The sequence below is a fragment of the Desmonostoc vinosum genome, assembly GCF_059505385.1.
Genome location: NZ_JCACKM010000328.1, coordinates 1 through 57671, shown reverse-complemented (window position 1 = coordinate 57671; position 57671 = coordinate 1). Strand labels below are relative to the sequence as shown.

The 57671-nt window shown below is 41.7% G+C and carries 37 protein-coding genes and 2 tRNA genes; 21 read left to right on the top strand and 18 right to left on the bottom strand.

Translation table 11 applies throughout. The features are described 5' to 3' along the window. Positions 1–153 precede the first annotated feature (153 nt). Positions 154–1548, top strand: coding sequence for an AAA-like domain-containing protein (locus tag AC5JMF_RS32800; RefSeq protein WP_495799886.1), 1395 nt, complete (start codon positions 154–156; stop codon positions 1546–1548). A gap of 768 nt (positions 1549–2316) precedes the next feature. Continuing rightward, the gene (locus AC5JMF_RS32795) at positions 2317–6099 is read left to right on the top strand and encodes an AAA-like domain-containing protein (protein WP_495799885.1); all 3783 of its coding nucleotides are present in this window, start codon (positions 2317–2319) and stop codon (positions 6097–6099) included. A 165-nt stretch (positions 6100–6264) separates the two neighbouring features. On the opposite strand, the gene AC5JMF_RS32790 is transcribed toward AC5JMF_RS32795, so the two are convergent. The 4 genes from AC5JMF_RS32790 to AC5JMF_RS32775 form a co-directional block, all read right to left on the bottom strand. After that, complete coding sequence (locus tag AC5JMF_RS32790) at positions 6265–6708, bottom strand: CAAD domain-containing protein (RefSeq protein ID WP_495799884.1); 444 nt, start codon at positions 6706–6708, stop codon at positions 6265–6267. Positions 6709–6859: 151 nt separating this feature from the next. Beyond that, positions 6860–7024, bottom strand: a complete 165-nt coding sequence (locus AC5JMF_RS32785) for a hypothetical protein (RefSeq protein WP_495799883.1) — start codon at positions 7022–7024, stop codon at positions 6860–6862. Positions 7025–7197: 173 nt separating this feature from the next. Then, positions 7198–7839, bottom strand: coding sequence for a type I restriction endonuclease subunit R (locus AC5JMF_RS32780; RefSeq protein WP_495799882.1), 642 nt, complete (start codon positions 7837–7839; stop codon positions 7198–7200). Between the two features lie 362 nt (positions 7840–8201). Continuing rightward, entirely contained in the window at positions 8202–10907 is a 2706-nt protein-coding gene (locus AC5JMF_RS32775) for a PAS domain S-box protein (protein ID WP_495799897.1), read from the bottom strand. Positions 10908–11383: 476 nt separating this feature from the next. Between AC5JMF_RS32775 and AC5JMF_RS32770 the strand changes: the two genes are divergently transcribed. The 3 genes from AC5JMF_RS32770 to AC5JMF_RS32760 all read left to right on the top strand — a co-directional run bounded on the left by AC5JMF_RS32770 (position 11384) and on the right by AC5JMF_RS32760 (position 18593). After that, positions 11384–13918, top strand: coding sequence for a proteasome protein (locus AC5JMF_RS32770; RefSeq protein ID WP_495799881.1), 2535 nt, complete (start codon positions 11384–11386; stop codon positions 13916–13918). A 93-nt stretch (positions 13919–14011) separates the two neighbouring features. Beyond that, positions 14012–17431, top strand: coding sequence for a molecular chaperone (locus tag AC5JMF_RS32765; RefSeq protein WP_495799880.1), 3420 nt, complete (start codon positions 14012–14014; stop codon positions 17429–17431). 91 nt (positions 17432–17522) lie between these two features. Further along, on the top strand, positions 17523–18593 hold the full coding sequence (locus tag AC5JMF_RS32760) for a hypothetical protein (RefSeq protein WP_495799879.1): 1071 nt from the start codon (positions 17523–17525) through the stop codon (positions 18591–18593). A gap of 94 nt (positions 18594–18687) precedes the next feature. Here AC5JMF_RS32760 and AC5JMF_RS32755 read toward each other — a convergent pair whose 3' ends face one another. Further along, positions 18688–19050, bottom strand: a complete 363-nt coding sequence (locus AC5JMF_RS32755) for an STAS domain-containing protein (RefSeq protein WP_495799878.1) — start codon at positions 19048–19050, stop codon at positions 18688–18690. Between the two features lie 467 nt (positions 19051–19517). Here AC5JMF_RS32755 and AC5JMF_RS32750 point away from each other — a divergent pair, with 467 nt between their 5' ends. Continuing rightward, positions 19518–20147, top strand: coding sequence for a DedA family protein (locus AC5JMF_RS32750; RefSeq protein ID WP_495799877.1), 630 nt, complete (start codon positions 19518–19520; stop codon positions 20145–20147). A 272-nt stretch (positions 20148–20419) separates the two neighbouring features. On the opposite strand, the gene AC5JMF_RS32745 is transcribed toward AC5JMF_RS32750, so the two are convergent. Then, a complete protein-coding gene (locus AC5JMF_RS32745; protein ID WP_495799876.1) occupies positions 20420–21622 on the bottom strand; it encodes an argininosuccinate synthase in 1203 nt (400 codons plus the stop codon). 575 nt (positions 21623–22197) lie between these two features. Here AC5JMF_RS32745 and AC5JMF_RS32740 point away from each other — a divergent pair. After that, positions 22198–22755: a PEP-CTERM sorting domain-containing protein gene (locus AC5JMF_RS32740; protein ID WP_495799875.1), complete on the top strand. Its 558-nt coding sequence runs from the start codon at positions 22198–22200 to the stop codon at positions 22753–22755. 196 nt (positions 22756–22951) lie between these two features. Here the strand turns inward: AC5JMF_RS32740 and AC5JMF_RS32735 are convergent, their stop codons facing one another. Continuing rightward, on the bottom strand, positions 22952–25291 hold the full coding sequence (locus tag AC5JMF_RS32735; protein ID WP_495799874.1) for a PhoX family protein: 2340 nt from the start codon (positions 25289–25291) through the stop codon (positions 22952–22954). 606 nt (positions 25292–25897) lie between these two features. Here AC5JMF_RS32735 and AC5JMF_RS32730 point away from each other — a divergent pair. The 7 genes from AC5JMF_RS32730 to AC5JMF_RS32700 all read left to right on the top strand — a co-directional run bounded on the left by AC5JMF_RS32730 (position 25898) and on the right by AC5JMF_RS32700 (position 33253). Next, positions 25898–26857 (top strand): glycosyltransferase family 2 protein, encoded by a 960-nt coding sequence (locus tag AC5JMF_RS32730; protein WP_495799873.1) that lies wholly within the window; start codon positions 25898–25900, stop codon positions 26855–26857. 500 nt (positions 26858–27357) lie between these two features. Further along, positions 27358–28155 (top strand): 30S ribosomal protein S2, encoded by a 798-nt coding sequence (gene rpsB / locus AC5JMF_RS32725; protein ID WP_495799872.1) that lies wholly within the window; start codon positions 27358–27360, stop codon positions 28153–28155. 258 nt (positions 28156–28413) lie between these two features. Continuing rightward, positions 28414–29358, top strand: a complete 945-nt coding sequence (gene tsf, locus AC5JMF_RS32720; RefSeq protein ID WP_495799871.1) for a translation elongation factor Ts — start codon at positions 28414–28416, stop codon at positions 29356–29358. A 204-nt stretch (positions 29359–29562) separates the two neighbouring features. Further along, positions 29563–30378: a hypothetical protein gene (locus AC5JMF_RS32715; protein WP_495799870.1), complete on the top strand. Its 816-nt coding sequence runs from the start codon at positions 29563–29565 to the stop codon at positions 30376–30378. A gap of 74 nt (positions 30379–30452) precedes the next feature. Further along, positions 30453–32948: an ATP-dependent DNA helicase RecG gene (recG, locus tag AC5JMF_RS32710; RefSeq protein WP_495799869.1), complete on the top strand. Its 2496-nt coding sequence runs from the start codon at positions 30453–30455 to the stop codon at positions 32946–32948. 105 nt (positions 32949–33053) lie between these two features. After that, positions 33054–33138 (top strand) — tRNA-Tyr (locus AC5JMF_RS32705). Between the two features lie 43 nt (positions 33139–33181). Next, a tRNA-Thr gene (locus tag AC5JMF_RS32700) sits at positions 33182–33253 on the top strand. 185 nt (positions 33254–33438) lie between these two features. Here the strand turns inward: AC5JMF_RS32700 and AC5JMF_RS32695 are convergent. Both AC5JMF_RS32695 and AC5JMF_RS32690 read right to left on the bottom strand, forming a co-directional pair. Further along, the gene (locus AC5JMF_RS32695) at positions 33439–34299 is read right to left on the bottom strand and encodes an SDR family NAD(P)-dependent oxidoreductase (RefSeq protein ID WP_495799868.1); all 861 of its coding nucleotides are present in this window, start codon (positions 34297–34299) and stop codon (positions 33439–33441) included. 820 nt (positions 34300–35119) lie between these two features. Continuing rightward, on the bottom strand, positions 35120–36757 hold the full coding sequence (locus AC5JMF_RS32690; RefSeq protein ID WP_495799867.1) for an alpha/beta hydrolase: 1638 nt from the start codon (positions 36755–36757) through the stop codon (positions 35120–35122). A gap of 132 nt (positions 36758–36889) precedes the next feature. On the opposite strand from AC5JMF_RS32690, the gene AC5JMF_RS32685 reads away from it, so the two are divergent. Continuing rightward, positions 36890–37093, top strand: a complete 204-nt coding sequence (locus tag AC5JMF_RS32685) for a hypothetical protein (protein WP_495799866.1) — start codon at positions 36890–36892, stop codon at positions 37091–37093. Between the two features lie 256 nt (positions 37094–37349). On the opposite strand, the gene AC5JMF_RS32680 is transcribed toward AC5JMF_RS32685, so the two are convergent. After that, a complete protein-coding gene (locus AC5JMF_RS32680; RefSeq protein WP_495799865.1) occupies positions 37350–38264 on the bottom strand; it encodes an ion channel in 915 nt (304 codons plus the stop codon). Between the two features lie 80 nt (positions 38265–38344). On the opposite strand from AC5JMF_RS32680, the gene AC5JMF_RS32675 reads away from it, so the two are divergent. After that, positions 38345–39517, top strand: a complete 1173-nt coding sequence (locus tag AC5JMF_RS32675) for an MFS transporter (protein ID WP_495799864.1) — start codon at positions 38345–38347, stop codon at positions 39515–39517. A 243-nt stretch (positions 39518–39760) separates the two neighbouring features. On the opposite strand, the gene AC5JMF_RS32670 is transcribed toward AC5JMF_RS32675, so the two are convergent. The 3 genes from AC5JMF_RS32670 to AC5JMF_RS32660 all read right to left on the bottom strand — a co-directional run bounded on the left by AC5JMF_RS32670 (position 39761) and on the right by AC5JMF_RS32660 (position 43325). After that, positions 39761–40918, bottom strand: coding sequence for a YsnF/AvaK domain-containing protein (locus AC5JMF_RS32670; protein WP_495799863.1), 1158 nt, complete (start codon positions 40916–40918; stop codon positions 39761–39763). A 139-nt stretch (positions 40919–41057) separates the two neighbouring features. Next, positions 41058–41939: a DUF2382 domain-containing protein gene (locus AC5JMF_RS32665; RefSeq protein ID WP_495799862.1), complete on the bottom strand. Its 882-nt coding sequence runs from the start codon at positions 41937–41939 to the stop codon at positions 41058–41060. Positions 41940–42566: 627 nt separating this feature from the next. After that, positions 42567–43325 (bottom strand): YebC/PmpR family DNA-binding transcriptional regulator, encoded by a 759-nt coding sequence (locus AC5JMF_RS32660; protein WP_495799861.1) that lies wholly within the window; start codon positions 43323–43325, stop codon positions 42567–42569. A 360-nt stretch (positions 43326–43685) separates the two neighbouring features. Between AC5JMF_RS32660 and AC5JMF_RS32655 the strand changes: the two genes are divergently transcribed. Further along, a complete protein-coding gene (locus AC5JMF_RS32655; protein ID WP_495799860.1) occupies positions 43686–45032 on the top strand; it encodes an ABC transporter substrate-binding protein in 1347 nt (448 codons plus the stop codon). Positions 45033–45106: 74 nt separating this feature from the next. On the opposite strand, the gene AC5JMF_RS32650 is transcribed toward AC5JMF_RS32655, so the two are convergent. The 3 genes from AC5JMF_RS32650 to AC5JMF_RS32640 form a co-directional block, all read right to left on the bottom strand. Continuing rightward, a complete protein-coding gene (locus AC5JMF_RS32650; RefSeq protein ID WP_495799859.1) occupies positions 45107–45736 on the bottom strand; it encodes an ABC transporter permease in 630 nt (209 codons plus the stop codon). A gap of 226 nt (positions 45737–45962) precedes the next feature. Further along, the gene (locus AC5JMF_RS32645; protein WP_495799858.1) at positions 45963–46712 is read right to left on the bottom strand and encodes an ATP-binding cassette domain-containing protein; all 750 of its coding nucleotides are present in this window, start codon (positions 46710–46712) and stop codon (positions 45963–45965) included. Positions 46713–46956: 244 nt separating this feature from the next. After that, positions 46957–47835, bottom strand: coding sequence for a hypothetical protein (locus AC5JMF_RS32640; protein WP_495799857.1), 879 nt, complete (start codon positions 47833–47835; stop codon positions 46957–46959). Positions 47836–48221: 386 nt separating this feature from the next. Here AC5JMF_RS32640 and AC5JMF_RS32635 point away from each other — a divergent pair, with 386 nt between their 5' ends. After that, positions 48222–50279, top strand: coding sequence for a tetratricopeptide repeat protein (locus tag AC5JMF_RS32635; protein ID WP_495799856.1), 2058 nt, complete (start codon positions 48222–48224; stop codon positions 50277–50279). Positions 50280–50363: 84 nt separating this feature from the next. Here AC5JMF_RS32635 and AC5JMF_RS32630 read toward each other — a convergent pair whose 3' ends face one another. Continuing rightward, complete coding sequence (locus tag AC5JMF_RS32630) at positions 50364–50555, bottom strand: hypothetical protein (RefSeq protein WP_495799855.1); 192 nt, start codon at positions 50553–50555, stop codon at positions 50364–50366. A 129-nt stretch (positions 50556–50684) separates the two neighbouring features. Here AC5JMF_RS32630 and AC5JMF_RS32625 point away from each other — a divergent pair, with 129 nt between their 5' ends. The 3 genes from AC5JMF_RS32625 to AC5JMF_RS32615 all read left to right on the top strand — a co-directional run bounded on the left by AC5JMF_RS32625 (position 50685) and on the right by AC5JMF_RS32615 (position 55928). Then, positions 50685–51065, top strand: coding sequence for a hypothetical protein (locus tag AC5JMF_RS32625; protein WP_495799854.1), 381 nt, complete (start codon positions 50685–50687; stop codon positions 51063–51065). Between the two features lie 188 nt (positions 51066–51253). Then, complete coding sequence (gene smc / locus AC5JMF_RS32620; RefSeq protein WP_495799853.1) at positions 51254–54871, top strand: chromosome segregation protein SMC; 3618 nt, start codon at positions 51254–51256, stop codon at positions 54869–54871. A gap of 58 nt (positions 54872–54929) precedes the next feature. Continuing rightward, positions 54930–55928: a PRC-barrel domain-containing protein gene (locus AC5JMF_RS32615; protein ID WP_495799852.1), complete on the top strand. Its 999-nt coding sequence runs from the start codon at positions 54930–54932 to the stop codon at positions 55926–55928. Between the two features lie 156 nt (positions 55929–56084). Here the strand turns inward: AC5JMF_RS32615 and AC5JMF_RS32610 are convergent, their stop codons facing one another. Next, a complete protein-coding gene (locus AC5JMF_RS32610; RefSeq protein WP_495799851.1) occupies positions 56085–57545 on the bottom strand; it encodes an amidohydrolase in 1461 nt (486 codons plus the stop codon). Between the last annotated feature and the right edge of the window lie 126 nt (positions 57546–57671).

Genomic DNA, 57671 nt, shown 5'->3' with positions numbered 1-57671 from the left:
GTAACAAAACGTGAACTCTTAAAAAAATATATATCGGCGAAACAGTAACAGGTTAAAAGCATTCAATCAACAGTTGAATAACATATTAAATGATGAAAGAATGAGGAGATATTAAAGAAAAGTAACAAAAAGTTAGAATAATTATTGAGTTGTATGAAACAATCTAATAGTAGGAGAAAGCGAGGAATTGTACTGACTCCTGCCGGATTAAAGCGTTTACAGGCAGCAATTCTGGCTTTGGAGACGGCAAAAAACAACGGCGATCACTTTACGCTAGAACAGTTGGGCGATCGCATGAATTTATCTGCGAAAACACTGAGCCGATTATGGTCATTGGATGTAGGGGTAGATCAAAGAACGCTGAGGATTTGCTTTAGTGCTTTAAACTTGGAATTACATAGAGAAGATTATACAAACCTCAATGAACTAGATCAGACAGAAACTTTGTCAGCGCACTCCCTGAGTTTAGATTCAAAAGATACAGATTTATTAGTTAGCGCCCAGTATAAGCAATTTGAACATTTTTGGTCATACCCGGATGGTCTTGTACCGCTAGATTCTCCATTTTATGTTGAGCGTCCGCCGATAGAAGAACTAGTTTATCGAGAAATAACTCAACCCGGTTGTGTGATTCGGATTCGCGCCCCCAGACACATGGGTAAGAGTTCTCTGGTATTGCGACTATTAGCTTTTGCACAGATGCAAGGGTATTGCATAGTAAATCTCAACTGTTACCAGATAGATTCTGAGTGTCTCACTAATCTCAACAAGTTGCTGCGTTGTTTTTGTTGGCATGTCGCCAGAGAATTAGACATAGACCCCAAGTTGAATAAAATATGGGATGATGAAATTGGTAGTAAGCTCAGTTGTAGCTTTTATTTTCAAAGCTATTTGCTTAAACAAATTCAAAATCCAGTAGTTTTAGTATTAAACGAAGTTGATCGTTTTTTTGAATACCCTCACATTGCTCAGGAATTTTTTGCCCTATTGCGTTCGTGGTGTGAGGAAGCACAACATAGTCCCAATTGGCAAAAACTCAAGTTAGTGGTAGTTTACTCCACAGAAGAGTATGTCACTCTGGATATTAACCGTTCTCCATTTAATATTGGACTACCCATCCGGCTGCCAGAATTTACCCAACAACAGATCCAAGACTTAGCAGAGCGGCACGGGCTAGACTGGAGTAATGGCGAGGAATCTGCTCAACTAATGTCACTTGTAGGTGGTCATCCTGCTTTGATTCGGATTGCACTATATTACCTTTGTTCTCAGGTTATTACTCTTGCAGAACTGATAGAAGATGCGATCGCCAATGGTAGCATTTATCGCCATCACTTATGGCAACTGTGGATACAACTGCAAGAAAAACCCGCTTTAGCAAAGACATATGCTGAACTTGTCAAAGCAGATCAAAGTGTATCTATCAATCCTATTGAAACTTATAAGCTAGATAGTCTAGGCTTGATTCGCTTTGAAGGCGATCGCATTTTACCAAGTTGCGAACTTTACCGCATTTATTTTAAAAAACAACTATCGACAATTTTGTAACATTTAGTCGAATGGCGCGACCAGGCTAATTTAGTGCTTAAATTTTCTTGTGGGGCGGGTCGAAAAGCCAGCCATGGACGGGCGAGACGCCCATCCCACAAGAGTTTTTCTATTACACTATTTTAGTCTTGCCACGTTACTACTAAACTGTTTCAGCTAAAATAGTGCAATAAATTTTGTAGGTTGGGTTGAGGAACGTAGACGCCTGGAGGGCGGCTTCCCGCAGGGTAAACCAACACCGATGTTCATGTTGGGTTGAACGGAGTTCAACCCAACCTACATCTAATGCATTACTTTAACTCTGATTCTTTCCCCCTGCTCCCCTACCTGCAATTTGTATCAACCTTAAAGTAAAACGGTATTAGCCCTAATCCCTAGCCCCTAATACTTTGCTCAAACAATAAGCGCTATCACAGATGGTCAGTATTATGAAATGCATTATTTAGACGATAATTAATATTTATTGCTGTCATGAAAAACTAACTTAAAAGACAGTTAGGACAGTTAAGACAGTTAAATAAAAATAGACAGATTGTGGGGATTACAAAACATTAGCAAGATGCTAATATTTATGATTGATTGTATAAAAAGAGTTTTTGTTAATTAATATATGCTGAAATACTAACCAGCAAAAAAATAAAACCTAAAAATGGTAAAAAAGTAAGCGGTTGCTTAACTTGAGAATAGCTAAGCGATCGCATCAAAAGTTTGCTGTAGAAATTTGCTGATGATTATATAAGTTTCTATGTTCCCTGATCATACTTCAATATGAGATATCAAGTAGGGGGTAGCCTCCACAGCAATGATCCCACATATATTGTTCGTCAAGCAGATGAACAACTTTATGCCAGCTTGAAAGCAGGGGATTTTTGCTACATCTTAAACTCTCGGCAGATGGGTAAATCATCGCTACTACAACGTACCAGTTATCGTCTTAAAGAAGAAGGCTATAGCTGTGCTTATTTGGATATGACGCGATTGGGTAGTGAGGATACTACACCAGAACAATGGTACAAAGGCATTATTATCAGCTTATTTCATAGCTTGAATCTGGCAGAACACGTTAACTTTAAAAATTGGTGGGAGATGCAAGCAGGTATTTCCTGTGTGCAAAAACTCAACCAGTTTGTAGAGGAGGTTTTACTGCCAAATACTCAAAGCAAATCTGTGCAAAATGGTAAAGCCAATCGTATTTTCATTTTGATTGATGAAATTGATAGTTTGTTGAGTTTGACTTTTCCAGTCAACGATTTTTTCGCTTGGATTCGTTATTGCTATAATCAACAAGCATCCGACTCAAATTTTCAACGCTTGGGATTTGCCCTGTTTGGGGTAGCCAGTCCCTCTGATTTAATTGCTGACAAACGCCGCACGTCTTTTAATATTGGTACAGCAATTGAGTTACAAGGCTTTCAATTGCATGAAGCCAGACCATTGCTCCAAGGGTTAGAAGGATTAATCAGCCACAGCGAAGCAGTACTGCAGGAGATTCTCTACTGGACAGGAGGGCAACCATTTCTGACTCAAAAACTCTGTCAGTTGGTTGTGCGAACTGCGTTAAAGACATCTGAGAGAAGAATTGATTTACCGCCCGAAATCATAGCATTTTGGTTAGAACAACTGGTAAGGTCGCAAATTGTCCAACATTGGGAAGCAAAAGACGATCCGGAACATCTGCGGACAATTCGCGATCGCCTACTTTTTCACGAACAGCGAGCAGGGCGGTTGTTGGGTATTTATCAACAGGTATTGCAAGCCGAGGAAGAACAGGACGCGGGGATGGGGGGACGCGGTGAGACAGCGCTGCGGGAGGGTTTCCCTCCGCAGGCGACTGCGAATCCGAAGGGGGACGCGGGGAGGGAATATATTGACGACTCTTTGCGTCTTATTTCTCTTGTGCCGACTGATGATAGTCAAGAACAAACAGAACTGTTGTTATCTGGTTTAGTCGAGAAACACAACGGCTATCTCAAAATTAAAAATCCAATCTATCGGTGTGTTTTTAATGCTGCATGGGTGATCAGACAGTTAGATAATCTCCGTCCTTACTCCCAAACATTCAATGCTTGGGTAACATCCGGCTACAAGGATGAATCACGTCTATTGCGAGGACAGGCTCTAAAAGACACCCTCAATTGGGTGCAGGGCAAAAGTCTGAGCGATTTAGATTATAAATTTTTAGCTGCTAGTCAAGAATGCGACAGGTGCGAAGTCCAAACGGCATTAGAAGCAGCACGGACGAAAGAGGTAGAAGCAAGATTAGAACAAGAGCAAAAAACTGCTAATTTGCAAAGATTTTTGTTAATTACGGTGTGTATAGGCTTGTTTATCTATGGCGCGTTAGGGCTGGGAAGTTTCATTTTGTACCGCCAAGCTCTCAAAAGCGAAAGTCAAGCTAGAAGCAGTGAAATTCGAGCGCTTGTATCTTCTTCTGTGGGACTGTTTGCCTCAAATCGTAGATTAGATGCTCTGATAGAAGCAATCAAAGCCAAAAAAAAACTGCAAAAATTAGGTAAATCAAATACAAATATTGAGCAGCAAGTAGATGATGCATTACGGCAAGCGGTTTATGGAGCAGATGAATACAACCGTTTTTTGGCCCACACAGCAGCGGTTCTTGCAGTAGATGTCAGTCCTGATAGTTCTTTAATTGCTTCAGCCAGTGTAGATAAAACAATCAAGCTTTGGCGGCGTGATGGTACAGAAGTGGCAACTCTTAAAGGTCATACTGCAACTGTCAGAGCAATAGATTTTAGCTCTGATGGTCAGACACTCGCTTCAGCTAGTGAAGATGGTACCATTAAACTCTGGAAGCCGGATGGCACTTTACTCAATACTTTTAAAGGTCATATTGGTTCGATTTGGGGAGTGGCGTTTAGTCCCGATAGTCAATTCCTAGCCTCTGCTAGTTTCGACACAACCGTGAAACTTTGGAAGCGAGACGGCACCTTGCTTAACACGTTTCAAGGTTACAAAATGGGTTTTTTGGGAGTGGCGTTTAGTCCCGATGGTCAAATCGTTGCTGCCACAAGTGTAGATAGAACAGTAAAAATGTGGAGGCGAAACGGTTCACAGTGGAGAAATGCCAAAACCCTGCAACCTCTTTTAGGTCATACCGCTTGGGCTATAGGAATAGCTTTTAGTCCTGATGGCAAGACCATTGCCTCATCGAGTGAAGACAAAACCATCAAACTTTGGCAACGAAATAGTACAGATGGAAACTACTACTTAAATAAAACTCTTAAAGGTCACAGTGCCGGAGTTTGGGGAGTTGCTTTTAGTCCCGATGGCCAGACTATTGCCTCTGCCAGTCTCGACAAAACTATTAAACTTTGGCATATTGATGGTACAGAACTGAGGACGCTTAGAGGACACAGTGCCTCAGTTTGGGGAGTGACTTTTAGCCCTGACAGTAGCTTTATTGCTTCGACGGGTGCAGAAAACGTTGTGAGACTTTGGCGGAGTGAGAACCCATTCCAGAAAAGTATTATTGCTCATAAGTCTGGGATTTGGTCACTAGCTATCACCTCCGACAGTTCAACAATTGCTACAGCCGGTCACGACAACACTGCTAAATTGTGGAGTCGCCAAGGTAAATTGCTCAAAACTTTTACTGAATCTGGGGGTGCAATCTTTGAGGTTTCATTAAGTGGCGATGGCAAGTTAATTGCCCTTCGTACTTATGCTGATATAGTTAAACTTAAGCGGCGAGATGGTGTTAATGTCGCTACTTACAAAGATCCTCTTGGTAAACTCTTAGCAGCAGTGCTGAGTCCCAACGGGCAAGCGATCGCTATGGCAAATGTTGATAATATTGTCCAAATATGGCGACGCAATCAATCTAAACCGCAGGTTATCAAAGGACATCAGGCGGAAGTTTGGCATGTTGCATTTAGTCCAGATAGTCGGCTTGTGGCCTCAGTCAGTGGCGATAATACTGCTAAATTGTGGACACTTGATGGTGAGTTGTTAACAACTCTGGTAGGACACTCAGCGACAATATGGAGAGCGGTCTTTAGCCAAGATGGTCAAATGCTAGCCACTGGCAGTGGAGACAACACCGTTAAGCTGTGGGCGGTTAATGGTGAGCCAGCGCTGTTCGCGCAGCGTCTTGGCCAAAAGAAGGAGGGTATCTCTTTGCAGGCGGCTGGCGCTCGCGTTCGCGTAGCGTCTTTGAAGGATTCACCCCGAAGGGGTAAATTACTCAAAACATTCAAAGGTCACACAGCAGCGATTTGGGGAGTGGCATTCACCCCCGATGGCAAAATAGTTGCTTCTGGTAGCGTGGATGCTAGCGTCAAACTTTGGAAATTGGATGGTACGGAAATAACTACCCTCAGAGAACATACCGCAGCAATTAGGTATATTGCTATCAGTCAAGATGGGACTTTGCTAGTTTCTGGGGGTGATGATAACACGCTGATTTTATGGAACTTGCAGCGAATTCTCAATTTAGATGCAATGGGTTATGGTTGCGCTCTGGTAAAGGATTATTTGAAAACTAATACAGTATTAGAACAGAGCGATCGCTCCCTGTGCAATTATTCTTAATTTTCAGGATTAATACCATTTCACTTTAATTAAAGATACAAATACGTGGATAGGGGTTTAGCAATGCTAAACCCCTACGAAAGATTTATGTGTATGAGGATTTTCGTGAATTGGTATAACAGTCAATGTTCATCATGAGTGACTAGGCGACTTTAACCAGACGATTCAAGAAATATTGTCGTCTGTAATTTGCTTTTTAATCGAATCAACTTCTCCAGCTAATTCTTGGCGAGTGGAAGCTTTCAGGAAGTAGCGGAAAATAAACCAAATGACGTAACTAACTCCTATTAGCTGAAAAATTGGAGAGACTAAGGGGATATCATTAATGGCATCGACTATCGCTAGTAAGATCTTGAGTGAAGTAACTAACACCACAAGTAAGCCAAAGCTAATAATCGGTAGTTTGTATTCTTCGTAAAATCTCACTATGTATCCCGGTAATTTTTCTGAAAATTCAGAAACTTTTCTCCCGATTTCTGAGGCTTGTTGATTAAATTGATTATTGTTTGTCACCTTTGATAAATTTCCTGTTTCGGAATTTTTAATTGTTGTCATATCATCCGTTGGGCTAACATTAGCGTATTCTGGTTGTTGTACTTCGCTTTCCATGGCTTTGTTAGAAGAGATTGTTTTTGTGATACTGTAACACTACCATTGCCACATTTTAAAAACTACTTTTCATCAATCGCTTGGAATAAGTTTTGTCTATCTTAAGAATTATGATCTTTTTTATATAAAAGTTACAAAAACTTTCTTAAAATTAAGAGACTTCTTGCATAAATACTTGAACCGTCAGAGACTCAAGTCTCAGCCTAATAGCAAAAGTCCGTTGAAACGGACTAAAAATACTGTTATTAGTCGGTTGAAACCGACTTGAGTTATCAGCCAGAAAATTTATTTTCTGGCGAGTATCCGACTTTTGCAAGAGGTCTAAGGAATATAGCGATTTCAGTTGTGTTGAAAAATGTCTAAATATTTATGCTGAGGTACTCATTACTAAATTAAATGAGAATAATAGCAATATTTTTACAGCGAGGTTTTTATTAAGAGAAATTAATATATCAGAATGATGACTAAACAGAATTTTTTGTTGCGTCTCTAAATCGTTGCGGTCAAATTCTTAACTTGCTTAAGAACTCGAAACACTTTATGCAAGTCTCGATTATCCAGTGGGAAAAACAGAGAGTAAAGCTGAGAAGAACCATACTCAGGTTGCGGCATGACGTTGACTTTGAGAAAAATAAACTCATCTCCATTGCTGACCATACCATATAGCGATCGCGTTGGGTTAGGATTGCACATCATATATGCCAACGCTTGCGGCACTGCCAAGGAAACCATAATCGTGCGTTTTGCTTCCACCACCAGCACCCAGAACTGATCTTGAATAATCAGGGTGTCGATGCGTCCGCGCAAAATCTCCTCATCACCTTCGAGCTCATACTGAACCGATTTCTCTGTGCGAATGTTGAAGTCTGGTTCGTAAAAGCCAGCTAAATCCAACAGAGGAGAGATCAAAAGCTTATCTACAGCCCCTTCTGAGATTGTGCCACGTCTTCGATGAGCCGCAAATCGCTGATGCAAATGGTTTAAAGCCTCTACTTCCTGCGGTGTGAGTTCAGGTAAGTTCTGACACCACTCTGGGAAAAATGAGGGATCAGAATTTGGGTTAAGATTAAACCTGTCCTCGACATCAGCAGTTGTCAGAATTGTTTTGGAAATAGGGGATATGCTAGTCATAGTATTGGCTATTCTCTAATTACATTATCGCGGACGATTTTAGCTCAGGGGATAGGGGAAAGGAATAGAAAAGAAAAAAATTGGGCGTTGCTGAATAATGGGATGATTGAGGTTGACGCGGGGACACCGAGACGCGGGGACACCGAGACGCGGATACTGTTGGCGAAAGTGTTACAAACGCATAAACAAAAGTGTTACAACTAAAAGCTGCAACCGCAGATTGAAGGTTTGAGCTTACATAATACTTTCAAATACAAATATGTATTACATTCGCCAACGGTATCAGACGCGGGGACGCGGGGATCATGTACTGATGCAAACTCTCAAATAATCCCGCAATTATGCAACACCAAAAATTGCAACTATTGCTGTTGGGGAATAGTAATGACAAACTCAGCTCCTGCCCCAGGTGCAGAAATACACTGGAATTGTCCGCGATGATTTTTCACCACAATTTGATAGCTAATTGATAATCCCATGCCAGTGCCTTTACCGACAGATTTTGTAGTAAAGAAAGGGTCAAATAAGCGCTTATGTACTTCCTCTGTTATTCCTGGGCCATTGTCGGCAATGCGAATAATTATGCTGTTGTCTTGAGCGAGGGTGCGAATGTAAATTGTGGGAATGGGCAATTGATTATTCTCCCTCATCCCCCTCATCTCCCTCATCCCCCTCATCCCTCCCACTTCCTCAATCCCTAATCCCTCTTCTAAAGCATCGATCGCATTTGTTAACAGGTTCATAAATACCTGATTCATCTGTCCAGCATGACAGATGACTGGTGGCAAATCACCGTACTCGCAGATGATTTGAATTTTTGGATATTCTGGTTTATTTTTTAGGCGACTTTGTAACAGTAATAGAGTATTATTTATACCATCATGGATATCTGCTGGCTTCATGCCGTCTTCGTCTGTGCGAGAGAAGTTGCGTAAAGATAAAACTATCTGCCGAATTCGTTCGGCTCCTATATCCATGGAATTGATGATTTTGGGTAAGTCTTGGCTGATAAAATCTAAATCCATCACCTGAATTTCTTTTTCAATTTCTGGTGCAGGTGGATGGTAGTGCTGTTGATAAAGTTCTACCAAGTGCAGCAAACTCTTGATATATGCACTGGCGTGGCTGATGTTACCGTAGATGAAATTGATGGGATTATTGATTTCATGGGCAATACCTGCCACTAGCTGTCCTAAACTGGACATTTTTTCGGTTTGAATCAGCTGCGCTTGAGTTTGTTGCAGTTCTCGCAGCGTCTCTTGTAGTTGCTGGGCTTTTTTGCGGAGGGCGTTTTCTGTCCCCTGGCGCTGTAGTTCTGCTGCGGCTCGTGCTGCAAAAATAGCGATGATCGCTTTGGCTCGTTCTGGCTGTAATATTGGTTTGGTATCCAATACACAAAGATATCCTATTGGGGTGGCGAATGTATCGACAAGGGGCGCTCCCAAATAGCTTTCGACATCTAGCAATCGTAACTCTTCATCTTGGGGAAATAGTTGCTGCACGCCACTGGTGTAGCAACTCATGCCTTTTGTGAGTACAACTTCACAAGGGGTGTTGGCTAAATTGTACTCGAAGTTTTCTGTGAGGCGATCGCCTATCCAAAATGAGATGACTCTCGCTTTAGTGGAATCTTCTGCTACGCATTCTGCCAACACAACATAACGAACTCCCAAAGCAGCTGCTAAATGACGCACCAGAGCGGGGAAAAATTCTTCGCCTGTCACCGCAGCTGTTCCCGCCACTAAGGCTTGCAAAGCTTCTTCCGCTTGTTTGCGTTCTGTGATGTCTCTATCAACACCGCGATAACCCAAAAAATTGCCTGATGCATCAAAGAAAGGGACGCCATTAGTTTCTAAAATAACTAAGTGCCCGTGCTTGTGGAGATTTTTGTTTTCGAGATTAATTAAAGGCTGTTTGGAGTCAGCCATCACCCGGAAAATTTCTCTGACTCGGTTTGCTTCTGCTAGTGGCATTAAGTCGAAGGGGGTTTTGCCTAATACTTCTTGTGGTTCGTATCCCAAAATTTCCCGGATTTTTTGGCTAACGTAAGTGTAGACTCCCTGATGATCTATTTCCCACACACCATCGTTAGTTGTTTCCACAAGATGGCGAAAACGCGCTTCACTCTTTGCTAATGCTTCCTCGGTTTGTTTACGCTTGATGCCAATAGCAATTTCATCAGCCACAATAGCGAGTACTTTGAAAGTAGATTCTGTGAGTTCTTGGCGAGAAAACATCGCGATTACGCCTAGTGTTTCGCCTTCCACAATCAAAGGATAACCAGCAAAGGCAACCATACCCTCACGTTCTGCCCACTCTTTATTACTTATCCCTGGATCGGTTTTTACGGAGTTGGTGAGGTGAGGCTTGCCTTCTTGGGCTATCAAACCAATCTTAAATTGACCAACTGGCACTCGTCTATGAGGGCCATCTATGTGAGTATACATACCAGAACTGACTTGCAGTTCTAGTACATTTTCCTGTTTATTTAATGTCCACAGACGAGCAAATGCGACATTGATGTGCTGAACTAGAGCTTCAGTGCAATAGCGCATCATGCACTCTAACGTTTTACTCTGTGCCAAACCAGCGTCTACATCAGCACGAAAATCAGCTAAACGCGCTCGTTCTAATATTTTCTCTTCTGCTTGTTTGCGGGTGGTAATGTCGTGACAAATACCAACTAAATACAAAAAACTATCATTGGCGTCTTTAATTGTAGATGCATTGCTTGTGTGCCATCGCCAACTACCATCTTTGTGTTTAACTCGATATTCAATCGGGTCTTGTTTTTTAGCTGTTGTCAAAGCTATTTTGATATATTCTGTACAGATTGAGGTATCGTGAGGATGTATGAAGAGAATGAAAGGTTTACCTATAATTTCTGACAATTCATGTCCTAAGATGTCAGTCCAATTGGGAGAGATGTAGGAAAATATGCCTTGGCGTGTTAGTGCAAATATAATATTATTTGTATTTTCGACAATCGTGCGAAAATCGATGTTGCTATCGATAATTTTTGGGACTTGATTTACCGCTTGTGCGAAGTTGTGATCGTTGACATGCATTAATGTAGCGCTCGTCTCTACTGTTTTACTGATTTTGTGAATTTGGTTAATAGAGTTCTGCACCTTTTGAATAAATAAGAGAAATCCGAAGAAGATAAAATATTTACTCTGGAAATCTGGGTCATTTTGTAAACGAACCGCCAAAACGCCAAGTTGGCCAAGAAAATAGATGGATAGAGAGTCGCATCGATACTTTAGGGTTGTTAAACATTATTGGTGGATTTTTAATTGCAATCATTATTTTATCTAGGAAAAATCCCAACACAAAATAAATATTTATTTCTTTTTTATTTTTTGATCAGATAAAAATAAGATTTTTAAAATAACGCTGGTTAGTAAAAAGCCTCACACTAAAATAACAAATAAATTGAGGTAAATGTCAAACACAATGTTAATGCGCTACAACGATAGCTGTTGATTGCATTTTTTTATGCTATAAAGCTCACAGAAATTGACGTTAGGTGGGGAACTATTCTATGGAACCTGAAAAACTGGAGTGTTTTAAAGATTACGGCGAGTTTATCCTCCAGAAAATAGATTCGGTGCCTCAGAACCCTTCAAAACTAGAAGATTGGATTCCAGCTAGCCTTGACGAATGTCTTGTCCGTCTGCGAGAAGCTGCTCAGAAAACCGTAGAATTTGCTACTTCACCCGTCAAAATCGGTGTTATGGGGGAATTTAGCAGCGGCAAAACTTTACTTTTGGGTAGTTTAATTGGCTATGCAGATGCTTTACCAATTAGTGAAAACCCTACTACAGGTAATGTGACTGCTATTCATATAGTACCGCAGGATGATTTTGTCACAACTCAAGTAGATAGTTTTACTGTAGAGTATCTTTCTCATGAAGGGGTACACGAGTGCTTGTATTTCATGCTAGGGGAGGCTGGTAGAAGAACAACAGCAGCAGGACTTGCACCCATACCGTTTGCACAGCTAAAAACAGGGAGAGATATTATTAACTGGTGTGAAGCAACATGGAGTAGTAGCAATAACTTAGAGTTACGTTATTTGCTCAGGGAACTGGTGTTGTTTCTGCGAGCCTATCATGCTTATGGGGAGGCTATCTGTGGTCAAAGTTACCAGATTGATGCGATCGCAGCTCGTGAGGGTTTACAGTTAACTGAACAGCCTTTAGCGATTCAAGCTCTCAATTTTGAAGATTTACCCCCAGCTCATATTAGACTGCCGAGTTCACCCCAGAAGTTACCAACAAAGTTGTTGCAAAACAGCTTTCCCTTAATTCGCCGTGTCGATATTGAGGTGAAGACATCACGGGAAATTTGGGATGTCGGGGGGGCACAAAGATTTACTCTCTTGGACTTTCCTGGCTTAGGGGCTGCTAATTCTGGTGCTAGGGATACGTTTTTGTCATTGCGGGAATTGGCAGAGGTACAGACGATTCTAGTACTGCTAAATGGCAAAACTCCCGGAAGCGATCGCGCCAATCGCATCTTTACGATGATGCAGCAGCAACGTCCGGGACAAAACCTCAAGGATCTCATTCTCGTCGGTGTGGGTCGCTTTGATCAACTACCTTTAGATAATGAAGGTGGCGAAAGAGAACTTGACTCGCTAATTACAGATCATGCCACTGATCCTGATTTGCAAGAAGCAACCGTTTTCCAAAAACTTAAAGTTTTGCAAACGATTATTGATGGTGCAGAAGCATTTACTACTCAAAAAGACCGAATTGTATTACTATCGCCACTTTTAGGACTAGCGGAATTAGCCAAACGTTCTACTACAGTTAAAGCCGGTTCACCAGAATTTCTGGCTAATTTGGATTATCCTAATTACCTGGAACAATCCAAACGTTTGCAACAGAAATGGGCACGTTTAAGCGAAATATTGCTAGAGTCTAATACACGCAGCTATTTGGGTAGACAGTTAGGTTACTTTGCTCAAGATGGGGGTATTAGCAAACTGCGAGAATTGATTCAAACCCACGTAGCCACTCATGGATTAAAGCAATTATATGCAGATACTCAAAGAGCTGCTAATGTGGTGCGTCAACAACAAGATAACTTGAAAAATATCATCGAAGAAATTCATCAACAAGGTATACCAACAACAGACAGCCCTGCTTTTAATGAGCTAAATTCGACAATTGAAAGTTTAGATAAAACCTATAGAAACTTTCAGAAAAACTTAAGTAAAGAACCACTAAAAGACAAACGTGGTATTGTCGTCAGCGATGTGATCAAAGACGAACTCACCTTTAGAATCCTGAGTTGGAGTCAGTGGACTTTACTTTTCAATAAAGTGAATAATGGTGCGATCGCCCTGACAGAATCTAAAGGCGCAGCGGGTAAGTTATTTGATCGAGGCAATCGCATCAATAATTCCTTACCGACTAAAAGTGATGATTTTTATCCAGCATTTGAAAAAACCATTCAGGAACTAGAAGATTTTGCCCGCGATCGCATTCGGCAAGCAGTCATGGACTTGTTAGACAGATTATCCAATCAGATATCTCAAGAACGCGATCATTTGCTGTCAATTCTCCATCCCCAGATGGAACAAGAAATCGAAGCCAAATTCGGCGTAGAAGAAGCTGATTTATTCTACAAACTATTTTTAGGATGTGATCCGAATAAATGGCAAGAAGCAATCATCTCCGAAATGAGTCATAATGAGCAAGCGATCGCACCAGAAATCATCTTTCCTTTAGCGCTGCAAGATGAAAAACATCACATCGGGCAAATTTTTGACTGGGCACCAGAAAAAAATCAAAACTTACCCAAATCTACCAATCATCAACTGCTAGTACTGCGACTGCGAGATGAAATAATTACTAGCGGTAGTCTACATCTTGTACAGTATGTGAGCGAGATTAATCAACAAGTAAATGCGGAATTAGAAGGCATTTTAGATCAAATTATTCCCAGTCTGCAAAACCTTTCTAAAAAAGAAGCACTGCTAAGATACCTATCAGCACAAGAATCATCTCCTGAAGTAGAAGTTCCTAGTTGGTTGCAGGTACTTGTAGAAGTTGCTAATTATCAATAGTTATTTGTTACTTATCATTTGTCATTTGTCATTTGTAACTGTTCAATTCCCCACTCCCAATTCCCCACTCCCCATTACAAAGGATAATATGAAATGCCTGTGGAAATTCAGCTTGCACGTCGGTTTCAACTTTATGTTAAAGAAAATCAAGAGTTAGAACTTCCTGCTATTCAAATTTTTGCTTCTGGTAGCAATGTACCTCATGTTTCGCGCATTACTTGTTCTGTGAGAGGCACACCTAAAGAATTAGCAGCACAAATTCAAAAATCGTATAAACAATTTCAATCTGCTACACCAGCGAAAATCTCTACCCAAGGACAATTAGGAAAACACATTTGTAAATTAGAACAACCTTTAACCCAACCAATCAATTGCACTTTACAGGTAATTGTCGAGTATTTTGATTCTGACACTACCGGACACCCAATGCTGTCGGTGCGAAAACATATAGAGGCTTTTTGTTATCTGTGGTTTCTACCAAATTTTGAGCAGCCACCAATTAAGCAAACAACAGAAATGGATACTGTCATGAACCCTTTCAAACTAAATGACGATAGTAAACAACCAAATGAAAAACCTAGACAAAAATTTCCAGGATGGTTTGCTTTAGATTTTGGCACCTCGAATTCCACAGTGACATTGTTTGATCCGATTGAAGTTCCCATCGCCGAAATTTTGCCCAAAGAACAAGAAAAACGGTTGCGCGAACGCTTGGTGCAATGGCTGAGTTCTCCTGTATCTGTGGCTTTACCAGATGTTAGTATTGCAGAGTGGGAAAAATTTATCGCTGATATTTGCCGCAATTTAGAAATCCAACCAACACAGTTAATTGAAGTCTTTGAAGGCGATAATAAAGAGCAATTCCTAGAAGCGATTCGTCAAATAGAACTATGTTTAGGTAACAGTGAAAGATTTCGCCGTGCTGTGAGCAAACAACTTTATCAGATATATCATGAAGTGTTTCGCGTTCCGACTCTAGAATCGCAAAATTTAATTCCAGTTGTGCTGGATATTGATCGCCGCGACACAGAAATCCCTAGCGAGTTGGAAGTTTCTCAATTAACCGCCTTGCAACTACGCATGGGTAGAGAAGCAAGAGATAATAGAAAAAAAGCGATCGCTCAAGGTACAAGCAGTTCTTTAAAAGAAATTATCAGCAAATTTCACCACTCACCCAAACGTTATTTTGGACAAGAGCGAGATTTTCCGATTATTGTAGATGGTAAAGAAGAAACAATCACCGCTAACGAATTAATCCAAGCAGCTTGGGCACATTTAATCGAGTTAACTGAAGACTATCGCCAACGGGCACAACGCAGATTTTCGGAAGGGGATTTCTTAACAGCAGTCGTCACCTATCCCACAGTTGCACCGCCAGTAGTCCGTAAGGAAGTCAAGGAACTAGTTGAACAGTTAGGTATCGATGATGTGCAAACAGCTTACGATGAAGCCGTTTCCGTAGCGATATTCTTTTTGTGGCGAGAATTTGGCGGTAATCTCAACATCGGTATCGAGTCATTCAAAACCCGTTGTCGCCGCGACGGCAACAAATGGTCACAAAACGTTTTAGTATTAGACATTGGCGGTGGCACCACCGACTTAGCCTTAATCGAACTCACCCTAGAAGACAAAACACCCTTCTTTGCCGACTATGAAGATAGAGGTTTAGGAGGGCGCTATTATAAACTCACCCCTAAACTATTAGGTTCATCTGGTCATTTACAATTAGGTGGTGAATTAATCACACTGCGAATTTTCAGATTATTAAAAGTAGCGATCGCTGATTTTCTCTTAACAGCAATCACCGCCGGAGATATCACCAGCGAAAAACTAGAAGACTTAATTAACTCCGAATTAAACGAACGCTTCCTAGAACAAAGTAAATTCAAAAGCGGCAGTCTTTTAAAATGTTTAGATAAGCAGAATCCAGAAGGCGACGTTGCCTATAAAGATGCCTTAGATACCGCCGAAAAAGTCCTACCCACCCGTTGGCAACAAGCACCCCAGCGTTTGCAAACATTCTATAGCCTTTGGGATCATGCAGAAGCAGCCAAACTCAAACTTGGACAGCAGCAACCACCAGCTGCTTCCCCCTTAACCTTCACGCTGACTGAACAGCAAATTTCTGAACTACTGAGTCAAACAGGCGTCAAATTGCAAATCATCAATCCTCATAACATCCACGTTATCTTAGATAGCCAGCAATTTGAACGAGCCGCCACCTCTGCAATCAAAGAGGCCATTGGTATTGCCAAAGGATTGATGCATAGTCGCTTGCGTTCCGACGAACATAACCACAATTCCGGCACACAAAAAGTTGACTGGTTAATCCTATCCGGTAAAACCTGCAACCTCGACATAGTACAGCGCCACATCTACCAAGAATTTAGCAAATCTCCGTATTTTGTTTGGAATCCCGAACGCATCACCTTTGTTTTGGAATTTACCAAACTTGCCACCTCCGCCGGTGCTTGCTACGCCGAGAAACTACGCCGACTGAGATTCGATCCCGAAGAATCCAAAGGACTGCTGCGTAAAGGAGCCAACCAACTAGAAATCGACGTTAAAAACCTATTTTATTACCTACCCTGCAACTTTAAACGTAAAACCCAAAGTAACGAACTCCTGCCAATATTCAAAGCCGGACAAGAACTTTACCAACTCGTACCACAAGAGAGTGTAGCCAAAGTTCGCACCACCTGGCAAGGCATCCAATTAACCAACATCGTCTACCGCCAAGACTACGAAGACGGAGACTTAAGACTTTGGGGTAGCTTCGACGGCAAAAGCCTCATGGAAAAACTGGGGATAGACGAACCAGAATTTCTCAAAAACATCAAAATCCAGTTCGAGATTGACCAGACATTACAGTTTAGCGTCCTACTTTGTCAAGGCAACCCCCACTATTTAATAGATGTCCCTGGTATCGACGTGCGATCAGCAATATCCACAGCCTTAGACACCTTAGAAACACCAACAATATTTACAGATGGTAACTTAACCTGGAACATCGCAGTTGAGCGTCCCCAAAAAGATCTCAACGATGGTGACATAGCCATCAACGTCATCGAATCAGCCACAGTTCACCAACCGGGTGCTTATCACCTAGTATTTGAAGTAGGAAGCGATCGCAAACTCCTGCAAGACTTCCACTACCTCCAAGATGGACAAACCCAACCAGCAACCGGCTTAATCAGTAACCCCCTCCCCCCCTTCCCCCAAACCGGGCAGCACACCTTCTACGTTTACCAAACAGACACCGCAACCAACACCAAAAAATGGATACGAATAGGCGCACTTAGCAAACCAGACATCACCACAGACTACCCCTGCCAATACCGCGTCTCCCTAGACGACAAAGGCATCCTTCGGATGCACGCCGGTGAAGTCCCCTACTGGACATCAAAAAATCCCGAAAGCCTCAAACAACCAGGATGCGTCTTCCAAACCCAACTAGAACTACAACCCAACGAAGTCGATAAAGAACGCGATCCCTTTTGCGGCATCCATTAAAACCTCCCACCACTCACAAACTTACCTCACGCAAAAGCTTTAAAAACCTCTGCGTCTCTGCGCCTCTGCGTGAGATAAAAACCCAACATCCATGCAGCATTTACATCAACTATTACAAACACAAAACTCACAACTAGCCCAACTGCTAAGATTTACCCTACACGGACTACAAGCCACCCTAAACCAAGCCCGCCTAGAAAACCCACAAGATCCAGCAGCCCAAACATGCGACGAACTCCTGCAAGAACTCCATCACCTACTACAACCAGCCCAACCACAAGAAGATCCCACCAATGACTTAAAACTCACCCACCTTCAGCAAGCCTTCAACTCCGATCCAGAACTGACACTTTACCTAGAAAATTCCCAACTGCAAAGCCAAACCGACGCCGACTTATGGAACGAAATCCAGAGAAAACTGCTGAGAGTTCCAGAAGACTTAGCTACATCATGGCGACAACGCGCCTTAGATTTAGCCCAACAAGCTGGTGCAATAGAAGATAACATCAATCTTGATCAACTGCCTTTTAACAGAGATGAAATTATTTACCCTGGACTTAGCGGTACAGTACAAGCCCAAGGTTTATGCTTATCTCAACCAGCACTTTTAAATATTAATTTATCAGAAGATTTAGATTTAATTACTAGCTTTTTACCTTTATATATCACCTTTATTGATATCGAACCCGACTTACATCACGCGCTCAAAAGCGTATTTAACTTTGATATCATTTCCTTACATTCTAAACCAGAACAGCGGACTCAATACATCGAGGCATTAAGCGATCGCATCCAACGCACCCAAAAAGCCGAACAAAATCCCGATCCATTATTAACTTTACACGCTTGGATTGACATAGACGAAGCCATACATTCCCTAGTTTTCATCCCACCAGTAGAACGTTATTCTTGGTGGGGAAAATTGCAGCAAGAATCAAGACGTATCCTCAAAAAAATTGCCGACAGGGCGAATAACGCAGGTAACGAAGTGCGAATTCGTCAACTATCTGGACTGTATGCTGATATTTGCGCCCTATCTAAAGACGACTTGCAACTAGATTGTGGCGGTGTTCCTGGAGAAGTGCTGACATGTTTGCGAGTTTATGCGCGAATTAATCAACAAGAATATCCAGGGCGAGTCATATTTCGTTCATTACGTTAGATTACTAGTATTAACAAGTCAAAAAAACTGAGGCTGCCAAAGTCTGATAGCCCCACAGTTTTGTAATTGAACAAAAGTTTTGATTTACAAACAATCAACCCACTAGCGCCAATCTGTTATCTTTGACAAGCGTCAGGATTTCTTCGTAACTATCGAAAATTTCAAACACTGAATCAAGTTGAGTAAGTTCCAAAATTAACTTTACACGAGCTTGTACATTGCAAAGAACCAAGCGACAACCACTCTGGCGTGCAGCTTTTAGCCCTTTAACTAAGGGAACTAACCCAGAACTATCCATGAAATCTACTGCTGCTAGGTCAATTACCCAGAGTTGATGAGTCTGGGGTACTACTTCAGCCATCTGTTCGCCTAAGACCATACCGCCTTGTAAGTCTATACTTCCTTGAGGTTTGAACAAAATTACTTGAAGCTCTTGAAATTCTTGTGTGAGAGTCATGAATTTAACTGGGTAGTTGAAAGATTTACAAAAACTGAAAAGTGACATCGATACTGCTTTTCCTGACAACAGCAAAGAACTGCTTTACCCAGATATTTGGGGACTTACAGCAATGCAATTGAGGTGTTTTATTTCAGTATTCATGTCGTATAATTTGTGATAACTCTCTCAATATAGGCATAAGCGCCTATGAATTTCAGTAGCAACCGTATCTTTTACAGTATTTTTATAATTCCTCTAGATATTTATAAATTTTTTATAAAAATTGTATTGCTTTTTCTCTATAACTATGTATCTGTGGTACAGAATTCTCAAAATTCAATAGCCTACATTTAAATACCATATAGTTACCATAGACTCTAAACTAGATAAAATCATGAATTCCCTCCGGTGGCTTAATTGACACCTCACTCAATAATGAGCAAGAATGTAGTAAAAGTAAAAATTTGTAAAGACGGTGGTGCGGAATGTCTTTAGAGCTGATTTCACTAGAAAACATTCAGGAAGTTGCTCATACATACGGCTACTGGGCAATTTTTTTCGGAATTTTGCTAGAAAATTTAGGCATTCCCCTTCCTGGTGAAACCGTTACCTTAGTAGGTGGGTTTTTGGCTGGCAATAATGAGCTAAATTTCTGGCTGGTTCTGAGCAACGCTGTTATGGGTGCTGTGATTGGTGCTACTTGCGGTTATTGGATTGGTAGAACTGGTGGTTGGCCTTTCTTAGTACGAGTTGGCAAGATATTTAGAGTTTCGGAAGTGCGGCTAGTGAGTATTAAAGAACAATTTAGTCAAAATGATGCAAAGGCTGTATTTTTCGGTCGTTTCTTTGCTCTGTTGCGAGTTTTTGCCGCACCATTGGCTGGTATAGCTGAAATGCCTTTCGGTAAATTCTTTTTATACAACTTGTTAGGGGCGATCGCCTGGGGTAGTCAGATGGTGACTTTAGCTTTCTTTGCAGGCAAAGTTGTCCCCTTAGAGCAATTGGTAGCTTGGATGAGTCAATTTGCAATTGTGGCGTTGCTAATTTTAGCAGCTTTGATTGCTATACCCCTGTGGTTAGAGTCTCGCCAAGTTAAGAGTGCTACGGAAGAGTGAGAAGAGGGGGATGGGGGAATCTTTTGTGGGTAGGATTTTGAGATTTCGCGTTTTGATCGACGCGGGGACGCGGGGATGGGGAGACGCAAAGAAAGATTCTAGAACAAAAAAATGGGTTTTTCAGGCTGAATATTAAAAACCTACCTTTGAAAGGATGGGGGAGTAGGGGAAAAAATAATCAATCCCCCCCAGTCCCCAGTCCCCAGTCCCCAATCCCCAATCCCCAGTCCCCAGTCCCCAGTCCCCAGTCCCCAGTCCCCAGTCCCCAATCCCTAACCCCTAGTTTGTTGCGACCAAATGCGAGTTGGTAGCCCCCAAACGTAGATGAAGCCTTCGGCGGCTTTGTGGTCAAATTGGTCTTCAGCACCGTAGGTTGCTAAATCGGTGCTGTAAAGGGAATTATTGCTCCAACGCCCGACCACATTGGCGTTGCCTTTGAAAAATTTTAGTCGCACAATTCCAGATACACGTTCTTGTGTTTTTTGAATAAAGGCATCAAGTGCAACTTTGAGTGGACTGTACCATAAACCGTTATAAACTATTTGGCTGTAAGTTTCTTCAATGCCACGCTTGTAATGGGTGACATCTGCTGTCAGGGTTAAGCTTTCTAAATCTCTGTGGGCTTGGATTAACACCAACATGGCTGGTGATTCGTAGATTTCCCGCGATTTGATGCCTACTAGACGGTTCTCTATCATGTCAATCCGCCCGATGCCGTGATTTCCTGCCAATTGATTAAGTTGCTCAATTAGCTCAACTGGTTTTTTATCAATACCGTTAAGAGTTGTAGGAATACCTTGGTGAAAGCCAATTTCGATGTATTCTGGCTCATCTGGAGTGTTAGCGATCGCTTTGGTCATTTCATAAATTTCTTCTGGTGGTTCTGCTGCTGGATCTTCCAATACACCAGCTTCGATGCTACGACCAAGTAAATTTTTGTCAATGCTGTAGGGAGAAGATTTTTTCACCGGCGCAGGAATACCAAACTGTTCACCATAGGCGATAGTTTTTTCACGGCTCATCCCCCATTCCCTGGCTGGTGCGAGTATCATCAAATGGGGATTCAAGGCTGCACAGGAGACATCAAAGCGAACCTGATCATTTCCTTTGCCAGTACAACCATGAGCGATCGCATCAGCACCATATTTTTGGGCTGTTTCTACTAATATTTTGGCAATTAATGGACGAGCAAGGGCAGTTCCCAGAGGATAGCGATTTTCGTATAGGGTGTTGGCTTGAATCGCTCTAAAGGCGTAATCTTGAACAAAACTGTCTTTGACGTCCGCCACTAGGGACTCACTTGCACCTGATTTTAGAGCTTTTTCTCGAACTAGCTCTAGTTCATCTCCTTGACCTAAATCTGCTGCTAAGGTAATTACTTCTTCTACACCCCACTCATGCTTGAGGTAAGGTATGCAAACTGAGGTATCCACTCCTCCAGAATATGCCAGGACAACCTTTTTGGCGCGACCCATTAGTTTCTCCAGTTAGGAAAACAAAGAATGAGTCATTATTATATCTAACTAACACATGTATTTTTTCTGAAAAGGGGAGTGGGGAGTAGGGTAAGAAACTTTTTTATATTTAGTTGTAGAATCCCAGTATCCGCGATTGTTGGAAAATTGCTTCAGCTTTCTCAGTTAAGTTGGGGATGAATATATTCTGGTTTTAGTCACAAAGCGATCGCTTTAATCTTAAATTTTTTGATGCTGCTTTGAACATGCCAGTATACTGATACTTTCAAATTTCTAATCTCTATAAGAATTCAGGAGTCTATTAGAACTCCTATTTGATTTCTGAAACACTCCCTACTCCCCGTAGCCTGAGCATTACCCGTAGGCTTCGACTTCGCTCAGCCTACGCAAATAATTTCATCAATCAAGTCAGATTCCTATAGTTGTTCATACAGAATTTATATATTGCTGACAAACGTAAAGATTAAGTGAAAATAACCTTATTTTTGAGATTTCTTAACCTTCATACAACGGTGAAAAGTTTATCTAAGTGAAATTACAGAATTAGTGATTTTTCAGGTTTGGAGTATTTTCTAATGAAATTAGCGAAAAACTTTGGCATTTCTGCTGCTGTTGCCATTTCTGTTACTGCTGTTGGTATTAATCCTACACAAGCTGCTTTGATTGATTACAACTTCACTGTTGATGCAACATCAGGCGACAATCCTGGTAAATATTTCGGTTCTTTTCGCTATGATGACTCAATCCTAACTGGTGTAGGCGAAGAGACAGTAGGAGTTGGCAATGGATTAACAGTTTTATTTGATTACTTGGGTATTAAATACACAGAAGTAAGCGATTTTAATTATGTTGATGGCTTATCTCCGATAGTTGGCTTTAAAGATGGCAAACTTTTGGGGCTAAGTTACTTGGTTGAAGATCAGTTTTTTATCGGCGGTGCGCCAGAACCTTCAGATATTGGAGGCAGCAATTTTTATAGCATCTTGAGTGCTGATTTATTAAACACAACCAAAGTAGGTACAGTCAGCTATGCTAAGGTACCAGAACCAATGACTGTTAGTGGTACTGCGATCGCTGCTGCTATGGGATTGTGGTTGAAGCGTAAGAAAAAAGCAACCAAAGTGGCAGATTAGAAGTAATTTTCCTGACTTTTGCTAGAGATTGCTTGCTTTGTGAGACAAAATACAGTACATTTGTACTGACAAGAGAAATCCTGATTGAATCACTCCCCACCTTATCAGTGGGGTTTTTGTATTAAGGCATATTATACGTGTAGAGACGTCGCATTGCAACGCCTCTACTAAGTACCAACGTCTCTAGGCAATAAACTTAGGTAAAACTGCCAGTGGACTTTTTAGGTTGAATACCAATGACAGATGGACGGGGGACACCTGTCGGATTACCCTTACCACCATCAGCGATGGGAATGTTACTTGGCCAGCTACTGCCGCGAGGCACGTTGCGAGTTTGATTGAATAACGTACCATCCAAGTTGAGTATTTCAATGTCGCGATTCAAAACTGTACCATCGTTGATGGGAGAATCTTCACCAGGATGCTGTACTGAGATAATTAATGTATCTCCTACAAAAGTTGGCCCAGTCATCTCGCAACGCACTGGCCCTTGAGCAAAAGGTACTAACTTACCCGCATCATCACCACTAGTCGGGATATAGAACAGCCAGTTATTACCAAAAACGCCAGTGAAATCAGATACATTACCAGATTTTGTGTGATCAATGGTGTTTTGAGTAGGCGTTGCACCCAAACTAAAACCGTTGTGGGTGCTAGTAGACATATCAGTCACACCCCAGACATTTGCTTTGTTGTCGAACACCAGGTTATCTACATTCGCAAAACCAGCACCATCATCTGATCCTGCTTCCCCACCTTGAGCAAATCTTTGCCAACGGAAGGTTGAACCTGTACCATCAGCACTATCTTCAATAATCTTGTACAGTCCGCCTGATTGCTGGGTTGCATCGACATCTGTACTCAGCTTGGCAACTTGGAAAATACGCGAATCTGGATATCCGTCGCTACCTGGCGCACCATCAGTATAAGCAATGAATACTTCTTTGGTGGTTGGATGTACTTCCAAATCTTCTGGACGTGCAGTGGGAGTTCCGCCTGCCAAGTTTGCTGCTAAAAAAGCATCAGCAAGGACAGCACCTTGGGAAGGATAGAAGTTAGATAGCTTCTTGTTTCTATAATCAGGCAGTGCTGTGGCTTCATTGGTGCGAGTGCATTTAAAAGACCCACCATCTTTAGTTTCACCTGCAACACCGTTACGTCTTGGCAGTGGCAAAAGACCATCTCTTTGCGCTGAACCCAAAGCAGCAAATTCTACAGAAGAAATCACCGATGGGGAAATAGGATCAGTGGGAGTATTTAAAAGTAACGGTATCCATCGACCCGTGCCATCTGGATTGTAACGGGCAACATACAAAGTACCACTTTCCCATAAGCTAATATTCTCTTTGCTTGTAGGCGAGGAAATAGTACCTGTACTGATAAATTTCCAGGTGTGTCCCCCACGTCTGTCATCACCCATGTAAGCTATTAATGGTTTGCCAGCTTCGGCGCGCAGGGTAACGTTTTCGTGGCGGAAACGACCTAACCAAGTATGTTTGCGTGGACGGAAATTAGGATTAATAGGGTCAATTTCGACAATCCAGCCGTATTTTTCACCGACTAAACCAAAAGTTTTGCCAAGACTGCCATCAGGATACTCTACCTGAGTACCATCAGGTTTGACTGCTTCGCTGACACTACCTTGGAAGTTTTCTTCACCAGATAAGATTGTTCCCCAAGGAGTTGTACCGCCTGAACAGTTGTAAGCAGTACCAATGATTTTGTTACCTAATCCATCAGAACTAATGTTAAACACTTGAGTTGCAGATGGGCCAGTACCAATCAAATAGTTCTGATCTCCTTGTTGATAACTGCGACTTCCCCAAGCAGTGATACCTTTATAGTCGTCTTTGCGTTGACTATTAATTCCTAACCCAGAAAGACCGTGAAGGCGGCGGTTTCTGGAATCGCCACTAACGACAGCAAAACGCTTTTTGTCATTACGGCGAGAAATACGGACAATCGATCCACCTTGGTTATATAAAAATTCCCCTTGAACTTCAATCGTTTTTGTTGAGGGTAATGCCCAACCAATAACTGATTCAAAGCTGGTGGCTAACCCTTCGACACTAGCAGGATCTTCTGCTGCTAGAACAGAAAAAGGAAAACTCACGTATTCGTGATTTACCCATAAATAACCAGTATCATTAGTTCTACCAATGGGAACAAAACCTGTGTAATCGCAGTTGTAACCAAAATAATCGTCTTTGTTAGGGAATACGCGATCGCCCCAACTCACAATTACGTAACGTTCGTATTCCGGTGGTACTACAACATCATCAATTACTGTGTAGGTAGCTAGCTTAACATCTTTTGACGCATTACGTACTTTTCCCTTACCAATTCCTGTAGGTAGGTAACTTTTCTGATATCGATAGATTTTCAAGGGATGAGGTAGGCGCACTGGTGTAAAACTCAGTGGAGTTTTTTTTGTTTTGGCAAAAACAACTCCATCTAAAACCGCGTCTCCCAACACAGCAGCGCCAGCACTACCAGCAAAAAATACTAAAATTTGTCTCCGGCTCAAATTAGACATTTAACTTCCTCTGTTGTTGTGTTGTGACAGCCAAAATTTTATAGAAGAGCAACTCTACTTATTGACAGAAAAAGCCATATGCTATTAACTGAAATTCCACATATTTCACACGGCAAATAACCTTATAAAAAATATGTGGCTCAAGCTAATATGTGCTTTTTTTTGCATGAAAATACCAAGTACATCTAAGAATTTAAAGAATAAAAATTAAAATTAGGTTATATGTCGATTAACCGAAATTTATTAAAAATTATTTTTTTATAAAAGTGATGTTCAGGAAAATAAAGCTATTATTAATCCGCTTTGATTTTTGAGATTACTTGTGTAGGTAAGGAGTAGGGAGTGGGGAGTAGGGAACAGCCTTTTCTATTGGGACTGAATTTTTTGAGAAATCAAATAGAAGTTCTATGCGATCTCAGCAACATACTAGGCAAATTGTATTTACTAAGGTTGCTTTTTTGATCAGCAGAGTGAGGTCAAAAAATAGGGGTGTAGGGAACTTTGGCATTATCCTCTAAACCCCTATCCCTCTAGTTGCAGTTAGGAACTGTGTTAGCACCTCCGTTGTCCTATCCTGGAGATGGATAGTACTGCGTGGGTGAGACTGTGTTTTTTAGTGTTGTGATCCCGACTTACAATCGCCAACCAATTTTAGAAAAGTGCCTGCGGGCCTTAGAGATGCAGGAATTGAGTCATGTAGAGACGCTACAAGCAACGTCTGTAGATGGCTATGAAATTGTTTTAGTGGATGATGGTTCTACCGATGGCACATTGGAGTGGTTAGAAGCACATAAAGACGAGTTTTCCCATGTGCGATGGTTTCAGCAAGACCATGCTGGGCCGGCAATGGCTCGAAATTTGGGGGTAGAACAGGCGCAGGGAGATGTAATTATCTTTATTGATAGCGATTTGGTGGTGCTGAAAAATTTCTTGCAAGCTCATGCCGATGCACTAGTGCAGGGAAAAGCAAAATTGGCAAGCGATCGCTTTTTCACTTATGGTGCTGTAATTAATACTTGTAACTTCGACAACCCTACCGCCGAACCCTATAAAATCACAGATTTTTCCGCAGCATTTTTTGCTACAGGAAATGTCGCTATTCCCAAATATTGGCTACAAAAAGCTGGGCTTTTTGACAGTAGTTTTCAACTTTATGGCTGGGAAGATTTAGAACTAGGTGTGAGGTTGAAACAACTAGGTTTAAAACTAATCAAATGTCCCGCTGCTGTTGGCTATCACTGGCATCCACCATTTAATTTAGAACAAATCCCCCGTCTAATTGACAAAGAGATTCAACGTGGGCGCATGGGAGTTTTGTTTTATCAAAAGCACCCTACATGGGAAGTGCGAATGATGATTCAAATGACTTGGTTACACCGCTTGCTTTGGGGCATCCTCTCGCTTAATGGCATCTTAAATGAGCGAACAATGGCTCCTTTTTTGCAATGGCTAATTAATCTGGGTAAACCTCAATTGGCTTTAGAAATTGCCAGAATTTTTCTCAACTGGTATAACGTCAAGGGTGTCTATGAGGCTTATGGGGAGGGAGTGGGGAGTGGGGAGTAGGGAGTCTCTTATGGGTGGGTTTTTTAGATTTCGCGTTTTGGTTGACGCGGGGACGCGGGGACGGGGAGACGCGGGGACGCGGAGAAAGATTTCGGAACGGAAAAATAGGCTTTTTCAGACTGAATATGAAAAACCTACCCTTGAAAGGAGTAGGGAGTGGGATGTGGTTAGACTTCGCTCACCACTCGGTAGGTAAGGGGGCAGAGGAGCAGGGGGCAGGGAGCAGAGGAGAAATAACTGGCTCACTGACCGGGAAGGCAGGGGGCAGTGGAGAAATAACAAACACTCATTCCCAATCCCCAATCCCCAATCCCCAATCCCCAATCCCCAATCCCCAATCCCCAATCCCCAGTCCCCAATCCCCAGTCCCCAATCCCCAGCCATTCCCAAATGTGTTACCCTAGTATGGTTAACTAATCTCGCACATTCAGAAATTCGGGTGTTTCCTGGTTAGGAAATACGTCTGAATGGAGGTTTAACCCGAATAGGAGTTCAAAAATATGCCAGTTGTTTCATTGGCTCAAATGATGGAGTCGGGAGTTCACTTTGGGCATCAGACCCGACGTTGGAATCCGAAAATGTCTCCATACATTTATACTTCCCGTAATGGAGTACACATCATTGACTTGGTGCAAACAGCCCAGTTGATGGAAGATGCGTATAATTACATGCGATCGCACGCTGAACAGGGCAAGAAGTTTCTGTTCGTTGGTACAAAGCGACAAGCAGCAGGAATCATCGCCCAAGAAGCTAGCCGCTGCGGTTCACATTATATTAATCAGCGCTGGTTGGGTGGCATGTTGACCAACTGGGCAACTATCAAAACCAGAGTAGACCGCCTCAAAGATTTGGAACGTCGTGAAGAAAGCGGCGCACTGGATTTATTACCAAAAAAAGAAGCCTCGATGCTGCGTCGAGAAATGGCTAAGCTGCAAAAATATCTGGGCGGCATTAAAACAATGCGGAAAGTTCCCGATATTGTGGTGATTGTAGACCAACGCCGAGAATATAACGCGGTTCAAGAATGCCAAAAGCTGGGAATTCCAATTGTTTCTATGTTGGATACAAACTGTGACCCAGATGTAGTGGATATTCCTATCCCAGCAAATGATGACGCTATTAGATCAATTAAGCTGATAGTCGGAAAATTGGCAGATGCAATCTACGAAGGTCGTCATGGTCAACTAGATGCAGAAGACGATTACGAAGATTACGAAGGTGCAGAGGAAGAATACGATTACGATGAAAGCGAGTACACCGACTCGTTGATTCCCGACGACGAAGACGAAGAAGAATAATGAAAAGTTGTGAGTTGTGAGTGAAACTTTTACTCGTGACTCACCACTGATTAAGATAGAAATACTCACACTTGGGCAATTCTGAGTCTGATTTGTGGTTAGAAGTAGCGAGCTTTGACTAAAGAACTTTCTTAAAATCAAAACTCAGCACTCAACACTTAAAACGTGGCTCAACGCTCCGCTACCGTTAACAGCACTGATTAACTAATATATTTGTGAGCGATTACAACTCAAGGTCAAGTTAGGAATTAAGGCAACATGGCGGAAATATCTGCAAAACTCGTCCAAGAGCTACGCCAAAAAACTGGTGCTGGCATGATGGACTGCAAAAAGGCGCTAAAAGAAACTGATGGCGACATAGACGAAGCCATAGACTGGCTACGAAAAAAGGGTATCGCTTCGGCAGGTAAAAAAAGCGATCGCATTGCGGCAGAAGGTTTAGTAGATACCTACATTCAACCCGGTGGCAAGGTAGGTGTATTGATAGAAGTTAACTGCCAAACCGATTTTGTTGCCCGTAATGAAGGCTTTAAAGCTTTGGTTAAGAATCTAGCCAAGCAAGCCACAACTGCTGATAGCGTTGAGTCTTTGTTGGCTCAACCCTATATCGAAGATGAAAACGTGACTGTGGAAGAATTCATCAAGCAAACAATAGCTCAGTTGGGTGAAAACATCCAGGTACGTCGCTTCACCAAGTTTGCGATCCTAGAAAGTTCTCAAGGTATAGTAGACAGCTACATCCACACTGGTGGTAGAGTGGGTGTGCTAGTTGAGTTGAAATCTCAGACTGAAACTGCTGCTGGTAAAGAAGAATTCCAAGCCTTGGCGCGGAATGCTGCTATGCAAGTTGCAGCCTGCCCAAACGTTGAATATGTCAGTGTAGACCAAATCCCTGCTGAAGTCGCCCAAAAAGAAAAGGATGTGGAAATGGGGCGCGATGATTTGGCGAACAAACCCCAGAACATTAAAGAAAAAATTGTTCAGGGACGGATTGAAAAACGCTTGAAAGAATTGACTTTGCTAGATCAGCCTTACATTCGCGATCAGAGTATTTCCGTGGAAGACTTGGTGAAGCAAGTGAAGGCTCAAGTAGGCGAAGAAATCGAAGTCGTTCAGTTTGTCCGCTTTGTGTTGGGCGAAGGCATTGAAAAGCAAGAAAGCAACTTTGCTGAGGAAGTTGCTGCACAAATGGGTGGTAAGTGATTTAGTCATTGGTCAAATCACAAAGGACAAATGACTGTTTCTACAACAGGTCGGTTTATTTTAACTGGCCTGTATTTTTTGGTACTGATTGAACTAGAGGTAATGATTATTTGCCTAAAATATTAGAACCTCTGGATGATTATTTCTCAAAAAATTCGTACATTTGTACCATGATCAAGTACAGATGGGCAAGAGCGAAAAGATATGGCAAGAGCGATAGAGCGAATTGAGCGGGATATTGCAGTGTTGCGAGAAGCGATTTGTGCGATCGCCGCAGAACTAGAAAGCGCCTATGCCAGCTATCTCAGCACTTTAGGGCAAGCTGTACGTAGACAGCTAATTCTGGCAAGCTACCATCTTTGTACCCAAGGATATCCGGAAGAATTTCTGAGTTTATCGTTAAATCAGCGGCAACAATTGCAACAAGCCATCCGGAAGTTGGGTCAACAGGCTGCTGAGAAATTACTCAGTTGTGTTGGGAGTGAGGGGGATGAGGGAGATGAGGGAGATGAGGGGGATGAGGGGGATGAGGGAGTAATATCTTCTCTATCTACTGTTAGCCTTGATTTTTCTGACCCTATAGAACTGGCTAAATGGCAGCAAAATTTAGAAGAAGCTACGCAGGAGATACTGAAAAATCTCTCGCATAATGCTAATCTTTTATTACAAAAAGCTGGTATGTTACCCAAAAAATTACCGGAGCCAATCTTAGCAGCAGTAGCAGATGCATCGGAAGCATCTGCTGAAGTCATGCCAGGGCCACCCAACTTATTAAACCTAGTAATTGAACTGGAAAATGAACAGCAGCCAGAAGACTCTGGTCTTACGCAGATAATGGCTATTAACCTGCGGCTAGGAGAAATTGAATTTGCTGATGCAGCACTCTCATCTGAGCGCAAGCAAATCCGCAATATCTTAGTTCAGTTAAACAAGTTAGGACGGGAGTATCAACAAAAGCAGCGAGAGCATTCAGTTGCTGAAGCTGAAGCCGCATGGCGTGCTAGTTGGTTTGAAGATTAATCATTTGTCCTTTGTCCAAAGTCAAATGACCAATGACCAATGACCAATGACTAATGACTAATGACTAATAGCCAATGACTAATGACAAACCAGATTGGATACGCTTGCAGAAAGCTTTGGCAGTAGAAGCCGAACATGGTTTTACTGACTTGCTGGGCAAACAATATCGCTTTAGTGAATTTCTGAGCCTAACTTTTGGCAAGTTTCCCATGGGTTTGTCTGGACGTGAGCGTCGCCGGTGGCATGAATTAGCCGCTCAATTTAATAGCTATCCAAGTTTGGGGTTGGAACAAAGACAACACTTGGTAGCAGAGACTCGCAGGTATCTTTATCAACTACAACAAGAGGAACAAGAGCAGGAAAGAAGCACTTCGGCTCCGCTCAGTGACCAGCAGGGGGGAATTTATCAATCCAAAATCCAGAATCCCAAAACTCCAATTATCGCTGAGGTGAGTCGGAGGTTGGCCCCGAAGATTGACCAGAAACTCAGCGATTTACCAGAAATAGGCATTCGTAAAGCTGAGAAGTTGGCATCTCTGGGTTTATACACAGTGCGTGATTTACTTTTCTACTATCCACGTGACCATATTGACTATGCTCGTCAGGTCAATGTCCGCGAGTTGCAGGCGGGTGATACGGTGACAATTGTGGCTACGGTCAAGCGTTGCAATTGCTTCACTAGTCCAAAAAATAAGAAATTATCAATTTTAGAGTTGTTACTGAAAGATAACACAGGTCAAATTAAAGTTAATCGGTTCTCTGCTGGTACGCGCTTTACTAGTCGTGCTTGGCAGGAAGGTTTAAAACGCCGTTACCCAGTGGGTAGTATTGTCGCGGCATGTGGGTTGGTGAAGGAAAGTAAATATGGCTTGACTCTGGATAATCCAGAATTGGAAGTTTTGGCGCATCCAGGAGATACTATTGAGTCGTTAAATATTGGGCGAGTGGTACCAATTTATGCCCTCACCGAGGGAGTGGTAGCGAATATGGTGCGACAGGCGGTAATTGCTGCTTTGCCAGCAGCAACTCAGCTGAAAGACCCACTACCAAATGGTTTGCGGCAAAAGTATGGTTTGATGGAATTGAAAGATGCGATCGCAAATATCCATTTCCCCAGCGACAGTACTATCTTGTCAGCGGCGCGTCGTCGCCTAGTATTTGATGAATTTTTCTACCTCCAACTTGGTTTACTACAACGTCAGCAACAAGCAAAGGCGATCCAAACCAGCGCTATTCTCGCTCCCCAAGGTGAGTTAATTGCCAAATTTCATGAGATCCTACCTTTTCAACTCACTGGCGCACAGCAAAGGGTACTCAATGATATTCTCAGCGACTTACAAAAACCTGCACCAATGAATCGTTTAGTTCAAGGTGATGTGGGTTCTGGGAAAACTGTTGTTGCTGTAATTGCGATCCTCGCGGCAATTCAATCTGGCTACCAAGCAGCACTGATGGCTCCTACAGAAGTGCTGGCAGAACAGCATTACCGGAAATTAGTTAGCTGGTTTAACTTATTGTATCTACCTGTAGAATTACTTACAGGTTCTACCAAAACTGTTAAACGGCGACAAATTCACGCCCAGCTAGAAACTGGTGAATTACCTTTGTTGGTGGGAACTCATGCCTTAATTCAAGACCCTGTGAACTTTCAGCGCTTGGGGTTGGTGGTAATTGATGAACAGCACCGCTTTGGAGTACAACAGCGAGCGCGTTTGCAGCAAAAAGGCGAGCAACCCCATGTGTTAACGATGACAGCCACTCCTATTCCCCGAACGCTGGCACTGACGATACATGGGGATTTAGATGTGAGCCAAATTGATGAGTTACCACCAGGACGCCAAAAGATTCAAACTACAGTCCTATCAGGTCAGCAACGCACCCATGCTTACGATCTCATTCGCCGGGAAGTTGCCCAAGGCAGACAAGTTTATGTAGTTTTACCACTGGTAGAAGAGTCAGAAAAATTGGATGTGCGATCGGCAGTCGAGGAGCATCAAAAGCTACAAGAAAGCGTCTTTCCTGATTTTCAAGTAGGACTGTTGCATGGTCGCATGAGTTCCGCTGATAAAGATGAGGCAATTACCAAATTTCGCGATAATCAAACGCAAATTTTAGTGTCAACCACTGTTGTTGAAGTAGGCGTTGATGTGCCAAATGCCACGGTTATGCTCATTGAAAATGCAGAACGATTTGGTTTATCGCAACTACACCAATTACGAGGACGTGTCGGTCGTGGTGCAGCCCAGTCCTACTGTTTGTTAATGAGTAGTTCGAGAAGTCCTGATGCTCAACAAAGGCTCAAGGTATTGGAACAGTCCCAAGACGGCTTTTTCATCTCGGAAATGGATATGCGTTTTCGCGGCCCTGGGGAAGTGTTGGGAACTCGACAGTCTGGTGTGCCAGATTTTACATTGGCTAGTTTAGTAGAAGATGAGGAAGTATTGCTTTTAGCACGACAAGCAGCAGAAAAGGTAATAGAGATGGATGCAACTCTAGAGCGTTGGCATTTGATGAAAGAAGAGTTGAAATATAAGTATGAGCGGTTGATGGGTGGAGCAATTTTGACTTAAGCGCAGCCGCAACACCCGCTACTAACTCTTTCCCCCACTCCCTATTTTCGTAAAAGCTTGCAATTGCTAAAAACTGATGCTACGATTGTGAATCGTGAGACAAATGGGTCGGTGTCCGAGTGGTTAATGGAGGCGGACTGTAAATCCGCTGGCTTTGCCTACGCTAGTTCGAATCTAGCCCGGCCCACCACTTCTAGAGTTATGCGTTATAATAGCTGCGTAACTTAATTTTTGCCCGTGTGGCTCAGTGGTAGAGCACACCCTTGGTAAGGGTGAGGTCACGAGTTCAATCCTCGTCACGGGCTTTTTAGTAGAAAATCTGTCTAAGCTTATGATGCGATCCCCTTTTCTAGGCAGCAAGCAGTGAGTGATCGCATCGTAGAATTAGCCAAAGCAAACCATGCAAGATTAATAACATGAGTGAGTCTCTGGTCATTTAGTTCATTTATGACGCGATCGCAACTATAATTGCGATCGCGTCACTAACTCTTCAAGATTTACGCCAAGAAACCATGTTTCTAGAGAACAAATCACTGAAACGATGGGTTTTCGCAAACAAAATCAGTTTGTGCAGACGTGCGCTAGATTGTGGAGTTGCTATTTGTAATATCTGATCTAGCAACCAAGGAGCAAAGCGTTGGCACCAAACAGCCAGATAACTCTGCCATCCCACTAAAATTTCTGGTGCATTCTTTTGCAGTCCAATGACGAATGTTTTAGCTACTTGCTGGGGAGTCATGGGGATCACCCAGCGAAATAATTGTAAGTCACTCACCATGTCTGTGTCTGTCAAAGAAGGTAGTAAGGCTATCACTTGGATATTGTGTTCAGCTAGTTCTCGACGCAAGGCTTGAGTAAACCCTAAAATGGCAAACTTAGTAGCTGAGTAAGTCGCCATCGTAGGAGCAGCTACTTTCCCCATCAAACTCGATACATTGACAATTGTCCCTTGCTTTTGGCTTGCCATGCGTCGAGCTACCAAACTGGTGAGATTGTACATTCCCAACAAATTTACAGACAGTTCTTCTTGAACTTGGGGGAGTTTTGATTGCAGAAACGAGCTTTGATATGCCACGCCTGCACAGTTAATCAGTAGATGAATCGGGCCGTAATTGCGCCAAAGTTGAGCAACAGCAACATTCACCTCGATAGGCCGAGTTAAATCTACTGCAACGATCGCAGTTTCTACACCCATCGCCTCGATTTGGTTAGCTACCTCAACTAACTTTTGGCGATCGCGTGCTACTAAAATTAACCGTTGCATACCTTGTTGCGCTAACTCTAACGCGATCGCTCGTCCAATGCCACGCGAAGCCCCAGTAACTAGAGCAACTTTGCCTTGAATATTCATGGATTTCAACCTCCAAAATCTAGGTCTTACCTCTGGTTATTGCCAGCAGTCACAATCACTTCTATTTACTTGCCGACACCAAGCAAGACAATATTGAAATTAGAACTGAACAAAGCTTGTAACAACGAAATATTTCTGTGTTAGTCTGCAATACCTCACCATTGCTTAGAGAAAGCAGAAATATGTCGCCCTTGTCTCGAAAATTAATTAGCTGAATGGATATAGCTCATAGATTGCCCTTCTTATAGATCTGAGCGTTCACCAGCACTGTTCTACAATACACACGTTAACAATTAAATCAAGCTTTTGCAATCTTTTTTAATATATTTTTTTAATACTTGCTAACGACCAGTATATATATAGGGAATATTTTTGAGCATAAGTTTTTATGAATACTGGTTGATAAATATCGCTATTTCCTGACAATTACTTTAAGAATTCTCTGTAGCTCAAGGATTGATATATCAAGGTCATACTTACGACATACAAAAGACATATTTTATGAAAAACATTGCAAGATAGAATTATCTCAGCAAATTTATATATGGGAGTCGGCTTTGATTTTTGAACGGACTTATGTAGTTAGGGAGTAGGGAAGAAGCCTTTTCGAGATGTGCTGATTTTTGAACCATTCGCGCCAGTCCCTACCCTCAACGTTTCGGAGGGCGGGTAAGGATAGCGCACAGGGACAGGCGATCGCATCTTTGCTCAAAAGATGCAAGCTTAGCTCATCAACATAATTTTATTTACATTATATTTTCAGCTAGTTATATACAGAAATAACTTTGATCAAGGTATTTGCAAAAATCTTCTTCAATTACTATTTCAATATTTGATTCAACTGCTCTGCATTCAATGACTGTAGCAAACTAAGATTGAGAGGAGCTTGACTAATATATTGACCATAAGATGATTGTAAATAAGAGCGGTATTCGAGACGGTTGAGAAGATGAGTTTCTAAAAAAGCCACACTTAAAGCGTTGAGATAGGAATAAACAGCAGCACGGTTAGGGCCTAGCAAACCAGCAGGTACAGGTAAGACATCATTTCCACGGCTAGGTTCAGCAAGAGCAGAAAAGTGAGTAGCATTTTCGATTAAGGCTAAGTACTTGTTGGGGTGAGAAAGCTGGGTAAAAGGGCGAATCTGTTCAGGTACGGCGGGGGCAAAAATATCTTGGCTACCAGCTACCAGCATTACAGGAAGTTGAATTTGCTTGATCCCGCTTTCACCCAAGATGGAACTGTCGATAGGATTGATGGCCATGACTGCTTTAATGCGATCGTCCTGTAGTGAATAATTTATTGGGGGTAATTTAATTGCTTCACATTGCAAAAACAGCGACACATTTAAGGATTTATTGGGATTACAATCTCGACGAAGTTGAGCAAAGTTAATCTTTGCCCCAGCTAAAGTCAAAACAGTATAACCACCAAAGGAATGACCGATCGCACCGACTTGCTGAAAATTGAGTTTACCCCGGATTTTAGGATCTACATTTTCTAAACGCTGGAGTTCGTCGAGTACATATTTGACATCCAAAGGTCGGTTAAGAAATTCGCTGGGATCTGGTGGCCCTGCTAAACCATCAAAGTACAATTGAAAGCGTTCAGCGTTACTACCAGGGTGTTCTAATACAGTGACGGCGAAACCGTAGGATGCAATATGCTGAGCTAGATAGTCAAAAGCATAGCGGTCTGAGGCGATGCCATGAGAAATCACAACTAAAGGAAAGCGCGTTGAAGGTGCGTTTTGTGAGTCTTGTGGTGCGGCTGTTGGTAAATAGAGATCAACTGGTAAACGCCGATTGCGGGATACATCATTTAAATTAATGCTAATTTTTTGAAAGCTAAATTTTCCAGGCGATCGCAAATCTGGCTGTTTTGAAAAGTCAACATTGGAATTAGCAGCTTGGGTGGTTGCTTCTTTTTGAATGAAAGCAACAACCTCATCCCTTTTTTTAAGCAACTGCGATAAATCATCGACTATGCTCAATCCCTCTGTAAAATTCAGCCTGATTGTATCGCTAGGGAACTTACGCAGCAAATTGACAACCGTTAAGCCTTCTCGATCAGCCGCTGCCAAAATTAAAGCAGCACGTATCGCATAGAAACCATTTTTGCGAGACTCAGTGAGCAGTAACTCTCCTAGACGTTGCACTACCTTTTCACCTATTGGTGAGTACGTCACCTGAGACACCAAAGTCGGAGTGATCTGGAAACGCTGCTGGAGTAGATCCCGTAATTGAGCAAGTTGCTGGCGATTGGCGCGGCTGGCATAAAATGAAAAGTCTTCGTCGATTTTGCCTTCTTTGGCAAAAGTTTCTAACGAGTCAACCGACAAAGAAAATTCCCCAAAAGGAGGGTAAAAAAAGCTAATGCGCTCAGCTCCCAATCCGGGAGTTGCGGTCAAAATGGTAGATAGCAGCCCAAAACTTAGATGTTGCAAAAATTTTTTCATCAGAGAAACCCGCTATCTAACTGCATAAGCTCTATAAGCATGATAAAGCAAGTACTTACACTCATCATCTCGTATTTACCCAAATCAAAACATATAGAGCGATAATTAATGTAGAACTCAAAGTTATGTTGTATGTCAATTCCTTCCTGTAGTTGTTGTGTTGTTGTTCTTAACCAACAACAGGAGCAGAATAATATTTGTCATCAAAACCAATGCCAAGATGAGCCAGTATACTACAGTCAAAGTGGAGTCAAAAATTGTACTGTGGTTGAAAATGGTCGGGTTGTCGTTAAACCATCACCGGAAAATAGGGGACAGGGTGCAGGTGACAGGTGATAGAGGATGTGGTTCGACTCCGCTCACCAACCGGGGGACGCGGGAGTGAGGGGACGCGGGGACGCGGGGACGCGGGGATGAGGAGAATAATTAATAACAAATGACAAATGACAAATGACAATTCCCCAGTCCCCAGTCCCCAATACCCAGTCCCCAGTCCCCAATCCCCAGTCCCCAATCCCCAGTCCCCAATCCCCAGTCCCCAGTCCCCAATCCCCAGTCCCCAGTCCCCAATACCCAGTCCCCAGCCCCCATTTCAAGCCAAAGGTAATGCATCGTGAAAGTATTTATAGTCGATGTAGCGATGTCCTTCAGAGGTGTGGTGGATAATATCGATAAAACGATGATTCCACAGGAGATCACCAGCACTATAACTATGGTACGCATGAACTACCTGGGCTACTGTTTCATCAATGCCACTCAGAGAAATCACGATTAAGGTATTTGTCTGCATTAGCGACTCTGGTGACATCCCATAAAGAGGACTAAACTCATTGATTACATGCATTGCTACCCAGGTTAGTGTAAAGCTGGGTGTTTGGTTTCTTAAAAGTTTAAGGTCGTAAAACCGACGCAAAAACTGCCCCTCAGCTGTAATTTCGTCACGCATCAGATACACTCGCATCTGCGCTTCCAAGATTTGATTGCGGCGCTGATTAGCAGTGCGAAACATTAAAGTAGGCACTCCTTCATGGGGTGTAATTACTGCTATGCGGCTAAACATAACGCGGGCCGTAGGTCGAGAAAATCGAGCAAAAGCTAATCCTGTCATTAAAGCAATTCCCATCAGACCCGCTATCGCTTCAATTGTGACAATAACATTGGCATAAGTCGTTTTAGGATACATCGCACCGTAGCCAATAGATGCTAGGGTTTGCACACTGAAGAAGAAAGCATCTGAAAAAGAGCCGGGTTGAGCGTTATTGATACAATCTCCGCCTGCTAAGTAGGCTAGGGCAAATATGGAATTAATTGCTACATATGAAACAGCGAGTAGGCTTAAAAAGCCAATCCAGGGAATTGTTAGTAGTAAATGGTAGGGATCGCGCCAATAAGAATACCATGCACCAATACCCATAATCTCAACCTGTCCATTTTGGATCTTGATATAAGCTCGTGGGATCACAGGCTGTCGTTGCTTCTTGGAGGGTCTCTTCAGTCGAAATTTCATTGCGAGTAGCCAAAGGAACGACGAGTAGTTAGTATTACTAGAGTTGGAAATAATTCAAACCTGATGATTGTACATAACTTATGAATCGAAATTTCTGGATTATTGCTTTAATTGCCTTTATTAATTCCTTAAGTTTTACAGTTTTAATTCCTATTATCTACCTTTATGGCAAAAAATTTGGTCTGAGTGATTTCCAAACTAGCTTATTATTTTCGATTTACTCTATAGCTCAGTTTTTCGCGACTCCTGTCATTGGTAAATTGTCAGATCGTTTTGGACGCAAGCCGCTGTTAATCATTAGTTTAGCTGGTACTGTCATTGCTAACTTAATAGCCGGAACAGCAACAACAGCGATTAATCTGTTTTTAGCTCGATTTTTAGATGGAATCACCGGCGGTAATGCTTCTGTGGCTCAAGCGATTATTTCAGATATTACCGTTCCAGAAAAGCGTGGTCAGGGGTTTGGAATTTATGGAGCTGCGTTAGGATTAGGTTTTGTTTTAGGGCCATTAACAAGTTTGTTTGCACAACAGATTTCCTTGGGTGCGGCATTTATAGTTTCTGGTGCAGTTGCACTAGTAGCACTATTAATTACAATCTTATTTTTGCCTGAAACTCTGCAAAATAGATCTGAGAAGGCGCACAATATTTTTGATTTGGGTTTAGGAAATTTAATCAAGGGTTTGGTTATACCAAAAGTTGGTATTCTCTTAATAATCAACTTTTTTATTGGTACAACCTTTACAATATTTACCTATGCTTTTCAGCCTTACTTTATTAATGTGTTAGGTCAAAATAGTCAGTCTTTAACACTAATGTTTCTAGCATTCGGAATTTTAGGTGTAATTATGCAAACTTGGGGAGTCTCAATCCTCAGCCGGAAATTTAATTTAGTTAATATATTGTTTTTATCATTGTTTATTCGTAGCACATCATTTGTCTTAATGCCGATTGTGCCAATAATTGTTTATTTCGTAGCAGTTAGTGTAGTTTTTTCATTATTTAATTCTTTGGTGCAACCAATGATCAACACGCTAATTTCTCTCAACGCTAAGCCACAAGACCAAGGCACTGTCATGGGATTGAACGCATCTTATTTAAGCATTTCTAATGGAATTGGCCCTGTGATTGCAGGAACACTCATTTATCAATCAAATCCCAATACCTATGGCTATCCATTATATTTAGCCGGAATACTGACATTTTTAGTGTTGTTTTTGGCGGTAGTTACGCGTAAAAGTTACACACCTTAAATTAGACCTCTTGCATAAATATTTTTTTTCTTTCACGCAGAGGCAAGGCAGCGCGTTGCGGGGGTTCCCCCCGTTGTAGCGACTGCCGCGCAGAGACGCAGAGAAGAGAACGCAAAGAAGGACTTTTGCAAGAGGTCTATTGATTAAATAGGGAACAGGGTAAATATAGTGTTTCTGTATTACTAATAGCAAAAAAGTAGGGTGATAATTTACCACCCTACTACTAGGTTAGTCGCTAGAAGCTTAATTTTCTGGTTTGGATGATTGACCTTGAGAACAGCGATCAAACCACTCTTGATATTTTTGTTTTTGCGATTCATTTTCTACAAGAATCGTTACTTTGACGTGCTGACATCCATGATTACGTTCTAAGGCGATCGCATTTAATAATAGACTAGCAATCTTGGGTGAACTAAATTCACCATTCACTGTTAAACCGTTGTAAAAATTTTTAACTTCTAGCTTTTCGCTTTCAGTTAACTCAACACTAGAAATTTCCTCTTGCCCTAAATTAATCTCTGCCAGTTGTTTATGTTCCGGGCTAATTTGTTCTATAATTAATTTCTCACGTTTGACAGGAACTTCGATCATCCGAGTTTCGATTTCTTTGCGAACAATGACATCACCGACTTTACGTTTTTTGCTATCTACAATTAGCCGTTCTTCTAATAAACGAATCGTATTTTCTTCTCTGATTTCTTCTGAGTTTACTGGTTCAACTAAGCTACTTGTAGTTTGACTAGGAGCTACTGGCTCAACGGAAGTATCGGTATAGTTTTGAGTTTCTGATATTTCTGTTTCACCAAGACTAGTTGTAGTGTGATGAATGTCTATTTGTTCAGTAGAGTTTTCCATCAATTTTTGCTCATCTAGTATTTCTGCTTTATCCCAAGTACTGATGTTTGGACTCATGGCTACTTGTTCAGTAGATTTTTCTACTACTTGTTGAGCATCTGTTATTTCTATTTTATCTGAATTTTTGATAATTGGGCTAGTTGCTATTTGTTTAGTATGGGCTTCTAAAAAGTTCTCTTCACCTGATATTTCTGCTTTTGGATATTTAGGTATATAGTCCATTTCTGATCTATCTAGATCTATAAAGATAGATTTAGTTTCCTTATCAATTTTTTTGATTTTCTGGCTTTGAAACTGAAACAAAAAATATTTATCAACAAACTGCTGAGTATCTTCTACATCGTGTTGATTTATCTGTTTAGATATCACAAGATTTAACCGACGATTAGCATCTAATATCAAATCTTGAACCTTACCTACTAGCTGACCTTGATTATCTATAACTGCAAAATTTTTGACTCTTTTTCTCAAGTCTTCTAGTAGATTGCCGATTTGAGTATTCCAATTTGTCTGGCCGATGTTTCTTGCCATCGATTGGCTGTTCATATGCTATGCAAAGTTTTTTAACTGCTTTCTAATTAGATTTATTCAATGTATATACCACAATTAGCGATTAGAAGTACAGGCAAAGCAATTCAAAAATCTCTACCTGTACTTATTTGCTATTAGCTAATAATTAGGTTAATTAGCGTTCGTCAATTGGTAAACCAGGAGCATTGACATCTAACTCTTCACGGCGCACAGTTTCTTGAGCTTCTACTGTGTCATGATCTACCACTTTTTTAACTCTAACTTCTTCGCGCACAACAGCTTCTTTGCGAATCTCAGGGGTTTCTTCGTGAATTTCGATGCGAGCAACTTCACCTTCGCGGAAGTTTACTTCTTGAGGAGAAACAGCGGTACCAGCATCTGTTGGAGTCACACGCTCAATTACAACTCGCTCTCTGTCTACAGGAATCGCAACACGCGCAGTTTCAGTTTCGATATGTTTGCTAATAGTTACTTCACCAGTTTTTTGGCGTCTTTTATTAGCAATTAGCCGTTCTTCGTACAATCTCAAGGTTTGATGATCTTGCTCATTTAACCCAAACAAAGAAGGCTCATTTTGGTAATTGTATGTATCGCGGTTGTAGATAGGTGCAGTTGCTGCCCCTATGGGTGCCGAAGCTTCTAATGGTGTTGAAGTATCTACAGGTCTAGCATAATCTTCGGAACGACGATATACACCACGCACCCGTTCTTCATAGTCGTAATCTAGCGTTTGGCGTTCATTGAACTCAGGTAAAGCTTCTGCTTGCTCTCTAGTCATACCAATCGCATAGACGCGATCAATATTGTAGTCGATACGTAACCGTCCAATTGGTAATAACACTTTCTTTCCGAAAATCCAAAAACCTAAGTCAACGACTAAATAACGAAAGTGTCCTTCGTCGTCAACTAAAACATCATTTACTGTACCAATTTTTTCATCAGTACCCTCTGTGTAGACGCCAAGACCCTTAACGTCGTTACCTTGAAAAGTTTCTCGGTAATTTTGATCAAAATCTTCTAATTTGTAAAGAGCCATTATATGTTACCTCAAACATTTCTTCTATTTCTTGCTATCTAGCTTAAATATTTATTCACTTTTATCCATCTTTCTTACGACTGAATTAATTCAATAAATATTTATCGAGAGTTATAAATTTATAAAACAAAATACTCTTTGTTAGCTTTTTTAGTTTTACTTAATAACTATATACAAATATGTTCTTTGATATCGACTTGATCCACTTGATGAAATTTAAATAACTAGTTTTATCTCTAATATTTTAGGTTTAGAGATGATTTTTTGTCTGATTACTCATTTGAAGAATAGTAATCAGACAAAAAACGCTGGTTTATCGAGGTTTTACTAATTGCGATCGCTTTTTTCTTGACTATATAGATTTAGAGTAATCTTTATAACTAAATCGTAAATTTTTTTGCGCTATCTTTCCTCTTGCCAACGACTGAATTTTATTAATTTACTTCCTGCTTTAGCACCAATACTCGAAAATCAATTTTTCTATAACTTAAGTTATAGAAACTAATCGTTTTTGAACTAGAAAATATAACTTAGGTCAGATAAAAAGCAGCTTCTACAAGAGACGCACCATGGCGTGTTTCGACAAATGTAAAAAACCTGCTGTGGAGGGCAGTAGGTAGAGATGAGCTAAACAATACTCAAAGTCATCAGGTTTTCTGCCATCTCAAAGTTAGATGTCACATTTTGAACATCGTCTAAGCCTTCTAATGTATCAATTAACTTGAGTAGCGATCGCGCTTGTTCAGGATTTGTAACCTCTACATAATTATCAGGAATCCAGCGTAATTCCGCATCAGTTACCTCAAATCCCTGATCTTTCAATGTCTGGTTGAGGACTTCTAAATTTGCGATCTCAGTCAATACTTCAGCGATCTCATCTTCTATCATCTCATAAGATTCTGCACCGCCTTCGAGAGATGCTTCTAAAAGCTTTTCTTCATCTATCGCACCTTGCACTACACAAACACCTTTTTGGGCAAACATCCAGCTAACACAACCTGTTTCACCAAGATTACCACCGTTTTTGCTGAATGCTACACGTAAATCAGCAGCGGTACGATTGCGGTTATCTGTTAAGGCTTCAATCAAAATTGCAATCCCACCAGGCCCGTAACCTTCATAGCGAATATCTTCTAAGATGGCGTTATCTCCACCAAAAGTGCCTGCGCCTTTAGCGATCGCTCGCTCAATATTATCATTGGGGATACCTGCTGCTTTTGCCTTATCCACTGCTGTGCGGAGTTGAAAATTCATCGCAGGATCTGGTACACCACTTCTAGCTGCAACGATAATCGCACGAGATAATTGAGTGAAAGTTTTTCCCTTTTTTGCATCTACTACCGCCTTTTGGCGCTTAATATTTGCCCATTTACTATGTCCTGCCATAATCTGAAATGATTAAAACTCCCTTCAAAACTAGGATATAGTACTGTGTGATGGCTAGCAGTAATCTGGTCAAAAAACCCTTTTATATCATGTCTGGTTAAAGACTTACAGCAGATTGCAGGGGGTAAGGGGTAGCTGACAAGTGTAGCGACTTCGCTTAGGCATCAAGTAAAAATAAGTAGTGCGAGCATCTTGCTCGCGCGGGCAAGATGCCCGCACTACAAATATTAAATTGTTCAACTTATTTTTACACGAATCCTTAGTACAAGTTCCCCATTCCCCATTCCCCACCTCAAGACAATTGTGCAACACTTAACAAAAGTGCCAAAGTTTTAATTGTCAATCATCTTCTTCAAGGTTATGGGTAAATTTTTTTCGCCTACCCGCTATTCCAAGCGAAAAAGAAAGAAAGTCTCGCGCTATCTACGCCGTCTACTGTTAGTAATGCTTGTAGGCATATTGGCTTTAGGTGGATGTCGGGCTATCTTCCAGAGAACTGAGCAAGCTAAAGTCACTCATGTAACCTTGTGGCAAGGGGTAAATCCACCACCAAACCGAGATGTGTTGCAAAAACTGGTGGATAAATTTAATCAGACTCACCCAAATATTCATGTAGAGTCGCTTTATGTCGGGCAACAAGATCAGCAAACGCCCAAGATTTTAGCAGCGGTAGTAGGTAATGCACCCCCTGATTTGTTGTGGTATAACCCAACAATTGGCGGACAATTGGTGGAACTAGGGGCGCTATTACCTTTAGATACTATGCTGGCAAACTCGCCAATAAAAGATGAAATTGACCCTACTTTGTATTCATCAATGCAATACAACGGTAAGATTTGGTCAGTGCCATTTGCAACAAATAATGTTGGTGTATTTTATCGTCCCAGTTTATTTAAAGCAGCGGGAATTAATAAATTACCTAGTACTTGGGAAGAGTTTCGACAAGTTGCAAAACAATTAACTCGTGATACTAATGGCGATGGACAGACAGATCAATATGGGATGTTTCTCCCATTGGGTAAAGGAGAATTTACAGTATTCACTTGGTTGCCTTTTATGTGGAGTGGCGGCGGTGAATTGGTAAAAGAAAATTCTCAAAATGCCGCAGCAGTTAATTTAATAGGTAATCAAGGAGCGATCGCAGCTTTACAATTTTGGCGTAATTTGATTACTGATGGTTCTGCTATGTTATCTGGCCCGGAACGAGGTTATGAGCCAGAAGCTTTTTTGAGTGGTAAGGTTGCAATGCAATTAATTGGGCCTTGGACTTTGGGAGAATTTCAAGCTACAGGTGTCGATTTTGGTGTCTTTCCCATTCCTGTTGCTCAACGGCCTGCTACTGTGATTGGCGGTGAGAATTTGTTTTTATTTAAAACTACACCGCAGCGACAAAAAGCAGCGTTTCAGTTTGCTGAATATACTTTAAGTGAGGAATTTCAAACTGAATTAGCTCTAGGCACTGGTTATATGCCTGTAAATTTAAAGGCGCGTCAAAGTGCTAAATATCAAGAGTTTGTGCAGAAAATACCAGCATTGAAGGTATTTTTAGAACAGGCAAAATATGGGCGATCGCGTCCTATTTTTCCTGGTTATAATCGGATTTCAGATAGTGTAGGGCGAGCAGTTGAATCTGTGTTGTTGGGCAAAAATTCCCCAGATGATGCGCTTAAAGCAACTCAACAGCGGTTAGATTTAATTTTTAAATAATTAAGCTAATGCGCTTACATATTACAATCCTATTTGATTTAAAAATCTTGACAAATTCAGATCCCCACTTCCCACTATTTAACCTTAATCTTTTTTTCTATCGATCCAATTATCAAGTCAGCTAGTAATGCAATTACCGCCGCCGGAATTGCCCCCGCTAAAATTAGTTGATTATTCACTACTGCTATCCCCCGAAAAATAAATACTCCTAAACCACCTGCACCAATTGCAGCTGCAATGGTGGCAATCCCGATAGCAATTACTGTTGCAACCCTTACTCCTGCAAGAATCACTCCCATTGCTAAAGGAATCTCAACTTGCATTAATAATTGTTGATCTGTCATTCCCATGCCTCTGCCAGCTTCACGAATCGCTGGATCTACACCAATAATGCCTGTATAGGTGTTACGAATTATCGGTAGCAGGGAATATAAAGTCAAGGCAACAATTGCTGGAATTACACCAATTCCACCAATTATTGGAACGGGAATAAGTAAACCAAATAGGGCTAAACTAGGAATAGTTTGGAGAATATTTGCTATACCAAGAATTGGTTGGCGCAGATGCGTTTTACGTGTAATCAAAATGCCTAGCGGAATGCCTATAAGTATAGCAATTCCAATAGCAATGCCTACTAAAAACAAGTGTTCTAGAGTATGCTGAAGAATTTCCGAGGCATATTTAATTAAGAAGAAATCTTTCATAAAGTTTTGGTAGACGCCGATATAATAAATCACACAACGATCGCATGAAAATCCTCTTCCCTACTCCCTAAGCTAATCTGCCTTTAACTTGCATAATCCTTTGCCTCAGAAAGACGCAAAGAGAAGTTGCGTGCGGGGGTTCCCCCCGTTGAGCAAACTTCGGAGGACGCGCTTAAGGGGAGACGCGGGGATGCAATTTGAATGATTATTAGCTTACTCCCCACTTTCACGACAGAGAACGCAGACATTGGAGAAAAGCAAGGCTTTCTGGATGTGATGAGTGCATAAATTCATCCCTTGTCTCCAATACTGCCAATTCTCCTGCATACATTAAACCAATTCTTGATGCTAAAACAAAGGCTTCTTGAATATCATGGGTGACAAAAACCACTGTCTTACCCAATTCCTGTTGCAGATGCTGAAACTCTTGCTGAAGTTCTAAGCGCGTAATCGGATCTAATGCGCCAAAGGGTTCATCCATTAATAATACTGGTGGATCTGCTGCTAATGCTCTGGCAACACCAACTCTTTGCTTTTGTCCTCCTGAAAGTTCATGAGGATAACGTCCAGCAAATTGTTCTGGATTTAAACCTACCAAATGTAACAATTCATAAACCCGTGTTTTGATTTGTTTGGGTTGCCAACCTTCCAAAGCTGGGACTAAACCTACATTACGTTCAACAGTAAAATGGGGAAATAAACCAGTCTCTTGAATCACATAACCTATTTTTCGCCGCAGTTTAATTTCATCCCATTGAGTTGTAGGAATGCCATCAAATAAAACTTCGCCTTTTGTAGGTGTCAGTAGACGATTGATTAATTTCATTGTCGTTGTTTTGCCGCTACCACTACGTCCGAGTAAAACTAGTGCTTCTCCTTTGTGGATAACAAAATTGAGATTTGACACTAAAGGCCGATGGTTGCGGCTAAAAGTGACATCACGAAAGTCAACGGCAATTTGATTGTTTTGCACCATGGATTAAGTTATTGGTAGTAAACTGCCAAGGCTAAATTTATGCACTAGATTTCTGGTTAAGGCATCAAGTAAAAATAAGTAGTGCGAGCATCTTGCTCGCGCGGGCAAGATGCTCGCACTACAAATATCAAATTGTTCAACTTATTTTTACACGAATCCTAAGAAGGCGAAGACAGCGCAACTACGAACCTTTTCTCTCGCAATATTTCAGGCTTGCCACACCAGTAGAGAGGGCTAGAAGCTGCTAGCTAATTTCGGGACGCCATTTCTCCATCATGGCAATGATTTCTGAAATTCGACGTTCACCGCACCAAACTAAATCAAGTTTTTTGAGTTGTTCAAGACTAATACCACCATCCAAATCAGCGATTTGATGATATTCTGTATCTCCCATCGCTGCAAGTAAATCTTGGAAAATAATAGTCTCATCAAATTGGGGATTTGTCTGTTGATCGTTGAGAATTGCTATTGCTCGTTCTTCTGATAGTCCTTGCAGTGTACCAAAAATGAAGCGTGTAGGAAAGTCCACATCCCGCAGGGCTGGATGACGTGAAACTAATCCTGCTAAGATGACTCCCAGATAAGCAGCAGCTCGGGCATTACTCAGTAACTGTATTTGTTGAGATGCAATCTCTGTTAAACTGGTGAAAAATGGACATCCTAGCTGTTGTTCGATCGCAGCCATTGGATCTGCGACAATAGAGGATTGTAATTGTGCTGCAAACAAGGCTCGATGTTCTTGTGGTAGGTAGTTGAGTAAAGTTTGCTGAGCGCGATCGCTTATGATCATCTCATGATCTAGCCCAAAGCTAAAGTCTTTGCCCGGTTCTAAACCTTCACGGATTAAAATGTTAAAAATATTACCTTGAGCTTGTGCTTGCAGTTGTTCATACTGAGATTGCTTAAGAAAAAGTTGACAAAACCAACTATGGCTATCAGACTTACATTCAACCAGTATTTCGTTAACAATCAAAGCTGTTAACTTTTCCGTTCCTAAAAGAGTTTGCCAATGTACAATTAATCTTTTCATAGCAGCCTCGTCGCGATAATTCAGCGCCTTGAGTAGTTGGCGCTTCGCGGTTGCTGCTGGATGTCTATTTTTGCCAAAGCCGTTAATTTTCAAACTTTTATCAAGAGTTTTGGGTATGTCAGCTTGCTCTTCTTTTACCTCATTTAGGAATCTGATGTCATGAGTGAGATCGCGGAAAAATCAAGTAAAATCATCTATGGGATTTCACTATGTTTATAGATTTTTCGATTACATGTACTGTTAGTTATGGTACAAAATTTACTTCAACTTAGTAGCATATGACCGTAAACAGCTGCAAAAATTATTCTAAAATTTCAAAACATTCCTCATAATAGTCAGAATATAGCTAATAAGTGAGGATTGCAATTGCCAAAATGACATCTGATTTTTTCCCAGGTTTTGTTTGACTAATTAAAAGTAACCAGTAATAACACTTAAGCTATAATTGGATAATTCAATAAAAGTCTATATTGATATTGATGAACAGTCAGCTACTGGATGGACATTACCAAATATTGACAGTTTTAAACACAGGAGAATTAGTACAAACTTATTTAGTGGAAGATACTAAAATTCCTCATAGTAAATTTTTAGTACAGCGGCTGAGTCCACCTAGTAATAATCCCAAAACTTTAAGCATTCTGCGCCACCTGTTTACCAGTCAGGTAGCAAACTTAGAAAAGTTAACAAAAGAATACGATCAAATCCAAAAGCTAGTTGGTTATTTTGAAGAAAACGAAGCCTTTTATTTAGTTCAAGAGTTCATACCTGGTAATTCTTTAAATGAGGAAATTTTACATGGTGTACCTCTTAAAGAAAACGAAGTAATTAATTTATTAATAGAAGTATTAGAGATTTTAGTTTTTGCCCATACACATGGGATAATTCATCGAGATATTAAACCAGCAAATATTATCCGTCGAGAATCAGATAAGAAATTAGTTCTGACTAATTTTGGTGGTGTCAGAGAAGTCATCACTCATACTGTTGATACTAAAGAATATATGCCTGTTGAACAAACTCAGGGCAATACTAGATATAACAGCGATATATATGCTTTGGGCATAATTGCGATCGCAGCAATTACAGGTTTAAAAGCCAACGAAATTTATCAATTAAAAAATCACAAAAAATCGCTCAATGGTGAAATCATTTGGCATGATAAAACCACAAATATCAATCAAGATTTAGTCAGAGTTCTGAATAAGATGGTACGTTTAAATTACCGTAAACGCTACCAATATGCAACCGAAATATTAGACGAACTCAAGTTAATAACAAATCATGAATATCAGCAGCGAAAGCGTCAACAAAAAATCTTAGGACTAATTTCACTGGGAATATTTGGAAGTATTAGCATTAGCTTAATGATTTGGTTTTCCCAGTTACCTAAACCTCCAAGCAAGACTCAACAATTTTATCAATCAGGAGTAGACAAATATCAGTCAGGAAAATATCAACAAGCCGTTGAAGATTTGACTCAAGCAATTGCAGCAGATAATCAAAATGCCGCAGCTTACAATAAACGAGGTGATGCTTTTTATCGCTTAGGAGATTTCCAAAAAGCACAAGCAGACTCCAGCCAAGCGATTTTACTTAATCCTCAAGATGCTAATGCTTACTATGACAGAGGATTTTCCTTATATGAAATGAGTCAGCAGAAAGAAGCGATCGCAGACCACACGCAAGCAATTAAACTAGATCCTAAAAATCCATACACTTATTATGGGCGGGGTCTTGCCCATGTTAAACTGAAGAGTTATAAACAGGCAATTAAAGATTTTAATCAAGCGATCGCTCTTAAATCCAACTATGCTAAAGCATATTTACAGCGAGGTTTGATTCATCGCCGTCTCAAACTGCGGCAAGCAGCCATCAAAGATTTTAATCAAGCAATTAAGATTAATCCCAAAGACGCCAAAGCCTATTATCAAAGAGGCTTGACTCAATATCTCAGCAATCAAAAACAAGCAGCAATTAAAGATTATACAAACGCCATTAATCTTAATCCCAAATATACAGAAGCTTATTTAAAGCGTGCTGATATTTATAGTGAAATTGGAGATAAACTCGAAGCTACCGCAGATTATAACAAAGTTTTGCAACTGCAACCTAAATCAATTACAGCCTATATTCATCGGGGTTTACACCGCTTTTCTTTTGGAGATTATCGAGGAGCAATTGAAGATTATACCGAAGCCATTGAACTAAAACCAAATAACGCAGCAGCTTATAACAATAGGGGTAACGCTTATTTAGAATTAGGAAATAAAAAAGCTGCTAATCAAGATTATACACAAGCGATCGCCATTAATAAAAGTTATGCTTTAGCTTACTATAATCGTGGAATAATTCGCGCTAGAGTAGGAAATAAAAAGACTGCGATCGGAGATTTTCAAACAGCTGCAAAACTGTTTAAAAAACAGGGAGAAAAAGACAGCTATAAGGATGCACAAAAAGAAATTGCTCTTATCCAAAGGAATTTATCACCAGTGAAAGCTTATCGCATTAAATCCGGTAAACGCGAAAAAAATTGAATTATAGCTTGCAAATTGATTTGAGAATACCCGGTTATAAATTTTCTGGATTACCTTTAGGATTAGGCATTTAAAAAGTTGTTTTTATTTTTCTTTTTTGTTCTTGTCTAGTTTCTCTTGGATAGCTTCTCTACAGAATTCAGCAGGGTTATCTTGTTTTTTTACCTCTTCTTTCATTCTTTCGCTAACACGAAAGCTGAGATTTGCTGTAAGTGACTCTTCACCTTTTGGCTGTAGTGGTTCTAGGTTGTCAGGATTCCCTTTAGGATTGGGCATTATTGAGAAATATAAATAAGACTTGAGGGATAAGCGCGCATATAGATAAAGTTTTAAATCGGTGGTGTTCTTAGCCTGGAAAACTGGTTCACCACCGATACCACTTTGATCAAGAGGTAACTCTATTTTATGTTCACGCGTTCCGAACTTGAAGTCTTAACCGTTGCACAGCTAAGAATCCTATGCGCTAGATACGGTATTAAACCAACTGGCAACTCAGGATATAAAACAAGCTATATCGTTTCTTTGATGGCATTCCCACAACTAGCACTACAGCAACTCAGGCAAGATAGAGGATTAAGGCTACCTGGGTTTACTGCCATTCAGTCGCTGATAGCGATCGCAAACGAGATGAACTCACCCACTGATGAACAAGCAGCATTGATTAGAGTCACCATGGAGGGAATGAAAATGAACTACCCAGATAGATATAACCAAGAAAAACTGCTAGCGTTACATACAACCAAAATGAAACTTGAGCAGGTGATACAACTGTTAGAGATGCAATAATTTTCTTTTCCAATATGTAAGGTGTGTCAGTATGAATAATTTCTTGGGTTCTTAAGGGTTTCTCTTTCCTGAGACACCTTACTAACTTCCTCTGCGATTCGATAATCTTGAATTCTCCCTGCTACCCTCTTGCGAATCTGTAATTAATTGATACACTTGTTCTTCATTAGCCCAGTTAACCAGCGCCTATGGTGCATGTCAAGCGCGTGGAACTTACCAACTTCAAATCCTTCGGTGGCACAACCTCTGTCCCTTTGCTGCCGGGGTTTACTGTCATATCTGGGCCAAATGGTTCGGGTAAGTCTAATATTCTAGACGCGCTGCTATTTTGCCTCGGACTTGCCAGTTCTAAGGGAATGCGGGCTGATCGCTTGCCGGATTTGGTAAATAATGCTCAAACTGCTAGGGGACGTGCCGCGATTGAGGCTAGCGTCACTGTGACGTTTGATTTGTCAGGGGAAGATTTCTCACGCAGAGGCGCAGAGTCGCAGAGTGAGGAAGGCGCAGAGAGTCCCGACTCCCCACTCCCTACTCCCGATTCCCTAGCTGAATGGAGTGTCACGAGAAAGTTACGCGTGACTCATCAAGGTAGTTATACGTCGAATTATTATGTCAATGGTGTTAGCTGTACGCTGACGGAGTTGCATGAGGAGTTGGAGAGTCTCAGGATTTATCCTGAAGGCTATAATGTGGTGCTGCAAGGGGATGTGACTAGCATTATCTCGATGAATGCTAAGGAACGTCGGGAAATTATTGATGAGTTGGCTGGGGTGGCAGCGTTCGATCGCAAAATTAATCAAGCTAAGTCTACTCTGGATGAGGTGAAGGAGAAGGAAGATAGCTGTCGGATTATTGAGACGGAGTTAACTGCACAACGCGATCGCCTTTCTCAAGATCGGGCGAAGGCGGAGAAGTATCAAAGGCTACGCACGGAGTTTTTACATAAGCAGTCTTGGGAGGCGGTTTTATCTTGGCGTTCTCTGCAAGCACAGCAGGAAAGTTTAGCTACGCAAATTCAAACGGGCGATCGCAATCATGGGGAACTGACAAGCCAACTCACTAGTTTAAATACGGAAATTGCTCAAAAAACCGCCCTGTTGGATCAACTCAATGCCCATGTGAAGGCGTTGGGGGAAGAGGAATTGTTGGCGGTGCAATCTACTCTTGCGACTCAAGAGGCGGAACGTAAGCAACTCCAACGTCAACAAACGGATTTGGAAACTGCTCGCCAAGAAACTGCGAAGCGTCTGGTGCAAACTCAGCAGGAGGTTGAACAACACCAATGTTCTTTGGGACAAATTGCTGAAACACAAGATGTGGAAAGGCAATCTATTGTTTACTGTCAGCAGCAACGAGATGAAGCACAGCAGGCTTTGGAAGGTTCTCGCGCTGCCGCGGCCGAAATTGCCTCGGCTTCTGAGGCTTGGGTACAACAACAAACGGCGCTAAATCGACAAATTGAAACTTTGCTGCAAACTGTTGAACCACAACGCACGGAGCAAGCACAACTGAATGAGAGGTATAATCAGCTACAACAGCTTGTCCAGGAGCAAACTCAGCTGGTTGCAACTTTAGAACCTCAATCATTAGAAAAACAGGCTGAGTGTCAAGAGATTGAAATAGAATTTAATACTTCCAGCGAACCCATCCAAAATTTAGCCCAAAATCTCGCAGCCACTGAACAAGAACTGCAAATCCAACAGGATACTCAAAGGCGGCTTTTGCAAGAACAACGGGAAAAACAACGCTCTTTAGATAAACTAGAGGCGCAAGCGCAAGCGCAGCAAGAGGTACAAGGTACTCAAGCAAGTAAAGTTATCTTACAATCGGGAATACCGGGGGTTTGTGGGTTAGTTGTGCAGTTGGGCAGGGTGGAACCCCGCTATCAATTAGCTTTGGAAATTGCCGCTGGGGGACGCTTGGGACATATTGTGGTGGAGGATGATGGGATTGGCGCCGCCGGAATTGAATTGCTGAAGCAGAAGCGTGCAGGGAGGGCAACTTTCTTACCGCTAAATAAGATTCATGCACCCAAGTTTACCCAAGATGCAACGCTGCGTCTGGCTGGTGGTTTTGTTAACTATGCTGTGAATTTAATCGATTGCGATCGCCGTTATAAAGATGTATTTAGCTATGTTTTCGGGAACACGGTGGTGTTTGCCAATCTGGAAGCGGCGCGAAAAAACTTAGGGTTATATCGCATTGTCACTTTGGATGGGGAACTGCTGGAAACTAGTGGGGCGATGACTGGCGGTAGTAATACCCAACGTTCGGCGTTGCGGTTTGGCAATGCGGAAGCGGCGGAATCTGATGAGGCAATTGCTTTGAAAAACCGCTTGGTGGATATTGAGCGGATTATAGAGCGTTGTACTGAAGCGATCGCCTCTTTGTCAACTAAGACAAAAGCCCTATCGCAAGAACTCACAGAAGCCCGACAGGCAAGGCGAGAACAGCAACTGCAACTAGAACAGTTACACAAAGAAATTAAGAGTTTGAGCGCCCAGCTAGAAGGGACGCGATCGCAACTGACACAAAACAGCGAAAAATTAGCTCATGCTCAATCTCGCTTGGCAGTTTTATCAGGGGAATTACCAGAACAAGAAACTCAACTGCAACAATTGCGACATGTTTTAGCAGAGTTAGAAGCCTCGCAAACCCCCAGTGAATGGCAACAAATCCAAGCCATAATTAAAAATCAAGAGCAACAATTACAACAAAAAGACACGGCATTACGGGAAGCTGAGCAAAGATTAAAAAATCTCGAAAATCAGCAACAGCGTTTGCAAGAACGCATCCAAGAAGCCGAGGAGCGAATTTCTCAATATCATCAAGAGCAACAGACGCAACAAAATCAAATCAACACACTCAGCACTCAGCACTCAGCACTCAGCACTCAAATCGCTGAAATCCGAACTAAGTTGAGTGAAATGGAACAGAATTTAGGAGAAGAAAAACAAAAACGCGACGCCACAGAACAGGAAGTGCGATCGCATCTTTTGCGTCAACAACAATTGGAATGGGAACTAGAAAAACTGCAAGAAACCCAGCACAAGCGCCGGGAGGAACTAATTGCCTTACAAGCACAACTGCAAACCGTAGCAATAGAATTGCCTGATCCCTTACCAGAAGTGCCAGATCAAGTGGATTTGGAAGAATTGCAGAAAGAATTGCGATCGCTTACCAAACGTTTACAAGCGATGGAACCAGTAAATATGCTGGCATTAGAAGAATACGAACGCACCCAAAACCGCCTCCAAGAACTGACACAAAAACTACAGACATTAGAAGCAGAGCGAACTGAGTTACTTTTGCGAATTGAAAACTTTACGACATTACGCCAGCGTGCTTTTAAAGAAGCCTTCGATGCCGTCAACGAAAACTTTCAATCAATTTTTGCTATCCTTTCTGATGGTGACGGCTATCTACAACTCGACAATCTCGAAGATCCGTTTAGTAGTGGTTTGAATTTAGTCGCCCACCCCAAAGGCAAACCAGTGCAAAGACTAGCTTCCATGTCTGGGGGCGAAAAATCACTCACAGCCTTAAGCTTTATTTTTGCTCTGCAACGCTACCGCCCATCGCCATTTTACGCCTTCGACGAAGTTGATATGTTTTTGGATGGGGCAAACGTAGAACGATTAGCTAAAATGATTAAACAACAGGCACAACAAGCTCAATTTATAGTTGTGAGTTTGCGTCGTCCGATGATAGAATCAGCCGAACGCACAATAGGCGTGACTCAAGCGCGGGGAGCTTACACCCAAGTTTTGGGTATTAAGTTACAATCCTCTAATACATCTGCTTGAGTTTTTGTTAATAATAGTGTATAGATAAACCGGATTCGAGATCAGGACTCCGTATAGAATGACCTCTGAACAGATAATTAGGCGTTCCGACATATTGAATACCCAGGTAATTACCCGCGACAACGGCAAGCGGTTAGGGATCGTAAGTCAAGTCTGGGTTGATATCGATCAAAGAGAGGTTGTGGCTCTTGGTTTGCGAGACAGCCTGATCTCTATTTCTGGTCTGCCGCGCTACATGTACCTCAACAACATCAATCAAATTGGCGATGTCATCTTAGTTGATAACGAGGATGCCATTGAAGACGTTGATGTTGACACTCTCAGTAACTTAATTAACTGGGAAGTAATTACAGAAACAGGCGAAGTTTTAGGTAGAGTGCGGGGCTTCAAGTTCAACGGCGAAACAGGTAAGATTGAATCCATCGTCATCGCTACTCTGGGATTGCCTCAAATCCCCGACCAATTTCTGAGTACTTATGAATTGTCGGTAGAGGAAATCATTAGTACTGGCCCTAATAGATTGATAGTAGTTGAGGGAGCCGAAGAACGAGCGAACCAACTAACAGTTGGCTTACTAGAGCGCTTGGGCATTGGTAAAGCCCCGTGGGAGCGAGACGCCGATGAAGAATACGGCTATAGCGCCCCTCGCACAGTATCGCCAGCCAATCAACTACCCAGTGGAGTACCATTGCAGCCACCCAAGCCCAGAGTTCGGACTCCCGAACCCGTGGCACAAGAGGAAGAAGAATGGCACGAAGACTATGTAGAAGAAGAAAGACCACAGCGCCAGGTAATGAAAGCACGCCAGTATGAATCGATTCAATACGAAGAAGACGAAGAAGAAGATAACTGGAGTGAAGCCACAAGTAGGGATAGATATCAACAGCAGCCAAAGTATGAATCTCAACCTTCCTACAGCAAACCCTACACCGATGATTACGATGATTATGACGACGATGTAGACAGCGATGCTTGGGATGATGCACCAAAACCTGTAAATATTCCTAAAAAAGTCAAAGAGCGACAGCCAGAATACGAAGAAGAAGGCGGATATTAATTAAAAAACCCTCCTCTATGCTGAGGAGGGTTTTTTAACAAGTTCCGTATTACGTGCTTCGCAGCGGTAGCGAGTCCGCGATAGCGTTAGAGTCAAGCCTGCGGCATAGCTTCGCTTAGAGCGACACAGGAGCGTCACGTCATTACGAATTACGAATTACGAATTATTTAACGGTCTGACCTCAGCGTCAATCTTTTGGGCAATTGAGGTAGCTTCACGGCGAATTCTCTCAGGGTCAAGCGTTAACATATCGCGTTTGTGCATTAAAACTTGTCCATTGACAATGACAGTATCAACATCTTGGGCATCAGCTGCATAAACCAAATGCGAAATCACATCGTAAAGCGGGATTAGGTGAGGTTCTTGAAATTTAACTTGAATGACATCTGCTTGGAGTCCCACCTTAATCGCGCCAATTTTATCTGCTAAGCCTAATGCTTCAGCACTGCCGAGTGTCGCCATACGCAAAACTGTCTTAGCAGGTACAGCAGTAGGATCAAGAGTTGTCCCTTTATGAATCAGGGCGGTAAGTCGGATTGCCTTCCACATATCAAGAACGTTGTTTGACGCAGCTCCATCTGTACCTAAACCAACCTTAATTCCGGCTTTCAGCATCGCCGGAATTGGTGCAAAGCCAGAAGCCAGCTTCAAATTTGAGTCAGGATTGTGAATTACACCAACGCCTCGTTTCGCCAGTAGAGCAATTTCACTTTCGTTAGGCCAAACAACGTGCGCGGCAAAGACACGCGGGTCAAGAAAGCCGAGATTTTCTAGATGTTGTACTGGCGTTGCACCATAACGGTTTTGAACGTCTTTAACTTCGGTTTGTGTTTCCGCTAAGTGAATCGTCAGCGGCACATCATAATGACGTGCCGCTCGAATCGCTTGGACAAGATGTTCTGGTGAAACTGTGTAGGGAGCATGGGGAGCAATAGCTGGTGTAATCCGTGGGTGCTTATCCTTCCAGCGTTTGACAAAATCCACCGACGCGGCAAATGCATCATCCCATCCTTGAAAACCAGGGCTGGGAAAATCTATTGATGAGCCTGTGATAATGGCGCGTAAGCCGCACTCATCAACTACTTTAGCGGCAACATCTGACTTGAAATACATATCAACAAATGTCGTTGTACCGCCGCGGATCATCTCCCAACAAGCAAGCTGTTCACCAACACGAACAAAATTTTCATCAACAAACTTCGCTTCTGCTGGGAAGATGTAATTTTGTAGCCAATCCTCCAACGCTAAATCGTCCGCAAGACCACGAAACAGAACCATCGCTGAGTGAGAGTGACCGTTGACAAGACCTGGCATCAGTACCATCCCCTCACCTGGCAACATTCTTTTAGCTCTGTAGGATGCCATGATTTTGTTTTGTGTATTCACAGCAACAATTTTGCCGTTTTTGATGGCGATCGCACCATCTTTAATCACAGGTTGTGCATCGTTCATGGTGACGACAAAATCACCACCCACAATCAGTTCTACATTCTGCTTTCCCTGATTGCTTGGGTTATAGTTACCCTGAGCAATAACTATCTGACCGAAAAAGACAACAAACGTTGTACAAACGAAAAAAATTAACAGTTTAGAATATTTTGTTAGCTGGCGTTTCACACTATTATCCTTGTTTGATTTTTACTTTGTAAGTGGGGAGTAGGGAGTGGGGAGTGGGGAGTAGGGAGTGGCTTTCAAGGGTAGGTTTTTCATATTCAGTCTGAAAAAACCTATTTTTTCGTTCCG

What these genes read in the sequence shown, in the direction of transcription:
- AC5JMF_RS32790 (WP_495799884.1), bottom strand. Translation starts at nt 6,708, where the DNA reads ATGGAAAGCGAAGTACAACAACCAGAATACGCTAATGTTAGCCCAACG.
- AC5JMF_RS32800 (WP_495799886.1), top strand. Translation starts at nt 154, where the DNA reads ATGAAACAATCTAATAGTAGGAGAAAGCGAGGAATTGTACTGACTCCT.
- AC5JMF_RS32775 (WP_495799897.1), bottom strand. Translation starts at nt 10,907, where the DNA reads ATGCATGTCAACGATCACAACTTCGCACAAGCGGTAAATCAAGTCCCA.
- AC5JMF_RS32745 (WP_495799876.1), bottom strand. Translation starts at nt 21,622, where the DNA reads ATGGGTCGCGCCAAAAAGGTTGTCCTGGCATATTCTGGAGGAGTGGAT.
- AC5JMF_RS32675 (WP_495799864.1), top strand. Translation starts at nt 38,345, where the DNA reads ATGAATCGAAATTTCTGGATTATTGCTTTAATTGCCTTTATTAATTCC.
- AC5JMF_RS32665 (WP_495799862.1), bottom strand. Translation starts at nt 41,939, where the DNA reads ATGGCTCTTTACAAATTAGAAGATTTTGATCAAAATTACCGAGAAACT.
- AC5JMF_RS32780 (WP_495799882.1), bottom strand. Translation starts at nt 7,839, where the DNA reads ATGACTAGCATATCCCCTATTTCCAAAACAATTCTGACAACTGCTGAT.
- AC5JMF_RS32670 (WP_495799863.1), bottom strand. Translation starts at nt 40,918, where the DNA reads ATGAACAGCCAATCGATGGCAAGAAACATCGGCCAGACAAATTGGAAT.
- AC5JMF_RS32750 (WP_495799877.1), top strand. Translation starts at nt 19,518, where the DNA reads ATGTCTTTAGAGCTGATTTCACTAGAAAACATTCAGGAAGTTGCTCAT.
- AC5JMF_RS32680 (WP_495799865.1), bottom strand. Translation starts at nt 38,264, where the DNA reads ATGAAATTTCGACTGAAGAGACCCTCCAAGAAGCAACGACAGCCTGTG.
- AC5JMF_RS32695 (WP_495799868.1), bottom strand. Translation starts at nt 34,299, where the DNA reads ATGAATATTCAAGGCAAAGTTGCTCTAGTTACTGGGGCTTCGCGTGGC.
- AC5JMF_RS32770 (WP_495799881.1), top strand. Translation starts at nt 11,384, where the DNA reads ATGGAACCTGAAAAACTGGAGTGTTTTAAAGATTACGGCGAGTTTATC.
- AC5JMF_RS32740 (WP_495799875.1), top strand. Translation starts at nt 22,198, where the DNA reads ATGAAATTAGCGAAAAACTTTGGCATTTCTGCTGCTGTTGCCATTTCT.
- rpsB (WP_495799872.1), top strand. Translation starts at nt 27,358, where the DNA reads ATGCCAGTTGTTTCATTGGCTCAAATGATGGAGTCGGGAGTTCACTTT.
- AC5JMF_RS32625 (WP_495799854.1), top strand. Translation starts at nt 50,685, where the DNA reads ATGTTCACGCGTTCCGAACTTGAAGTCTTAACCGTTGCACAGCTAAGA.
- AC5JMF_RS32760 (WP_495799879.1), top strand. Translation starts at nt 17,523, where the DNA reads ATGCAGCATTTACATCAACTATTACAAACACAAAACTCACAACTAGCC.
- AC5JMF_RS32650 (WP_495799859.1), bottom strand. Translation starts at nt 45,736, where the DNA reads ATGAAAGATTTCTTCTTAATTAAATATGCCTCGGAAATTCTTCAGCAT.
- AC5JMF_RS32685 (WP_495799866.1), top strand. Translation starts at nt 36,890, where the DNA reads ATGTCAATTCCTTCCTGTAGTTGTTGTGTTGTTGTTCTTAACCAACAA.
- tsf (WP_495799871.1), top strand. Translation starts at nt 28,414, where the DNA reads ATGGCGGAAATATCTGCAAAACTCGTCCAAGAGCTACGCCAAAAAACT.
- AC5JMF_RS32615 (WP_495799852.1), top strand. Translation starts at nt 54,930, where the DNA reads ATGACCTCTGAACAGATAATTAGGCGTTCCGACATATTGAATACCCAG.
- recG (WP_495799869.1), top strand. Translation starts at nt 30,453, where the DNA reads ATGACTAATGACAAACCAGATTGGATACGCTTGCAGAAAGCTTTGGCA.
- AC5JMF_RS32735 (WP_495799874.1), bottom strand. Translation starts at nt 25,291, where the DNA reads ATGTCTAATTTGAGCCGGAGACAAATTTTAGTATTTTTTGCTGGTAGT.
- AC5JMF_RS32755 (WP_495799878.1), bottom strand. Translation starts at nt 19,050, where the DNA reads ATGACTCTCACACAAGAATTTCAAGAGCTTCAAGTAATTTTGTTCAAA.
- AC5JMF_RS32630 (WP_495799855.1), bottom strand. Translation starts at nt 50,555, where the DNA reads ATGCCCAATCCTAAAGGGAATCCTGACAACCTAGAACCACTACAGCCA.
- AC5JMF_RS32715 (WP_495799870.1), top strand. Translation starts at nt 29,563, where the DNA reads ATGGCAAGAGCGATAGAGCGAATTGAGCGGGATATTGCAGTGTTGCGA.
- AC5JMF_RS32655 (WP_495799860.1), top strand. Translation starts at nt 43,686, where the DNA reads ATGGGTAAATTTTTTTCGCCTACCCGCTATTCCAAGCGAAAAAGAAAG.
- smc (WP_495799853.1), top strand. Translation starts at nt 51,254, where the DNA reads ATGGTGCATGTCAAGCGCGTGGAACTTACCAACTTCAAATCCTTCGGT.
- AC5JMF_RS32795 (WP_495799885.1), top strand. Translation starts at nt 2,317, where the DNA reads ATGAGATATCAAGTAGGGGGTAGCCTCCACAGCAATGATCCCACATAT.
- AC5JMF_RS32645 (WP_495799858.1), bottom strand. Translation starts at nt 46,712, where the DNA reads ATGGTGCAAAACAATCAAATTGCCGTTGACTTTCGTGATGTCACTTTT.
- AC5JMF_RS32635 (WP_495799856.1), top strand. Translation starts at nt 48,222, where the DNA reads ATGAACAGTCAGCTACTGGATGGACATTACCAAATATTGACAGTTTTA.
- AC5JMF_RS32660 (WP_495799861.1), bottom strand. Translation starts at nt 43,325, where the DNA reads ATGGCAGGACATAGTAAATGGGCAAATATTAAGCGCCAAAAGGCGGTA.
- AC5JMF_RS32690 (WP_495799867.1), bottom strand. Translation starts at nt 36,757, where the DNA reads ATGAAAAAATTTTTGCAACATCTAAGTTTTGGGCTGCTATCTACCATT.
- AC5JMF_RS32765 (WP_495799880.1), top strand. Translation starts at nt 14,012, where the DNA reads ATGCCTGTGGAAATTCAGCTTGCACGTCGGTTTCAACTTTATGTTAAA.